This is a genomic window from Methanosarcina sp. 2.H.T.1A.6, from assembly GCF_000979455.1.
Classification (GTDB): domain Archaea; phylum Halobacteriota; class Methanosarcinia; order Methanosarcinales; family Methanosarcinaceae; genus Methanosarcina.
In genome coordinates this window covers 115,344-173,014 of record NZ_JJOY01000030.1, presented here as the reverse complement: position 1 = coordinate 173,014, position 57,671 = coordinate 115,344, and the positions used below count along the sequence as shown (strand labels likewise).

The 57,671-nt window shown below is 43.5% G+C and carries 49 protein-coding genes, 1 pseudogene and 1 CRISPR repeat array (2 of these 51 cut by a window edge); of the genes and pseudogenes, 36 read left to right on the top strand and 14 right to left on the bottom strand.

Going from position 1 to position 57,671, the window contains the following annotated elements; all coding sequences use genetic code 11:
* From EO98_RS08495 to EO98_RS08450, 9 genes are all read left to right on the top strand, one after another.
* Positions 1-243, top strand: partial view of a DNA alkylation repair protein gene (locus EO98_RS08495; protein WP_048142920.1) — the end only. It extends 477 nt beyond the left edge of the window; 243 of the gene's 720 nt are visible here — the last part of the coding sequence; its start codon lies off the left edge, out of view; its stop codon occupies positions 241-243.
* A gap of 645 nt (positions 244-888) precedes the next feature.
* Positions 889-1,617, top strand: a complete 729-nt coding sequence (cas6, locus tag EO98_RS08485; protein WP_048142883.1) for a CRISPR-associated endoribonuclease Cas6 — start codon at positions 889-891, stop codon at positions 1,615-1,617.
* A gap of 23 nt (positions 1,618-1,640) precedes the next feature.
* Positions 1,641-2,243, top strand: a complete 603-nt coding sequence (cas4, locus tag EO98_RS08480) for a CRISPR-associated protein Cas4 (RefSeq protein ID WP_082098531.1) — start codon at positions 1,641-1,643, stop codon at positions 2,241-2,243.
* A 50-nt stretch (positions 2,244-2,293) separates the two neighbouring features.
* Positions 2,294-3,295, top strand: coding sequence for a type I-B CRISPR-associated endonuclease Cas1b (gene cas1b, locus EO98_RS08475; RefSeq protein ID WP_048142885.1), 1,002 nt, complete (start codon positions 2,294-2,296; stop codon positions 3,293-3,295).
* 1 nt (position 3,296) lies between these two features.
* The gene (cas2, locus tag EO98_RS08470) at positions 3,297-3,560 is read left to right on the top strand and encodes a CRISPR-associated endonuclease Cas2 (RefSeq protein WP_048142888.1); all 264 of its coding nucleotides are present in this window, start codon (positions 3,297-3,299) and stop codon (positions 3,558-3,560) included.
* Positions 3,561-3,868: 308 nt separating this feature from the next.
* Positions 3,869-6,037: a CRISPR direct-repeat array (repeat unit 30 nt; unit sequence GTTAAAATCAGACCTTAGAGGGATTGAAAC).
* A gap of 110 nt (positions 6,038-6,147) precedes the next feature.
* Positions 6,148-7,533: a type I-B CRISPR-associated protein Cas8b1/Cst1 gene (cas8a1, locus tag EO98_RS08465; protein ID WP_235283886.1), complete on the top strand. Its 1,386-nt coding sequence runs from the start codon at positions 6,148-6,150 to the stop codon at positions 7,531-7,533.
* Positions 7,534-7,535: 2 nt separating this feature from the next.
* Positions 7,536-8,537, top strand: a complete 1,002-nt coding sequence (gene cas7i / locus EO98_RS08460; protein WP_048142892.1) for a type I-B CRISPR-associated protein Cas7/Cst2/DevR — start codon at positions 7,536-7,538, stop codon at positions 8,535-8,537.
* Between the two features lies 1 nt (position 8,538).
* Positions 8,539-9,162: a type I-B CRISPR-associated protein Cas5b gene (gene cas5b / locus EO98_RS08455; protein ID WP_048142893.1), complete on the top strand. Its 624-nt coding sequence runs from the start codon at positions 8,539-8,541 to the stop codon at positions 9,160-9,162.
* A 22-nt stretch (positions 9,163-9,184) separates the two neighbouring features.
* Positions 9,185-11,407: a CRISPR-associated helicase/endonuclease Cas3 gene (locus EO98_RS08450; RefSeq protein ID WP_048142896.1), complete on the top strand. Its 2,223-nt coding sequence runs from the start codon at positions 9,185-9,187 to the stop codon at positions 11,405-11,407.
* 501 nt (positions 11,408-11,908) lie between these two features.
* On the opposite strand, the gene EO98_RS08445 is transcribed toward EO98_RS08450, so the two are convergent.
* Positions 11,909-13,684, bottom strand: coding sequence for an RNB domain-containing ribonuclease (locus EO98_RS08445; protein ID WP_048142897.1), 1,776 nt, complete (start codon positions 13,682-13,684; stop codon positions 11,909-11,911).
* A 110-nt stretch (positions 13,685-13,794) separates the two neighbouring features.
* Here EO98_RS08445 and EO98_RS08440 point away from each other — a divergent pair, with 110 nt between their 5' ends.
* Both EO98_RS08440 and EO98_RS08435 read left to right on the top strand, forming a co-directional pair.
* Positions 13,795-14,025 carry a hypothetical protein gene (locus EO98_RS08440; protein ID WP_156161075.1) on the top strand — a complete coding sequence of 77 codons (231 nt, stop codon included), beginning with the start codon at positions 13,795-13,797 and terminating at the stop codon, positions 14,023-14,025.
* Between the two features lie 187 nt (positions 14,026-14,212).
* On the top strand, positions 14,213-15,001 hold the full coding sequence (locus EO98_RS08435) for a metallophosphoesterase (RefSeq protein WP_235283887.1): 789 nt from the start codon (positions 14,213-14,215) through the stop codon (positions 14,999-15,001).
* A gap of 383 nt (positions 15,002-15,384) precedes the next feature.
* Here EO98_RS08435 and EO98_RS08430 read toward each other — a convergent pair whose 3' ends face one another.
* Complete coding sequence (locus EO98_RS08430) at positions 15,385-15,783, bottom strand: cupin domain-containing protein (RefSeq protein ID WP_048142903.1); 399 nt, start codon at positions 15,781-15,783, stop codon at positions 15,385-15,387.
* 195 nt (positions 15,784-15,978) lie between these two features.
* On the opposite strand from EO98_RS08430, the gene EO98_RS08425 reads away from it, so the two are divergent.
* From EO98_RS08425 to EO98_RS18380, 25 genes are all read left to right on the top strand, one after another.
* On the top strand, positions 15,979-17,211 hold the full coding sequence (locus tag EO98_RS08425; RefSeq protein WP_048142904.1) for an acyltransferase: 1,233 nt from the start codon (positions 15,979-15,981) through the stop codon (positions 17,209-17,211).
* A gap of 206 nt (positions 17,212-17,417) precedes the next feature.
* Positions 17,418-17,765 (top strand): hypothetical protein, encoded by a 348-nt coding sequence (locus EO98_RS08420; protein ID WP_048133642.1) that lies wholly within the window; start codon positions 17,418-17,420, stop codon positions 17,763-17,765.
* 416 nt (positions 17,766-18,181) lie between these two features.
* Positions 18,182-20,419: an amino acid permease gene (locus tag EO98_RS08415; RefSeq protein ID WP_048142906.1), complete on the top strand. Its 2,238-nt coding sequence runs from the start codon at positions 18,182-18,184 to the stop codon at positions 20,417-20,419.
* A gap of 177 nt (positions 20,420-20,596) precedes the next feature.
* Complete coding sequence (locus EO98_RS08410) at positions 20,597-21,409, top strand: alpha/beta fold hydrolase (RefSeq protein WP_048142908.1); 813 nt, start codon at positions 20,597-20,599, stop codon at positions 21,407-21,409.
* Between the two features lie 418 nt (positions 21,410-21,827).
* Positions 21,828-22,082, top strand: coding sequence for a hypothetical protein (locus EO98_RS08405; protein WP_048142910.1), 255 nt, complete (start codon positions 21,828-21,830; stop codon positions 22,080-22,082).
* Between the two features lie 657 nt (positions 22,083-22,739).
* Positions 22,740-23,573 carry a transglutaminase-like domain-containing protein gene (locus EO98_RS08400; RefSeq protein WP_048142912.1) on the top strand — a complete coding sequence of 278 codons (834 nt, stop codon included), beginning with the start codon at positions 22,740-22,742 and terminating at the stop codon, positions 23,571-23,573.
* A gap of 436 nt (positions 23,574-24,009) precedes the next feature.
* The gene (gene cfbA, locus EO98_RS08395; RefSeq protein WP_048142914.1) at positions 24,010-24,402 is read left to right on the top strand and encodes a sirohydrochlorin nickelochelatase; all 393 of its coding nucleotides are present in this window, start codon (positions 24,010-24,012) and stop codon (positions 24,400-24,402) included.
* Positions 24,403-24,430: 28 nt separating this feature from the next.
* Positions 24,431-26,035, top strand: a complete 1,605-nt coding sequence (gene cfbE, locus EO98_RS08390) for a coenzyme F430 synthase (RefSeq protein WP_048142916.1) — start codon at positions 24,431-24,433, stop codon at positions 26,033-26,035.
* Positions 26,036-26,335: 300 nt separating this feature from the next.
* Entirely contained in the window at positions 26,336-27,460 is a 1,125-nt protein-coding gene (gene cfbD, locus EO98_RS08385; protein WP_048160048.1) for a Ni-sirohydrochlorin a,c-diamide reductive cyclase catalytic subunit, read from the top strand.
* Positions 27,461-27,516: 56 nt separating this feature from the next.
* Entirely contained in the window at positions 27,517-28,314 is a 798-nt protein-coding gene (gene cfbC, locus EO98_RS08380; RefSeq protein WP_048138427.1) for a Ni-sirohydrochlorin a,c-diamide reductive cyclase ATP-dependent reductase subunit, read from the top strand.
* Positions 28,315-28,376: 62 nt separating this feature from the next.
* A complete protein-coding gene (cfbB, locus tag EO98_RS08375; protein ID WP_048138425.1) occupies positions 28,377-29,870 on the top strand; it encodes a Ni-sirohydrochlorin a,c-diamide synthase in 1,494 nt (497 codons plus the stop codon).
* A gap of 257 nt (positions 29,871-30,127) precedes the next feature.
* Positions 30,128-31,180 (top strand): tRNA-intron lyase, encoded by a 1,053-nt coding sequence (gene endA, locus EO98_RS08370; RefSeq protein WP_048138423.1) that lies wholly within the window; start codon positions 30,128-30,130, stop codon positions 31,178-31,180.
* A gap of 197 nt (positions 31,181-31,377) precedes the next feature.
* The gene (locus tag EO98_RS08365; RefSeq protein WP_048138421.1) at positions 31,378-31,773 is read left to right on the top strand and encodes a DUF2209 domain-containing protein; all 396 of its coding nucleotides are present in this window, start codon (positions 31,378-31,380) and stop codon (positions 31,771-31,773) included.
* Positions 31,770-33,062 carry a GTPase HflX gene (hflX, locus tag EO98_RS08360; RefSeq protein WP_082098530.1) on the top strand — a complete coding sequence of 431 codons (1,293 nt, stop codon included), beginning with the start codon at positions 31,770-31,772 and terminating at the stop codon, positions 33,060-33,062. Before EO98_RS08365 ends, hflX begins: the two co-directional genes overlap by 4 nt.
* 541 nt (positions 33,063-33,603) lie before the next feature.
* Positions 33,604-34,278, top strand: a complete 675-nt coding sequence (locus tag EO98_RS08355; protein WP_048138466.1) for a PHP domain-containing protein — start codon at positions 33,604-33,606, stop codon at positions 34,276-34,278.
* A 54-nt stretch (positions 34,279-34,332) separates the two neighbouring features.
* On the top strand, positions 34,333-34,860 hold the full coding sequence (locus tag EO98_RS08350; protein ID WP_082098529.1) for an SRPBCC domain-containing protein: 528 nt from the start codon (positions 34,333-34,335) through the stop codon (positions 34,858-34,860).
* 246 nt (positions 34,861-35,106) lie between these two features.
* On the top strand, positions 35,107-35,391 hold the full coding sequence (locus tag EO98_RS08345; protein ID WP_048132491.1) for a non-histone chromosomal MC1 family protein: 285 nt from the start codon (positions 35,107-35,109) through the stop codon (positions 35,389-35,391).
* Between the two features lie 302 nt (positions 35,392-35,693).
* A complete protein-coding gene (locus tag EO98_RS08340; RefSeq protein WP_048138416.1) occupies positions 35,694-36,347 on the top strand; it encodes a hypothetical protein in 654 nt (217 codons plus the stop codon).
* A 41-nt stretch (positions 36,348-36,388) separates the two neighbouring features.
* Positions 36,389-36,754, top strand: a complete 366-nt coding sequence (locus EO98_RS08335) for a cupin domain-containing protein (protein WP_048138414.1) — start codon at positions 36,389-36,391, stop codon at positions 36,752-36,754.
* A gap of 377 nt (positions 36,755-37,131) precedes the next feature.
* Positions 37,132-40,725 (top strand): VWA domain-containing protein, encoded by a 3,594-nt coding sequence (locus EO98_RS17480; RefSeq protein WP_052734452.1) that lies wholly within the window; start codon positions 37,132-37,134, stop codon positions 40,723-40,725.
* Between the two features lie 9 nt (positions 40,726-40,734).
* Positions 40,735-41,889 (top strand): hypothetical protein, encoded by a 1,155-nt coding sequence (locus EO98_RS08325; RefSeq protein ID WP_048138412.1) that lies wholly within the window; start codon positions 40,735-40,737, stop codon positions 41,887-41,889.
* 366 nt (positions 41,890-42,255) lie between these two features.
* Positions 42,256-42,972, top strand: coding sequence for a hypothetical protein (locus EO98_RS08320; RefSeq protein WP_048138410.1), 717 nt, complete (start codon positions 42,256-42,258; stop codon positions 42,970-42,972).
* Positions 42,973-42,982: 10 nt separating this feature from the next.
* A complete protein-coding gene (locus EO98_RS08315; RefSeq protein ID WP_048138408.1) occupies positions 42,983-43,633 on the top strand; it encodes a hypothetical protein in 651 nt (216 codons plus the stop codon).
* Positions 43,634-44,178: 545 nt separating this feature from the next.
* A complete protein-coding gene (locus EO98_RS08310) occupies positions 44,179-45,579 on the top strand; it encodes a type IV pilin (RefSeq protein WP_048138406.1) in 1,401 nt (466 codons plus the stop codon).
* 9 nt (positions 45,580-45,588) lie between these two features.
* Entirely contained in the window at positions 45,589-45,750 is a 162-nt protein-coding gene (locus EO98_RS18380) for a hypothetical protein (RefSeq protein WP_156161074.1), read from the top strand.
* A 484-nt stretch (positions 45,751-46,234) separates the two neighbouring features.
* On the opposite strand, the gene mtaA is transcribed toward EO98_RS18380, so the two are convergent.
* From mtaA to EO98_RS08245, 12 genes and pseudogenes are all read right to left on the bottom strand, one after another.
* A complete protein-coding gene (gene mtaA, locus EO98_RS08305) occupies positions 46,235-47,275 on the bottom strand; it encodes a methylcobamide:CoM methyltransferase MtaA (protein WP_048138404.1) in 1,041 nt (346 codons plus the stop codon).
* 111 nt (positions 47,276-47,386) lie between these two features.
* A complete protein-coding gene (locus EO98_RS08300; protein ID WP_048138402.1) occupies positions 47,387-50,818 on the bottom strand; it encodes a HEAT repeat domain-containing protein in 3,432 nt (1,143 codons plus the stop codon).
* A gap of 166 nt (positions 50,819-50,984) precedes the next feature.
* A complete protein-coding gene (locus tag EO98_RS08290; protein WP_048138398.1) occupies positions 50,985-51,812 on the bottom strand; it encodes an alpha/beta fold hydrolase in 828 nt (275 codons plus the stop codon).
* 140 nt (positions 51,813-51,952) lie between these two features.
* On the bottom strand, positions 51,953-52,762 hold the full coding sequence (locus tag EO98_RS08285; RefSeq protein WP_048138396.1) for a CPBP family intramembrane glutamic endopeptidase: 810 nt from the start codon (positions 52,760-52,762) through the stop codon (positions 51,953-51,955).
* A 129-nt stretch (positions 52,763-52,891) separates the two neighbouring features.
* Positions 52,892-53,293 carry a VOC family protein gene (locus EO98_RS08280; RefSeq protein ID WP_048138394.1) on the bottom strand — a complete coding sequence of 134 codons (402 nt, stop codon included), beginning with the start codon at positions 53,291-53,293 and terminating at the stop codon, positions 52,892-52,894.
* A gap of 171 nt (positions 53,294-53,464) precedes the next feature.
* A complete protein-coding gene (locus tag EO98_RS08275; protein ID WP_048138393.1) occupies positions 53,465-53,875 on the bottom strand; it encodes a RidA family protein in 411 nt (136 codons plus the stop codon).
* A gap of 8 nt (positions 53,876-53,883) precedes the next feature.
* A pseudogene (locus EO98_RS08270) lies at positions 53,884-54,417 on the bottom strand (VOC family protein).
* Between the two features lie 80 nt (positions 54,418-54,497).
* On the bottom strand, positions 54,498-55,109 hold the full coding sequence (locus EO98_RS08265; RefSeq protein WP_048138391.1) for a dihydrofolate reductase family protein: 612 nt from the start codon (positions 55,107-55,109) through the stop codon (positions 54,498-54,500).
* A gap of 88 nt (positions 55,110-55,197) precedes the next feature.
* Positions 55,198-55,647 (bottom strand): DUF1579 family protein, encoded by a 450-nt coding sequence (locus tag EO98_RS08260; protein WP_082098549.1) that lies wholly within the window; start codon positions 55,645-55,647, stop codon positions 55,198-55,200.
* A 127-nt stretch (positions 55,648-55,774) separates the two neighbouring features.
* Positions 55,775-56,599: an alpha/beta fold hydrolase gene (locus tag EO98_RS08255; protein WP_048138463.1), complete on the bottom strand. Its 825-nt coding sequence runs from the start codon at positions 56,597-56,599 to the stop codon at positions 55,775-55,777.
* Between the two features lie 292 nt (positions 56,600-56,891).
* On the bottom strand, positions 56,892-57,422 hold the full coding sequence (locus EO98_RS08250) for a hypothetical protein (RefSeq protein ID WP_200895235.1): 531 nt from the start codon (positions 57,420-57,422) through the stop codon (positions 56,892-56,894).
* 108 nt (positions 57,423-57,530) lie between these two features.
* Positions 57,531-57,671: the final stretch of an SRPBCC family protein gene (locus tag EO98_RS08245; RefSeq protein ID WP_156161073.1), read on the bottom strand. The gene runs 354 nt beyond the window's last position; 141 of the gene's 495 nt are visible here — the last part of the coding sequence; its start codon lies off the right edge, out of view — the gene reads right to left on this strand; it ends in the stop codon at positions 57,531-57,533.

The following is a 57,671-nucleotide window of genomic DNA, read 5'->3' as shown; positions in this document are numbered from 1 at the left end:
CTGCCTGCAAGAAAAGGCCTTTTCCTGCCGGATATCTTCGAAATCTCAGACCTTCTCCTCACAGATAAAGACGACCTCGTCCGGAAAGGCTATGGCTGGATGCTGAAAGAAGCCAGCAAATCCCACCTGCAGGAAGTCTTCGATTATGTCATGAAAAACAAAAAAGAAATGCCCAGGACCTCCCTCAGGTACGCAATCGAAAAATTCCCTGAAGACCTCCGGGCTAAGGCTATGGAAAAATAAGCTGCGGAAAAATGAATTGTGGAAAGTTAGGCTGTGGAAAAATCAAAAATGAAAACCGGAAAATCGCGATTGAATATTTTGTTAATGAACAGGCGATACAGAACAGAGCAGAAAGAGCAGACTGAGAGAAAGACAGACCGAGAGAAGAGTAGACTGAGAGAAGAGCAGATTGAAGGCTAAGAAAATTTAAGGGAGCAGGGAGTTTTTCTGATACAGTACCCCCATACTGCATCTTTGAACTCCTTTCTCCCCCATATTTCTTAGTTTTCTTGTTCCCATATATTTTGCCGGCAGTCTGGTCTGCAGGCGGATCCATTTGTGCAATCTTTGTCTGTCTGCCAATTAATTGAATGTCTTCACAAGTATTTTTTTCTATTTGCTCAGTAATAATAACAGTTTAACACTACCTAAGTTTTAATGAGAAAGTTTACCCTCTCTCTTCTCTTTCTATGCTTCCCCCGAGAATGTAATGTGTCAGAGATTCTTTATTTTTATTTTTGGAGATAAAATGTGAATATTTGAGAATTGAGGGGAAGGAGTAGAGGTCATTTGGACTGGAAAAATTCTGCAGAAAAAAGCCTATTAATTTATGCTTTTACTCACAATACTTTCAGTTATAAATACCGAAAGTTCTAATAGTTGTTTATGAGATGCAGGGTAAGTATAAAAAAAATATCTCCCGGTCCGCTCCATTACGATTATCAGTATGGTCTTGCCTCAATGCTGTACTTAAAATTAGCTGCCTCAAATGTAGAGCTTGCAGATAAAACTCATAGTAAGAAAGGTTTTAAATTTTATACGTTTTCAAACCTTATTCTTGACGACCGAATTCCTGAAAAAAACGGGTTAAACTTCAGGAAGGCTCATTTTTTCCTTTCATCTCCTGACCCAGAGTTTATAAGAAGTTTTGCAGAAGGACTTTTGCTTGAACCTGAATTTTTTCTCGGGAACAATGAAAATAAGACCAGCTTTATAATTGACAGAATTGAAGTTCTTCCTGTTATGCATTTTTCGGATACATGTACCTTCAGGACCCTTTCTCCTATTTACTTAAAAACCCTGAGAAAACAGGAAGAACGGTTGGTAGAGTTCGATCTGTACCCTAAAGACTCAAAGTTTCACGAAAACCTGCATAAGAATCTAGTTGCCCGATATGAAGAATTCTACGGATCAAAAATCGATAAGGACTTTTTCGAAATTATGGGTATTCCAAACTTCAAGCCCAAGCGCGTAACGGTGGAAAACAATTATAGACGCTGCAGTTTGATGGACTTATCTCTATCTGCAAACCCGGAACTCCTGGAGTTTGCGTATGACGCCGGGCTGGGCGAAAAAAACGCTATGGGGTTTGGGTGTGTGGATATATTGAAGTAAACACAAGGTAAGGGGATTTTGGAGTGAACGATGAATCTGTTAAAGATACAGATTATAGTTTAGAGCTGAATGATGGGCCTGAAACAAATATATATGCAGAGGTTTTCCTGGACTCAGTTCGGATTACTGGAGTTAAGGTAAATTACTATCATATCTGCAAGACAAAACTCTGGCTTTTTTCTCATAATATAAATCTTGAGAGGGAGAACGATAATGTTTCCCTGGGAAAGATTCTGCACGAAGACCGTTATAAGAAGAATCTTAAAAATGTTACCATTGATGGTATAAGCATTGATTTTGTGAAAACAGGAAAAAGAATTGAGATTCACGAAATCAAAAAAAGCAAAAAAATGGATGCTGCGGATAGAGCTCAGCTTTTATTTTACCTTTATTACCTCAAGAAAAGAGGTTTTGATGCAGTAGGAATTTTAAATTATCCTCTGCTGAATAAAACAGAGAAAATTGAAATGAATGCAGAAGACGAAGCCAATACTGAAAGAGATATTGAGGAGATTAAAAAAATAGTTCTTAGCTCAATGCCTGCACCAATGCACAAAAAAATCTGTTTAAAATGTGCTTATCAGGAATTTTGTTTCTGTGGTAAGGGCGACGAAGATGGAGCATGAACGAACCAGAGAAATCGTGATAATATTTAGAAGTAAGAGGGGGTAAAAGAATCCGGGAAGATTTTTACATTTTACAGGACGGAATTTTGAAGAGAAAAGAAAACACGGTCTATTTTGAAAACAAAGAAGGCAGAAAGATCCTGCCAATAAACAAAATAAGTTCTATTTTCGCCTACGGAAACCTATCGTTTTCTTCAGGAGTTGTTTCCTACCTCTCAAAAGAAGGAATTCCGATTCATTTTTTCAATTACTACGGCTTCTATGAGGGTTCGATGTATCCACGGGAGACCCTAATCAGTGGAGATCTGGTTATACGGCAGGCTGAATATTACCTTGATCCCGAAAAACGGTTGGATCTTGCTGGAAAATTTATAGAAGGTGCCTGTGGGAATATCCTGAAAAACCTCAAATATTATGCAAGAAACCGGGAAGACATTCAGAATACAGTCGAAAATTATGTAACCTCCATAGAAACCGAATTTTCCCGGCTGAATGATGCGGAGACAGTACCTTCCATGATGAGGACGGAAGGAAAAATTAGGGAACTCTACTACAATGCGCTTGATGAAATATTCCCTGAGGAATACAGGATAATAAAACGTACCAGAAGACCGCCAGATAACAAAATGAACACACTAATCAGTTTTGGAAATTCTCTTGTCTATTCCACGACCCTTTCAGAGATTTACAATACTCAGCTTAACCCCACAATCTCGTATCTGCACGAGCCTTTTGAACGCAGGTTCTCTTTATCTCTCGATGTAAGCGAGATCTTCAAGCCTATCCTGGTAGACAGGATCATTTTTAAGCTTGTCAACAAAAATATGCTGGATGACGGCTGCTTCCGGGGAGAAATCGGAAACATGCTATTGAGTGATAAAGGGAAAAAGATTTTCCTCAAAGAATATGACGAAAAGCTCAAAACCACCATCAAACACAAAGGCCTTAACAAGAGTGTTTCATACAAACGCCTTATCCGGCTTGAGCTGTACAAACTTTCAAAGCATGTCCTCGGTGCAGAAGACTACAAACCTCTCGTAATGTGGTGGTAAAATGTACGTGGTAATTGTGTACGATGTAGGAGTGGAAAGGGTAAACAAAGTGAGAAGCTTTTTAAGGGAATACCTGAACTGGGTTCAAAATAGTGTTTTTGAAGGTGAACTTACAAAAGCCGAATTCCTGAAAATTAAGTCAAGGCTTAAGGAACTAATTGAAGAAAGCCATGATCACATTATCTTCTACAGTTCCAGAGATAAAAAATACCTTGGAATAGAAAATCTCGGAACTCCAAAAGCAGATACAAGCAACATAATTTGATCTGCCACATCTGTGTATTTCACTACTTAAGCTTTCACGCAAGATCCAACACTTTATTTATATATTTATTATAACTCCACTGTCTGTAGATTCGGGTTCTTTTCTTTTTTCGTGGATCTTTATAAATGAAACGCCAGAAGAACGATCCCCGAGAATTCCTCTTGAATCTCCATTAAGAAAAGAATACTTTTATATTGTACAGCACCAAATACAATTGCCTAAAAACAGCATCATAAACCCGAATTATTCAGCTACCATTTGAAAGGATCCTGCATCTAATTTGCCTAAATTCGGGGAAAATTTCCTTGGTTAAAATCAGACCTTAGAGGGATTGAAACTGTTTATATAGGGCCCGGCAATTGAGGATGTATCAGAAGAGTTAAAATCAGACCTTAGAGGGATTGAAACTCCGACAGAGCAGGGAGGGTGACAGAAAATTCAATACTGGTTAAAATCAGACCTTAGAGGGATTGAAACACGTCTACTCCTACAGTGGTATCTTCAGTGAAAGGTTGTTAAAATCAGACCTTAGAGGGATTGAAACATGATATAGTCAAAATAGAGAAGATCACAAAAACTGTTAAAATCAGACCTTAGAGGGATTGAAACGACGCATTAGACAATATTACGTCATTGATCCTTGATGTTAAAATCAGACCTTAGAGGGATTGAAACATGTTGTATATTCATTCAGTAATGTATATGCGGATTTGTTAAAATCAGACCTTAGAGGGATTGAAACGTTGTAAAACTTGTAAGCGCTTACTTACAAGTTTCAGTTAAAATCAGACCTTAGAGGGATTGAAACAACCTAATTCTTTGATACAGTTCAAAATCAAATTTAGTTAAAATCAGACCTTAGAGGGATTGAAACAGCCTCTTTGTAGCTCTCGATTTTGTATCCAAATCAGGTTAAAATCAGACCTTAGAGGGATTGAAACAAGCCTACTCGGTATAGTCAGTTAATCGCTATTCAGTGTTAAAATCAGACCTTAGAGGGATTGAAACATAACCACGACACGTCTACATATGACGAGAGCATCGTTAAAATCAGACCTTAGAGGGATTGATACTTTTTTATAGAGTGATTCATCTATCTATGCGCTCCATCTCGTTAAAATCAGACCTTAGAGGGATTGAAACACAGGCACAGACATTGACCCATTCAGACCAGATTGGTTAAAATCAGACCTTAGAGGGATTGAAACATTGACGTGGAAGAAAAAAGAGACGACGAAGAAGATGGTTAAAATCAGACCTTAGAGGGATTGAAACTTCCTCTACCCCATGCCTATACGCTTCATATGCTGCGTTAAAATCAGACCTTAGAGGGATTGAAACATTAAAGACCCCTCGCTCTATTAAAAAACGGTTAATCGTTAAAATCAGACCTTAGAGGGATTGAAACATTTCCATTATAGAAGTTATCAATAGCTTTTATCCCTTGTTAAAATCAGACCTTAGAGGGATTGAAACAAAGCAGCTTTAGATGCAATCAAAAACGCCATTCCAGGTTAAAATCAGACCTTAGAGGGATTGAAACGAGCCTGATTTCTGCCTGCGTTGGTTGCGCCTCTGGTTAAAATCAGACCTTAGAGGGATTGAAACTTATGTGCCAATCTTCCCCGGACACTTTTTCCATATCTGAGTTAAAATCAGACCTTAGAGGGATTGAAACCTCCTAAAAAGCATGTTGAATTGAACCTTAAAAAGTTAAAATCAGACCTTAGAGGGATTGAAACGAGCTATGCAATACAGTACCCTACCTACCAAATCCGTTAAAATCAGACCTTAGAGGGATTGAAACGGGCTCCTATTTCGTCAACTGCAAAAAGAAGCGGAATATTGTTAAAATCAGACCTTAGAGGGATTGAAACGTAGAATCCAACCATATTGATCTTAATCCTGTATTCGCGTTAAAATCAGACCTTAGAGGGATTGAAACACCTTCTTTATCAGCACATAACCAAGAACGGCTATAGCGTTAAAATCAGACCTTAGAGGGATTGAAACAGATTGATCAGAGCATAAGTGTCCTCGCCGTTGGATGTTAAAATCAGACCTTAGAGGGATTGAAACGGATATCTGCAAGCTCTTCGTTAAGGTCAGCAGAGCGTTAAAATCAGACCTTAGAGGGATTGAAACAATTGAGACACATGGAGGAATCAAAATAGAAGAATAGTTAAAATCAGACCTTAGAGGGATTGAAACCTGATAGCTCCGTATAAGGTGGAGAGGGAGGGGGTTTGTTAAAATCAGACCTTAGAGGGATTGAAACATTCGTTTAAATATTCCGAGAGGTTGCAGGCAGAGGGTTAAAATCAGACCTTAGAGGGATTGAAACATTTAATATTGAATAATAAAATGGGGTCCGTTATAGCATTAAAATCATACCTTAGAGGAATTGAAACCTATTCCGAAATGTTTATTATGTCCCTATAAAATTTGTTAAAATCAGCTCTTAGAGGTCTTAATCCTTCAATTCACATTTAATCTTTTCTATTTAATGAAAAAGAAAAGTTACTTATTTGAATACCTTTCTCTATTTTGAAATATTATTATTTTGTGAAAGTGAAGATTTCTGGAAATGGAAGTAACAATAATGAGCCAGGGTTTTCTTTATACGTTTACTGGGAATCCTTTTGTGGATGCTGGTATATGGGCTATATGCGAGTGGTCGGGTAGAAAAAAGCCTGAAGAAATTACAGTGGAGGATCTCAGAGAAATTAAACAAGATGTGATCTCTGTATATTTAAGTCCGGAATGGGCAAAGAGCCTTTATTCTGTTTTTCCGAATAACGCGGTTACTAATCCCTCTGTGAAAAATAAGGATAAACGATTACTTGAATTTTTAGAGCAGCTAATTGGTCAGGTTGAATCTCAGGGAGGGTTAGGAGAGTTCGGTAACTGCATCTCTTGTGGGAGATATGATGTTGAGGACGTTAGGACAAAAACAGAAATTCCCCTCATAGGTTCAGGAACATTGATTAATTTTTTCCCCTACGGTCAGCAAGGCGCTGATTACTGTGCTGCCTGCACACTTGCCGTTCAATTCTCACCTTTTATATTTTATGCATGTGGAAAACTTTTGCTCATCCACTCAAACTCTAACAAAGTAATGCATTATTGGGCAGAAAAAGCGATAAAGGATGTTCGGAGACAGATTTCAGCAAATAGCTACAGAGGTTGTTTTGATGAGGGTTACAAAAATCCTGTTAATGCTCTTTTCCATATAATTGAGGATTTAATTCTCCAATATGAAGAAAGATGGATTGAAGAGAATCCCTCTATAAGCATGTACCATTTTACAAATTATAACCAGGGACCCGATCTTGAGATCTATAGAGTTCCTACTCCAGTATTCAGGTTCCTGGCTTATGTCAAACACCAAGATAAGTTTTCAGAATGGATAAAAATTGTTAGAAAGGGCTATTTTAATTTTGAACAAATTAAGGAAGGAGATGAATACAAAAATAAAGGCAATTCTGTTTACATAAATCTTCTAAAAGGTCATTCTATTGTGAAATATTTCATCGACAATAAAGCGAGGCAGGTCTACGGGGATTGGCAGTTACTGGAATATTATTTGACAGAGGTAAGAAACATGGGTGGTAAAAGATTGGATACCCTCAAGAAAGTTGGGGACAGCATCTCAGATTACATAAAGGATACTCAAAACATAAAAAAATTGAATCAGCTTGAAATGGCAAGTAATTTTGTCACATTCAGAAATCTATTGAGGCTGATCGAAAAAGACCGAATAAAAAAAGGTTCTCAAAACTCACTTTTTACTCTTGAAGAATTTATGGAAGACCTCTTCCCTGAAGGGAATATGGGATGGAAAGAGACTCAGGATCTTTTACTTTTCAGGATTTACGAAAATCTGCACAACTGGCTGGTTGGACAGGACGCTTTGAAATCTGAACTCATCTCTAGCGAGGAAGAAGAAACGGAATTATCTGAGGAGGAATAATTGTGACACATACAATAAACGGTTTCATGCTTATCGATGCTCCCCATTCAGCACTCAACAACGCAGGAAATGACAGCAGTGAAAGGACGGAAAACGTTGTCAGAGTGAAGGCAATCCGGAAAGGAAGGAAAGTGTACCCCTATGTCTCAGGACAGGCTCTCAGGTACTGGTGGCGCACAACCCTCGAAAAGAAGTTCAATTGGAATGTTTCCCCTATTGAGCGGGAGAAAAAAATAGCGTTTACAAGTGCTAACCCGGTTGAATACGATGATGACGACGTATTTGGTTACATGAGAGCGCTCAAGAAAGCAGACGGGGGCACCGTCACAAGGCTTTCAGTCCTGAAGAATTCTCCTCTTGTTTCGGTTGCAGGTCAGGTTCCTACGGAAGATTTCGGAGTGATGGCACGCCACGAAGGTGACCCTGTTCCTTATGAGCACGAATTTTACTCCACGGTTTTGAAAGGAATCTTTTCCCTTGACCTTGACAACATCGGTGTGTTTTACAAGAACGAAAAAACAGGATACAGAAATATGTATTCTGAACTCGAAGCAATTGCAGAAAAAAATGGGGCGGAAAAGGTAGAAAGTAAATGGATAATGCCTGCCGAAGTCAGAATGAAGAGGGCAAAAGACGTGTTAAAAGCTCTTCCATACCTTACAGGCGGTGCGAAACAAACATCCCATCTCACTGATGTCTCGCCAAAACTTCTCATACTCGCTGGGGTAGACGGTGGAAATCATCTCTTTATGAATCTGGTCAGAGAGGAAAATGGGGAAGCCATTGTAGACATTGAAGCTCTGGAAGATGTGATTTCCGATTATTCCGATATCCTGTTGACTGATATCTATATCGGAAGACGTAAGGGTTTTATGGATGAGCTTGATCCTGCACTTAAAGCTCTAACTGAAAAATATGCCGACAACAGTCAAAAAGTAATTTACGGTTCTATAAACGAAATGGTTGATTCTTTTGTGCAAACGATTCCCGGGCTGATGAGGTAAGATGAAAGTCTTAAGGATCAAAATTGAGGGCTGGACCGCATCCTTCAGGTATCCCGGATTTATAAGCGGTTTTCAGCCTACTCTTACAGCTCCTCCCATAAGTACTGTATATGGGCTGATTTCAGCAGCGAGAGGAGAATTAACTGTCCCCGATGATGTAAATATTGGTTATGTATTTGACTTTGAGAGTAAAGCAGTAGACCTTGAAACGATCTATGAATTAAGTCCAGGGCTTTCTGCAAAATCAAATGTCATAAAAAGAGAATTCTTGTATAATCCTGAACTTTATCTCTATCTTGACAGGCCCGAATTTAGTAAATATTTCCGTAAGCCTCAGTATCCCCTCCTTTTTGGTAGATCCGGAGACCTGGCAAAAGTTTCAGAAATAAAGGAATTGGAGCTTGAAGAAGAGGCTGGAAAGAGGTTAGGGAAAACTATCCTTCCTTTTGGAATTAAAGGTGCATATGGTCTAGTGCAGGCTCTTCCAAGTCATTTTACTGATACTATTCCCCGAAAAGCTGTAGGAGTAAAACCCTATCTTCTGATGGACGAATTCTTTACCTATCCTGATAAGTGTTTATTTGACCCAGAAATGAACTGGGCAGTCTGGCTTCATAAGAATTGATTCGTAAAGTAAGGGACGAAATATGGTCATTCTTGCAAAACCGGATGAAACTCTGCTGGAACATACCGAAAAAGCCCTCATGGTCTTCAAAAGCGTAAAAGATGCATACCCTGAAACCCCACAGGTCTGTGGAGTTCCTGACTTCTGGGAACACCTCTTCTACTCTATTTTTTTCCATGACTTTGGAAAGGCTGCATCAGGATTTCAAAAATCTCTCTCTGGAAAGGAGAAATGGAAATACAGGCATGAAATTCTCTCTGCAGGTTTTGTTTCTGGGCTTGAATATGAGAGCCAGTTTAAAGAAGCCATAGCCATGGCGATTATTACGCACCACAAAGACGTATCTCATTTGCGGGAAAGGTTTCAGACGCATCCGAGTCCAGTTGGCAAAAAACGGTATTCTGAAAAGCTACAGGAATTAACTCCTAACTTTGAAGAATTAAGGGAAATTCAACGAAAAATTCCAGTAATCAGCAAAAAGTACCTGGGCTTTGAATTAAATAAATTTAGAGAAGTAGAATCAATAGAAGAAATGGTTGATTCGTATAAAAATGCCGTACTACCTTATAAAAATCAGCTTGAAGATTATGAATTAACAAGTTTACATGGAAAGTACGGGATATTCCTCAAGGGATTTTTAACAGCCTGTGATCATCTCGCATCAGGGGGAAAGTACAGCTTATTATGTGGAATTGAAGACATGAGAGCTGTATATAATTTTTCTGAACTGAGAAAAACGCAGAGTCAAGCATCAGAAACAAAAGGTGATGCTTTTTTAATCGCACCTACTGGAAGTGGGAAAACTGAAGCCTCATTGTTCTGGAGTCAGGCAAATCAGAATTCTGGTAGGTCTAAAAGGGTCTTTTACCTGCTTCCCTACACTGCTAGTATAAATGCAATGTATAAACGACTTCAAAGGGACTTTAAAGATCCTGAATTGACTGGTATCCAACATGGAAAAGCTATGTACTATCTGTACCAAAGCTTTGAGGATGAAGAAGATTACCTGATTGCAAGTAAAAAAGCAAAACAAATAAAAAACCTCACTGATAAAATTTATAGACCTTATAAAATAGCGACTCCCTATCAGATTCTTAAATCAATGTTTGGAATTCGAGGTTTTGAGCAGAATCTTGCAGAAATGTCCAATGCTCTTTTCATAATGGACGAAATTCACGCTTATGATGCTCATACAACTGCCTTGATCCTTGAAACATTGAAGATCTTGAAAGATTATCAAGCTAATTTTTTGATTATGTCTGCGACTCTTCCTTCTTTTCTTAAAGAAATGTTTAAGCGGGAACTGGGAATCACAAAAGAAATCTCCTTTACAGAACCTGAACTGAATGAGTTTACAAGACATAGAGTTTCTGTTCTTAAGGGAGGCATTTTAGATAATTTGGATCTCATCAAAAAAGAAATTGATGATAACAAAAAAGTGCTTGTTGTTTGTAATACCGTAGCTCAGGCCCAAAATATCTATAAATCGCTCTCTCAAAAAGTATGTAACTCGGCATTAATTCACGGAAGATTTATCCTCAGAGACAGAGAGGAAATTGAATCAAAATTAGAGAATCTGAACCTTCTAGTTGGCACACAGGCAATTGAGGTCTCTCTTAATATTGATTACGATGTACTATTTTCAGAACCAGCCCCCCTCGATGCCCTTATCCAGAGATTTGGAAGGGTTAATCGAAAAGGATGGGAACAAAAGGTAATCAAGCCCGTATACATTTTTGAGCAAGGATCTGAAAAAGACAAATACGTTTATAAAAATCAGGAATTAGTCGCTAAAAGTCTGGAGCTGTTAGGTAAAGAGAATATTCTAAGAGAAAGTAGAATTCAAAAACTTGTGGACGAAGTTTATTCGAATGGATATCAGGGTTCAGATCTGGCATCTTTCGAAATGGTGAAAAAAAACTTTCCCAAGTTTCATAGCAAAATTGTTCCTTTCATAAACGAAAGAGAAAATCAGGAAGAGTTTTACAACCTATATCAATCCGTTGAAGTTGTTCCAACTCAGTTTAAACTTGAGTATCTTGAGGAAATCGAAAATAAAAGGTATTTTGAAGCTATGAAATATGTCGTCTCGATAAATGTTGGTCAATACAAAAAACTAAAATATAATAATCAAATCCAGATTGACTCTGATATGATATTTGCAAGTGTTGACTACAGTTCTAAATTTGGTCTTTTGTTGGATTCAGAAGAATCTATTATGGGAATTTTTTACAAAGATTCCTAAAAAGATAACATTATACATTACTTTTCATCGATCTTTTTTCTATTTTTTTGAGAATAATCTCATAATTATCTAAGAGTTTTTCATGCGTCTTCGGTTAAGTGAAACACATGATATATTGCATCCATTTCCACAAAAGTTGTCCAAAATTTTAACATAATCGGGAGTGGAGCAGGGCATCGATTCTAAGTAAAGAGTGCAAAATTTGAGGCAGACATCGGGTACAAAATCGATAGCCTTCAGGCAAAAAAATTCTTTAACCAATGACCAATGAAGAGTTTTTTACCCATCAGTAAATCTTGAATTGGAATTATGTCATCCACGTTACAAATAGTCTTGAATATCCATCGTATTCGCGAACAAGATCCACTAAAACAAGGATTGAAACCATCAGTGAAAGTAGTCGAAACGCTGGTAGTTACAGATTCGCGAGCAAGATCCACTAAAACAGGGATTGAAACTAAAAGAATCACTGAGTTTCTCATTACAACCTCTTACTCGATATCAATTCCCGGACACTAAAGTGTATATCATCGCTCTAGCCGCTAGCCGTTTGGCCCTTTGCTTTTTTCCCGCCTGTTCGGTGCTGGTCGAGGAGCCAAAGGTACAGGTACAGGTGAAGATCGGTTTGTTGGTCGGGCCTTCCGTCTTAAATGAATAAGCTGGCAAGGGGAGTTTCTTTGCCTGACAATACTCCTGCAGGGCAAAAATCGGGTCTTTTGACGTGTTAATCGTCATTTCTTCCTTGCTGGCCGGCGGATTTGCTATCGTGGCCTTCAGGTCCGGAGCGGGTAAGCCTGCAATGGCTGCGAGCAGGTCTACAGATGCCCGCTGCACGGCGCCTTTCTTTGTCACGTCTTCGTATGCAGCGGATCGGTACTCTCTATCACCGACTCTAGTAGCGCTCCTGGCAGTGAATACCGGCAGGTTGCCCCGGGCAGTTTCGTTCACTTCGAATACGGGCATCTGCCAGCCCGGTATATGTTGCGCGATATCGAAGATCGAGGTTGCCCGGTGAGGTGCAGTTGCCATCTCTTCCAGCAGTTCTTTTTTAAGTTCGGTCCATCTTTCACCATCAGGGGCCTGCAGGAGTACCAGCCCTGCGCAGATGATCGGCAGTTTGCCAAGGCGTTTCCGGAAAGCATCGCAGTAGGTCTCGGGGCAGTCCTCCCCTTTGCGGATAAGAACTTTGGTGATGCGTTCAAAGTCTGTATCGCTTGCATCCTCGATCCGGTTCCCCAGGATGGCCGACTCAGCTTTTCTATACGCTTTTTCCTTCATGTACTCGCTTTTAGCTTTGTCGTTTTCTAGGTGAATCAGGTTGACGTGCGATGCAATTGCCTGAATCTCCTCTTTAGAATGGGGCAAGGGCTCGTTCCGGATGTATGCCCGGATCTGCTGGTGGTTCACGAGATCAGCATACCTTCGGATGGGCGAGGTGAAGTGGGTATACACTCCGATGTTCAGTCCGAAATGGCCCAGGATTGTGGGGGCGTATTCCGCTCTATTGAACATCATGTACGTGGTATGCCCGATGGTAGCTATGTTTATCTCGGGGACTACAGCCGTGCTTTCGAGCAGCTTCAGCAAGTCCTCCCGCTCAGGGGTGGCGCTCCGGGCTGTATGGTTACGGAAAAGGATAGGAATATCATTTATGATCGCGTACTCTGCTACTGTCATGTTCGCGAGAATCATCAGTTCCTGGATGATGACATAGCCGATGGTATCCTCCCTGCGTCTCAGTTGCCGAAGCGATCCTTCTTCACTCGTCACCAGCCCTCGACTCAAGTCGCAGAATGCCAGCGCTCCACGGTTGCGGCGCTGCGTCAAAAGACCGTTCGCAAGCTGGCTTGCGAGTTTGATGAGAGTGTGCTGCGGGTGCTCTCGATCAGAGAGAATGCGGGGGATGTCAGAAAAGGTGAGCCGGGCTTCGCTGGTCATCGCAGTCCACGAAAGCCTGGTTTCAAGGACCGACAGGTCCACGCCGAGGATGATATCCACGGCGAGGACATACTTCGACTCTCCCGGCCACAGGGAAAGCTTCTCGTCTGCAAGCCGCCGGGGCAGCATCGGACTGTTACCGGTTGCATAATATCTTGTCTCGACCCGGGACATCGCAATTCGGTCAAGCTCGGAATGCGCAGGAACTACCTTTGTGACATCCGAGATCATGACCACGACGTGCCAACCGCCGTTTTCCGTGTTTTCCACCCAGATTGCATCATCCATGTCCCGGGTTGTCACGTCATCGATCGTAATGCCTTTGAGCATATCCAGCATAATACCACTTCGGTGAAAAAATTTGGTGTGCTTTTCTTATATGTATATTGGTTATTAAAAGAGTGGTAAAAGATGCCTATTTTTTATTTCTGCTGCGTTTCTGATCCTGAATGACTGTTTTGATTGGAAATCTGATGGTTAGCTTTTCGGTTGGTATGACTTTTGTTTTTGGTGGTATAGCAGCAGACAAACCATTTGAGAAGCAAGATCCACTAAAACAAGGATTGACACTTATTCATAAAATTAATCCACAAGTTAGAAAAGCAAATGATAAATGCAGGTCTACTAATACAATAACCCATCCTGGGCTTTCATTGCGGAAACAATTCGCTATAAAGTGAAATGCAAAGTCAGATATATAATTTTTCCGATAGTGCAAATATAAAATCAAAATTTCAAGGATCTTTTAGAGTTCCTGTCACAAACTTCTTGATTTCACAAAGAAAACGGGTCCGCATCATAATTATGAAAACTAAAAAAGAAAAACTCCTGAAAATTATAAAAGTATTTGTAATTCTCTTTGCCTTTTTGATAACTTGTTTTGTCTATTCTTTTATTGAGCCACATCTAACTGAAAAAAAGACAACTGTCATTAGCGACAGCGATGTGCCGCAAAATTTCGTGGGCAATAAAATCGTTTTTATTTCCGATATTCATCACGGTCCATATTTCGAGAGAGAAAGAGTCGCAGGCCTGGTAAGTAAAATAAACAGGCTTGACCCCGACATCGTCATCCTCGGCGGAGATTATGTTTCTGGAGATACGGAATACATCGAACCCTGTTTTGAAGAACTTTCCAAACTCAAAGCAAAAATGGGAGTCTTCGGAGTTACGGGAAATCACGACGAATGGGGAGATCACGATCTCACGGTAAAGTGCATGGAAAAGGCCGGTATTACTGTATTGAGCGATAGAGCAGAGTGGCTGGAAATCGACAAAGATAAAATTAAAATCGCGGGCATAGACTGGAATACAGGCTGGTACTTTAACCGTGACTCTGACATTGATCCACTGATCAAAGACGCTGAAGAAAATGATTTCGTAATTTTAGTTTCACATACGCCCGATTTTGCCGAAGAATTAAGAACCAGTAAAGTCGACCTGATGTTCTCCGGCCACACTCATGGAGGGCAAATTACATTTTTCGGATTATGGGCTCCATACGTGCCTTCCTATTACGGACAAAAATACAGGACTGGAATTGTAAAAACCGATAAAACCACGGCTTTGATTTCCAACGGCGTCGGCAACACGTTTTTACCAATCCGGTTTTTTGCCAGGCCGCAAATCAATATTGTCATCCTGGAAAATGGGTAAAAATACTGGGATACAAATTCAACAGGTCCCGCAACGCCTGCAAACAAACCCCTGCCTTTCACTTCTATACATAAAAAAAGTCTGGATATAAAAAGTAATACTGCTTGTAAAAAATAAAGCGTTTTTATTTCAGTCGAATACCCCGCTAGCTTGCTGCGGGGATGGATAACTTCCCCGGTAACCGTTAATGATAATATGATTTATCAATTCCATTTTTGGGCTGTTAACTTCTGCTCAAACTGATTTTTTAGGGTTACTGTCTACTTTAACGGAATTTAGAGCGGTGGCACGAACATACCCCGTTGCTTGCAGCGGGGTGCGCCAGCGCAATTTTGATTGTTGCATTTTCAATGCTTCTTAATCGATTCCCGCTTTTTATGAGCTTATTCTGTAGTCACTCCGTCGAATTCCGCTTCATTGGCTTCGGCTTCTTCCTTCGTGGCGCGCACGATCCCGTCCTTGTGGTGCGCCGGGGAGTAGATCGTATAGAGCTTCAGGTCCTCAGTTGCCGAAGTGTTGATGACGTTGTGCTGTGCGCCGGCTGGCACAATAACTGCAACCCCGTCACTGAGTTCATGCTCGTTGCCGTCAATTATGCACTTCCCTTGCCCTTTCTCGAAACGGAAAAACTGGTCGTTTTCCTCATGGACTTCCATCCCGATTTCTTCCCCGGGTTTGAGGTTCATAAGTACCAGCTGGCTGTGCTTTGAGGTATAGAGCACCTTGCGGAAATTGTCATTTTCCAGAGTGGCTTTTTCGATATCAATAGAAAATCCTTTCATATTTTTTAATATATGCTTAATTGTATATAGAATTATTTGCGAGCAAGATCCCTAAAACAAGGCTTGAAACAAAAAGAAAGGTTAATTGAAACAAAAAGAAAGGTTATTATGGATTCTTGCCTTTTGATTCGCAATCAAGATACATTAAAACAAGGTATATAAAAACAGTTCAATAATACACTTTGAGCGATATATATGGCCGGGAAGATCACCTACCTCGATGGGTTGCGAGGTATAGCTGCGGTTAATGTCATGATAATGCATTTCTTTGTCGCATTAGCCCCGGGCATGATCTATGGTAGTCAGCTGCCTTCGCATTTCGGAAACCTTGACCGGCTTTTTTCGAGCACACCCTTAGGATTAATTGGCGCTGGCAACTTTTCAGTGTGCATCTTCTTCGTCCTGAGCGGCTACGTATTAACCCATAAATATTTTAAAACGAAGGAAAACGGCGTAATTATAAGCAGCGCAGTGCGCCGATATCTCAGATTGTTTATTCCGGTATTTGCAGTAGTAATGCTCTCGTACTTACTGGCATCAGCCGGATTATACCGTTATTATCTCGAAACGATGGTAATTTCCGCAGGCAGCAATTACCGCGACTACTGGAACTTTACGCCAGGCATCGTCGATGCGGTTAAACAGGCTGTGTGGGGGTCGTTTTTTGTAGGCGGCAAGACCTCCTACAACCCGGTTTTATGGACCATGAAAATCGAATTTTTTGGATCGATGCTCGTTTTCGCAATGGCATTGCTGTTCGGGTCGATACGCAACCGCTGGACATTCTATCTTGCCGCAGCCGTGCTTTTCTTAAACTCTTATTATCTGGCTTTTATAATTGGAATGGTGTTCGCCGACACGTTCAACAATGAGACCCCGGTATTTAAAACAGGTAATAAAATAATACTATCTATTATACTGGTTTCGGGGTTGTTTCTCGGGTCGTACCCTATAAGCCCTGTGACAAACGGTTCTTTATACGGTTTTCTTAATACCGGTTTCTTCCAAACCCCAAAGGTTACCTATCATATTCTAGGCGCCGGCATGATGATGTATGTCTTATTGAACAGCCGACGGCTGCAAAACTTTTTTTCATCTCCCGTGCCGGTTTTCCTCGGGAAAATCTCCTACTCTCTGTACCTGGTACATTTCCTGGTGATAAGCAGTTTCACCTGTGCACTGTTCCTCGTCCTGTACCCGGTATTGCCATATGGCGCAGCTGTTTTAATTTCATGCATCCTGTCGTTATTTTTAATAATTCCGTTGAGCTATCTATTCTATAAGTACGTCGACACGGCGGGTGTGGAATTATCGAAGCTCTTTTACAATTGGCTGGTTAATTCTTGCGGACGCGGCGGGGCCGGACACATAAAGCAGGAACATCTGTCGAGCGCTATTTTTTCAATATATAATAAATTATTCAAATAATTCAAATTATTTTTTATATTCGCGAGCAAGATCCCCTAAATCCGGGATTGAAACGAAAATACCTATAAGTATTGATGCTAATAACTAAATTCATTGACTACTAAACAAATCCATTATTCAAAAGCAAGATCCGCTAAAATAAGGATCTGAACTTCTTGTTATGGTATTAACGGTCTTTTTTATATTTCTGTAGGGAGGGGCAAAATTTGGATCAACTACTAATTACAAAGACAGTTCGAAGATTTAGTGATTTAATCGAGAGGAATAAAGATAGTCGGGCTTATTCAGATTTTAAAGAAGGAATAAATGAAGGTTTAGAGATAGCCAAAGATACTTTTGAGGAAAACGTGGGAGTATTTATTTCACTCGTTTCAGAGGAAGATCCGGCTGTAAAGATACAGAGGCTGCAGGAAAGATTTAACCTGATGATAGATACGATTGCAGTTAAAGAAAAACCAAATTATTCTCAGGACCATTTAGATGGAATCTATGAAGGATTTGAAAGATCCAAAAAATTATTTGGAGGATGTGTAAAAGAATACTATAAACCCTGATCTACCCTGATTTCAAGCTATAAGGACTCTTATTTTTTATTAGGATTCAGTTTTGGTCCGGATTATTCGATTTTAATATACCTCTGACGGATAATTATATGTACTATTCGAAAACAAGAGGCATTAAAGCATAATTGAAACTTTTTGATCAGATATAGGTTGCTTTATTCCTCTAAATAAAACTGTAGCAAGACCCGCTAAAAAACGGATTGAAACTGTACTGCCGGAGGATAATGACGTTTTTCGGAGATTTTTATTCGACAGCCGGATCAATTAAGCAGGGATTTGGACTCTCGTTGCCTGCCCGGATGCATGGTGCGGAAATGTATTATCAAAATTGTAAACATACTTGTAAACTGAGTATTTATGCAGAGCTTGGTTTACCTATTCTGGAGTCTTGAAAGACGGGGATATATATGGCGCCAGTTGAAACAACGGAAAGGCTGGGGCGCAGCCTGGGTTTTTTCTCAACTTTTGCAATAGCCACCGGAACAATGATAGGAGCAGGAATATTCATTCTTCCCGGAATAGCCGTAGCAAATGCAGGTTCAGGAGCAATAATCTCATTTTTGCTGGGCGGGCTCATTTCAATAGCTACAGCAATCAGCATGTCAGAGCTGGCAACAGGCATGCCTGTGGCAGGCGGCAGCTATTACTATATCAGCAGGACAATGGGAGCCGCATTTGGCGCAGTAATCGGGCTCGGCTCCTGGCTGGCGCTGGTATTCAAAGGCACGTTTGCACTCATAGGGCTTGCAGAGTATTCTCAGGTCTTTTACCCTCTACCGCTCTATTTAGTCGCAGCTATTACAGGAGTGCTTCTGTTAGTAATTAATTACCGCGGTGCAAAAAGCAGTGGTTCCCTGCAGAACTTTATTGTTGTTATTTTACTGGTAATACTGGTTCTATTCATAGGAAAAGTATCTCTCCTGGTCAAGCCGGATAATTTTGTCCCGGTAGCTCCGCATGGGATAATGTCGATATTCACTACAACAGGGATTATTTTCATATCTTACCTGGGACTCGCAGAAGCCGCCGCGGTCTCCGAGGAAGTTAAAAACCCATCAAAGAACTTACCGAGGGCGTTTATCGCTTCAGCGGTTGTAGTAACTCTCTTTTATGTCGGTATAATGGCAGTAACTGTAGGATTTTCAGGTCCTGAAGGAGCAGTAACAACGGTCACTCCGCTGGCGGATATCGCAGGCCTGATTTCAGGAGACACCGGGAAATTCTTCATTGCCTTTGCTGCCCTGCTTGCAACGCTTTCCACAGCCAACGGCGCCATATTGTCATCTTCCAGGTTTCCTTTTGCAATGAGCAGAGATGCGCTGATGCCAGAATGGTTTGTCATGATCCATAAAAAGTATGAGACTCCTCACAATGCTATACTGGTCACCGGAACTGTAATGGTTTCACTCCTGTTTTTTTTCAACATAGAGCAGCTGGCAAGACTTGGTGGGGCTTTTAACATTTTGATATTTATCCTGCTCAATATGGCAGTAATCATCCTCCGAAAACGGACTTTACCCGGATATGAACCAACATTCCGCGATCCCTTCTATCCTTTCACGCAAATATTCGGGGTTGTCGGGAGCATATTATTGCTGCCTCTTCTTGGTGGTTTACCTTTACTGTTTACCGTATTAATGATATTTGCCGGAGCCGGCTGGTACATGTTCTATGGAAAAGACAAAGCCATGCCAGCATATAACCTGTTTGACCTGCTGGAAAATAATGTAGAAAGAGTGAGCATTGAACCGGTTTCTGTTGGCAGGGTACTTGTGCCAGTTTCCAATCCGGGGCATGAACGAGACCTTCTGAAGCTGGCAGATTTCCTGGGAAGTGAGATAATTTGCCTGCACATAATTGAAGTTCCGCGCCAGACAACCTTAATGGTAGTTCAGGAAGCCTACCATGAGAAAAAGATAGAGATGGACTGTCGTTTCCAGGAAGATTTTGAGCAATACCCTGCAAAATTCGGAAATAAAAGGGAATTTATCATTGCGTTTGACCACAAAATCTCAAATTCAATTATTGAACAGGCTGAAATAGAGAACGCAGACATAATTATTATGGGCTGGCACGAATCTAAGAGGTTCAAGTACTCACTAGGAGACGTAACAAATGATGTTCTTCTGTCCTCAAAAAGCCAGATTGCTCTATTAAAAGGACATCTACCTGACAGCATCAAGAAAATCCTTGTAGCATATAACGGAAGAGAAAATTCGGTACACGGCCTTTATCTTGCAAAAAAACTCGCTGCAAATACCGGGGCTTCAATTAGAATAATCAGCATTATCAGCCCTGATGAAGACCCGGACAAAAAGGCAAAAATTACTGAAGAACTTGATGGGCTGGTCAAAAAGATAACTTCTATACCTGCCAGCTTCAAACTGCTTGAAAGATACTCTATAGAAGATGCCATACTGGAAGTTTCAAACGGCTACGACCTGACAATTATTGGCGATTCAAGCGAGAGATTTAAGATTTCTTTGCTCGGTACCCTCTCTCAGAGGATTGCCAGACATTCCAGAAAGCCGGTAATGATAGTTAAAAAATCAAAGCCGATATCAAAAGAAAGTCTGAACTACCTGCTGAAAAAATCTGGTCGGAAGATATATGCAAGAATCAGAAAGGAAAAAGACCCGGATTAAGAGCAGGATTAATGCCGGGATTAAGACCCGATAAAGAGAAGACACGATAATAAGAGAAAACACGATAATAAGAGAAAACACACTATAATAAAGGAGTCCGGGTTCAAACAATAAAAATGAAATATCCATCAAAATAGGAATCAGGGCTGAAATTACAGGGGAGGTGCATAAGAGAACATGACTACCGGATACGTTGACCCCGGAGACGGGAAACTCTACTATGAAATTGAGGGAAAGGGTGAGGTGCTCGTGCTCATCCATGCGGGCTTTGTTGACAGCCGCATGTGGGATGGGCAGTGGGACGCTTTTATACAGCATTACAGGGTTCTTCGTTTTGATATGCGCGGGTTCGGAAAATCCGATCCTGCAACAGGGCCTGTTTCCCGCCGTCAGGATTTGTACCGCTTGCTTCAGGAACTCGGTATTGAACGTGCACATGTATTGGGCTGCTCCATGGGGGGAGAAATAGCCATTGATTTTACTCTCGAGCACCCTGATATGGTGCTGTCGCTGATCGTTGTCAGTGGGACTCCTGGAGGCTTTGAAATGAGGGGCGCCCCTCCCTCTCAGCTTCTGGAGATGCTGCAGGCTCTCGAACAGGGAGATCTGAACCGCGTAAGTGACCTGCAGATCCGTCTCTGGGTTGATGGCAGTTTCCGTCAGCCGGAGCAGGTCGACTCTCGCGTCCGTCAGCGGGCAACTGAGATGAACCGGATTCCGGTCAAGAATGGAACCTGGGCCATAGCCGACGCCAACCCGCTTAATCCGCTCAATCCGCCGGCCACCGGGCGGCTTGGGGATCTCGCCGTTCCTGCGTTATTCATGGCTGGCTCTCTTGATAATCCTGAAATCCTGCGGGCTGCTGACCTGCTTGCTAACGAGATCAAAGGGGCAAAAAAGGTTCTCATGTCCGATACCGCCCACGTGCCAAATATGGAAAAACCTGCTGAATTTAATTGGATTGTGCTGGATTTCCTGAGTCTTCTGTGAGGCAGCAAAAAGGCATGCGTAATTTCCTGTTTAAGGGAGCCGCTAAGAGCCCTCTTTAACATAAATACTCCTGCTCCTGAGCCGGCTATTCCCGAGCTGGATAGGGGTGGGATAAACTCAATTTAGGTTGAAACAACTCTCTGCTTAAAAATCTCTTTTTCAGTCTGCACACTTATGATTTTTGTCCCTTGAGTCAGCAGTAAGTAGTTTCCTTTTAGATTATTCTGCATTTTTTTCTGGTCAATAACAAGGCTTTGAAAGGGGAAAAGTCGAATTACATCGGTGATATAAAGTTATAGGTAAAAACATATAAAAATACTTAGGCTCGAGTACTGATAATTTATTTTTTTGAGCAACTGGCTCGACCGAATAACCATTTTTTTAAGGGGAGAATACGGGAGAATATGGGAGAATACTAATGTCCGTGAAAATTGAATGGAAAATCTTTACAGCTGAAACACAGAGTGACGGGACCTGGAAGTCGAACAGCCCCAACCTTGCGGAACTGCTCAACGTCATAGCCAGTCCTCTCAGGATTAAGGGACCTACTCCGGATATCGAGTACTCGATGGCCCAGCTAGCAATTCAGGGGTTGCCATACTTTAAAATAACCGAGATCACTTCAGGAAATGCAAGGGCATCAGCGAGTGAAATAAGGTCGATTCGGGTTTGAAGAGGAAACAATGCAACGTTTAATGTATATGGACCCATCTGATTATACATGGGCACATTTAATATTATGAATGTATGGGGGGTCTGTATATGGGTATAATATCCATTATCTTACATACAAAGTGTAAATATTGTTCATCATGTTCTCAATTCCAGCCTAAAGGAAAATACTGTGAGGGTCTCGACTATCCCAAATGCGGGATATTTTTGAGACGAAAAAGGGGAATATAAACTATGTATTGAAACCAGAGTCTAATGTTAGAATTTAAAGAGATTTACTTTATTATATTTCGGAGCGTAGAGGCTAATCTCCGTCATTTTTATGGCGGGATACAGCCGTAAACTCTCTTGATAATGTTTACCTGTAAACCTTAATTTATCTCCCAGTCCTTTTCTATATTGGCTAGTTTTTGCTACCATCAGCATAATAAGCTCAAGTAGGTCAGCTAGACTTTGCTCTGAACTTAAAGTATGAAGTTATGTAGGGAAGTTCTACATGTAAAACTTTGAACGGTGTTGGCGAGACCAGAATAATATTCGCTCCTGGGCAGAATAGCGTTGGTTGAAAGGCCATAGGTGCCTGCGAATTTATTCGGGTGGGCTGTCACAGAAATTTATTAACCTATATTACTTATACAGTACTTCAGGAGCTGATTTTGTGGTCCATGTGAAGGCTTTAAAATTTATAGTCCTCATTTTTCTCGTCTCCCTGACAGCCGGCTGTATGGATACCGGGAACCTTAAGGAGGGTCTTGTCGCCGATGGGATGAATAAACTGCTGCCTGAGGGTACTGTCCCGGAAGAAGAGCTCGAAGCCGAAGAGGCTGATCTTGTCGGAAGTGTTGAAAGCGCTGAAAGTATCGCCTCCCAGGGGATACCTGAGGTACCCTCGTATTCCGAAGAGAAGTCAGGTGCGGTTTATCCAAAAGAATACAGGCTGCTGTCTCTGAACTTCCGGAGGGCTATAGGGTCAGGAGAGAAAAGGACAGGAGAAGAGGTCTTCAATATCACAGGAAAGACTTCAGGATACAATCTCGAAGATGCCTGTGCTGTTTATAATCACGTAAACCGGAACTGGCAGTACAGGTACGACAAAAATGCCGAGTTTTTCTTCGGGGCTTCACAGACTATTGACAGTGGATATATAGGAGACTGCGATGATTATTCGATTGTTATGTCTGCCCTTTTGAAAAATATGGGGTTCAATACGAGGATAGTTACGGCATATAATGAGTCTTATGGGCACGCTTATCCCGAACTTTACATAGGGGATGATAGGGACGCAGCTTACGGGATACTGGATTATATCGCAGAGAGATACCCCTCTGCCGAAAATGTCTGGTACTCGGAAAGGGTGCTTGAAGATGGGCAGGGAACGCAGTACTGGCTCAACTTCGACTGGAGCGGGTCAAACGGGTACAGACATCCCGGCGGTGTATACTTCCAGGGAGCGTCTATTATATACTACCCGAACGGCCTGGTCGAGTTCTAAAGCAGGAATTAATGAATAAGTGAATGAATAAGTGAATGAATAAGTGAATGAATAAGTGAATGAATAAATGAATAAATAAATGAATAAATAAATGAATAAATAAATGAATATTAATGAATTAATGAATTAATGAATTAATGAATTAATGAATTAATGAATTAATGAATGAAAATTTTGCCCTGTTTTAATACCCTTCCTGCGGCTTGCTGGCTTTACGCATTTTTATCCTTATCCTCAGTTTCTTTCTCCCGCTTTCTCTCTCAAAACTTTCTTTCTCCGCTTCTCTCAAAACTTTCTCCCGTTGTCCCTTTTTCAAAAAGGTTATATCATATAAATTCTAACTATGTTAAACTCTGTGATGTTACAAATTAAACTAATTGTGTTAAACAAATTCTGATAATAGTGTTAAGCTTAAACTTAAAATGAGGTCTTAAAAATGACAGAAAAAATCGGAATCCTGGCCATCGGCCACGGGAGCAAACTTCCTTACAATAAAGAAGTAGTCAGCCAGATCGCAGATTACATTGCACAGAAGTATTCTGATGTTGTTGTTAGAGCCGGCTTTATGGAAAACAGTGAGCCAACTCTGGAAGAAGCAATTGCAGGCTTTTCAGGTACAGGAGTAACAAAGATTTCAGCAGTACCTGTTTTCCTGGCTTCAGGCGTCCACATCACAAAGGATATCCCTAAAATCCTTAATCTGGACGAAAACGGCTGCGGAACCCTTGAAATCGATGGGAAAGCAGTTCCTCTCTGCTACGCAAAACCCCTCGGAGCCGACACACTGATCGCCGACCTCGTCTTTAAAAGGGTGCAGGAATCCCTGTAGATTTGAACATCTGGGTCCGGTTTTTATTATGGACCTGTTCCGGAAGAAGCTCGCCGTGCTCGACCTTACACACGGCGGCATTCCAATCGCAATAAAACTCGCAGCTCTGGGAAATGATGTATCCGGAGTAGACGTTTACGGGACCGTGGATCAGGTGCTGCTTGGGGAGCTTGAGGAAAAGTACGGCATCAGCTGTTCAAAAACTCCTCTCCCCTTATCCGAATTCGATCTGCTGGTAGCGCCTGTGCATCTGGACCCGGCTTATCCCATGCTTTCAAAAGCCAGGTCAGAAGGAAAAACAGTTCTCTCACACCACGAAGCCATAGGGAAAATCCTGCAGGACGACCCGGAGCTTTCGGATATAAGAATAATTGAGATAACAGGCGTAAAAGCAAAGACAAGCACTGCGTCCCTGCTCGCTGACATGCTCTCCCGCAGTTTCGAAGTCGTGCTCCATACCTCGCGCGGGCTTGAAGCCTGGAAAGAGGGTGTCCCTTTTATTATTCACAGGGGCCTGAGCATTACTCCGGGGAGTATCCTGACAGCCATTGAAAAAAGCCTTGAGGCAGGAATCAGGCCGGAATTTTTCATCTTTGAAATCTCTATCGGAGGTACGGGTACCGCAAACCTCGGGATCCTGACAACCCTTTCCCCTGATTATGGGATTGCGAACAATACCTCCCTTGCAAGCGATGCAAAGCTCCAGCTTATCCTGAACGCAAAACCCGGAAGCACCCTTCTTCTCAATGCCGGGGCAGAAAAAGCCCTTGAAGCTGCAAAAGGGAGCCGGGCAAAGGTTCTCACCTTTAAGGATCCATTTTATGCAGAGTCCCATGTGAAGATGTCTGAAGTTCCGGATTTTGTTCTGGAAACTGAAGCCGGGACTGCAAAATTATCAGCTGCTCAAGACTCGTCAGCTACTCAAAAATCATCAATTACTCCGGAGTTATCCGCTGCTCGGGAACCGTCAACTCCCTCAGAACCGTCAACTCCCTCAGAACCGTCAACTCCCTCAGAACCGTCAACTCCCTCAGAACCGTCAACTCCCTCAGAACCGTCAATCACTCCCGGAGCTTCAGGCTCTACCCTGCATTTTCTCCGCAGAGGGGATGAACTTTTTTCAGCTTCCCTGCGCCCCGGATATAACAGTTCGGCATACATGACAGCCTTTGTTGCAGCCTCTGCAGCCGCTCTCGAACTTGGGGTTGAGCGAAAAACTATTGTTTCCGTGCTTGAGGAGTTCAGGGGGCTTTCAGGCAGGATGCAGGAAAAAGAGCTTAATGGGGTTGCCCTGGTTGACAACTCCAACTCCGGAATGGACATCCTTTCTGCAGAAAAAGCCCTTGAGTACGCTCTCCTGAAGAAAAAGGACGAAAAAAAGGGAAGTATAATCCTTGTACTCGGAGAAGAAGCTTCTCAGGTATGTGAAGGGCTGCCTCCTGTCTCAGTGCAGGGGTTTGTAGAAAAGTTCGGTGCAAAGTGCAGGCACATTATACTCGTTGGAGAGAGAATGACAGCAGTAGCTGCTAAAAATGCCTCTTATGCAGGCAGCCTTCCGGAAGGGCTATTGAAAGCTTCGGAACTTGCAGGAACAGAAGATATAATTCTTTCCTCAGTGAAATGTTTCCGTTGAGCGCTGTCCCTCCGGGTAATCTCCCATGTAAATTGTCCCTCCGAAAATTCTCCGGCCGGACCTGGAAAATTGGCAGGAATTCCGGGTCAGGCTGCGGGCTTTTCGCAGGAATTTTATGATACAATTTTATACAGGGTCTTCCAATCTGTATTCGTTTCCATTGCTTGTTTAACTTTCAACTGATCATGCTTCCGGATACCTTCTTCCCGTCCAGGCGGGGTTCACAGTCCTGCGGGATTCCGGAATCTCCCGGGTGAAACCCATATAAACATTCGTATAATCAGAATAAGAGGATTTGTCATGACTGCAAAAGAGATTTCAATCATTCACCCCCGCCCGAGTTCAATCGTTGCGGCTCTTTATACCCTCAGGGACTTAAACGTCGATGTTGCAATCCTGCACGGACCCCCTGGCTGCTCATTCAAGCACGCGAGACTGCTCGAAGAAGACGGTATTCATGTAGTCACTACAGGGCTTGACGAGAACGGCTTTGTTTTCGGAGGGCATGACCGGCTTGTACAGCTCATCAACAAGTCCATCGAACTCTTCAACCCGAAAGTCCTGGGCGTTGTCGGCACCTGTGCCAGCATGATCATAGGGGAGGAAATGCACGAAGCCGTACTCGAGGCAAACCCGGATATCCCTGTTATTGAAGTCGAAGTGCACGCAGGCTATCACAACAACACAAAAGGCGTGATCTTTGCCCTTGAATCCGCACTCGATGCCGGGATAATTGACCATAAAGAATTCGAGCGCCAGGAGCACCTCCTCATAAAAGCCACAGAGGTTGAAAAGAGGTTCGGAGCTGCAAGCAGGGAATACCTTGCCCCCTCCAGGGGCGACCTCAAATATAAGGTTGCAAGGCGGGTTATTGAACTCCTCAAGGAAGGCAAGAAAGGCCTTGTCATAATGAACGCCAAAAAAGAAACTGGCTACATGTTTGCAGACATCACCCTTGCGGTCAATGAGGTTGCAGCCGCGCTCGGGAAAAAGGAAAACCTGGTCAATATGGCAAATATCGACCCGGAACTCGGGCTTCCGCGGGTCAGGCAGCATGCTGAATACATTATGCGGGACTTCAAAGCTCATGGGGTTGAGATTCACGAAATCATCGGCGGCATGGATGAGTACCCGATTGCGGGGGAAAAGGTCAGTGAACTAATTAAGACAAAATACAGTGATTACGATTTTGCAGTTATCACAGGCGTTCCTCATGCAATCCCTATGGAAAACCTGCAGCACATGGAACTGATCTCGGTTACGAACGGCCCGAGGCAGGTCCTGCCCTTAAAAGAGATGGGGCATGAGCATGTTATGGTTGAGATCGACCTCCACCCAAAGACCCTTGGAGTCAGCGAAATTGTGGAATCCGAGTTCGGAGCCACATTAAGGGAAGTTGCAAAGGAAGTTGCAAAGGAAGCCTGAACCGAAAAGAGTCAGGATAAAAGCAGGATAAAGTCAAATAACGGGAGGAAGATCCTTTGAAAAAACAAAAGATCATTGCAATTTACGGAAAAGGCGGCATAGGCAAATCGAGCACAGCCTCAAACGTTGCAGCCGCCTGTGCGGAAGCAGGGAAGAAGGTCATGATCATAGGCTGCGACCCCAAAAGCGATTCATCCATAACCCTTCTCGGCGGAAGGAGGATCCCGACCATACTCGACCTTCTCCGCGAAGGTGTGGATGTAAAGGAAAAAGATGTGGTCTTTGAAGGGTATGCAGGCGTCAAATGTGTAGAAGCCGGAGGCCCGGAGCCCGGCATAGGCTGTGCGGGGCGCGGGATCATAGTTGCAATCCAGAAACTGAAAAGCATTTCAGAAGAACTCCTTAAAGAACAGGATCTTATAATCTACGATGTGCCGGGAGACATTGTCTGCGGCGGATTTGTTGCCCCTGTCCGGAAGGGCTATGTAAATGAGGCATATGTCCTGACCTCGGGAGAATATATGCCCCTCTATGCAGCAAACAATATCTGCAAAGGGCTTTCCAAGATTGGAATGCCGCTTAGCGGGATTATCTGCAATTCCAGAAACGCTAGCAGAGAAGAGGAAATTGTCAAAAAGTTTTCTGAGGAGATCGGCAGCCAGCTGATGTCTTTCATTCCAAAGCGGCAGGAAGTGCAGGACTGCGAAAGGGAAGGCTACTCTGTTATGGAGAAAGCTCCTGACTCCGACATTGCTGAAATCTACCGCCAGCTTGGAAAAGCAATCCTGAATAACGAAAAGAAGGTCCTGGCAGCCCACCTGAGCGATGAGAGGCTAAGGGAAATGACGCAGTGAACTGTAAAAACTTACCTGTGCCGCAATAAATGGATATACCGAACTCAGGGGTTATTGAAAGCATGTCCTACAGCAAACAATCCGGAATAGAGGCAGGGAGCATTCCCAGGGTCCTTATTTCTGCAGACCGTTCCTCTTCAGGTAAGACCACAATTTCCATGGGCCTTATGGCTGCCCTTGTTTCAAGAGGGTATAAAGTTCAGTCCTTCAAAGTCGCTCTTGACTATATCGACCCCAGTTACCATACCGAAATCACGGGAAGGTTCTGCCGGAACCTTGACGGGTACCTGATGGATGACGACGGGATCCTTGACGTCTACTCCCATGCCTGTGAAACCGGGGACGGAGCTGATATTGCAATCATCGAAGGCGTCCGGGGACTTTACGAGGGCTTTGAAAGCTTGAGCGACCTGGGGAGTACCGCCCAGATCGCAAAAATCCTTAAATGCCCTGTGGTTTTCGTAATCAATGCCCGCAGCATTACCCGTTCCAGTGCAGCCCTTATAAGCGGCTATAAGAATTTCGACCCAGATGTGGAAATCGCAGGCGTTGTCCTTAATAATATAGGGGGCCGCCGCCACGCAGAAAAGGCAAAAGAGGCAATAGAATACTATACTGGCGTGCCGGTTATAGGAATTATTCCAAGGGACCCAGCCATGCAGATTTCCATGCGCCACCTCGGGCTCATGCCTGCGCTTGAAGGCAGGCGGAGGCTTGGAGACGGAGGGTTTGAGGACAGGCTTCGGGGCATTGAAGAGATTATCACTAAAGGAATTGATGTGGACCGCTTCCTGGAAATCGCAAGGAGTGCAAAACCCCTGAAAAGTTCCGAAAATAGCATTTTTTCCCCTGCTGCCGGTGCAGGATCTCCCGGACCGAGGATAGGTATTGCCCTTGATGAGGCTTTCAACTTTTACTACCATGATAATATCGACCTGCTGGAACTTGCCGGGGCGGAGATTGTTTACTTCAGCCCGATAAAAGATCCCGGGCTTCCTGATGTTGACGGGCTCTATATAGGAGGCGGCTACCCTGAACTTTTTGCAGCCGAACTCGAAGCCAACGAGTCCATGCGAATGAGCATCAAAGAAGCTTCTGCTGCAGGTATGCCCATATACGCCGAGTGCGGTGGGCTCATGTACCTTACGGAAAAAATCAGTACCGGAGTCCCCGGAAAAGGCACATACCACGACGCTTCGATGCCCGAGTCCACCTATTCAATGGTTGGTGCGCTTCCTGGCCACACAATTATGGGGCAGACAAGGGTTGTCAGTTACAATATCGGGACTCTTGATAGGGACTGCCTTCTAGGAAAAGAAGGCAACAGCTTCAAGGGGCATGAGTTCCACCACTCCGAAATCCGGGAAATCCCTGATGATGCGGAATTTGCAATAACCCTCTCAAGGGGCACTGGAATAAAAGGAGATCAGGATGGGCTTATTGTCGGCAATACCCTCGGTTCTTACGCCCACCTGCACGGAGTCTCATACAGGGAACTTGCAGGTTCATTTGTTGAAGCTGCCCGTAAATTCAGGGCTTCCAGGGCTTCCCGATAAACATATAAATGCAGGTTTGATCCGGGTTTTCAACCGAAAGGCATTATTCTAAGTTATATATTCATGCTGCCGGTTGCGGGCCACTTGCCTTTGCAGGTCGAAAAAACAATATTATATTAAGCCAGATTATTACACACCAGGAATTACAGGCTGGATTATTAAAAGCCATAATAATCCAGATTGTTACAATTCAGATTGTTACAAAAAAGATTCTTATAAAACTTATTTTCATTCTATTTTCTTTTCAGGTGAAACTATTGAAAACACAACTTAAAGGGGACCGGGTCCTTGCCGGAAAGGACGCGGTGGCCGAACTTTACAAAACAGGTTATTTCGGGCGTCCCAGGGGGGACGGGCTTGAACTCTCACTTGTGGAAGCCGCATACCTTCAGTTTAGAGGAAAACTCGAGATTGAGCTTGAAGGAAAACCGCTTGATTTCAGGGCCTTTTTCGAGCAGGCTTCTCTGAGGCAGCCGAATTTCGAGCTGAAGTATATCGTGTATAAAGACCTCAAAGAGCGGGGGTATTATGTCCAGCCTTCAGCTGTGGACTTCAGGGTATACCCCAGAGGCAGCCATCCCGGAAAAAGTGCGGCAAGAATTTTTGTTCATGTCCTGTCGGAAAGGCAGCTTCTTTCTGTAAAGCTTTTGCAGGATTCGGTCGTCTCGGCAGAAAACGTGCATAAGCAGTTTATCCTAGCTGTGGTGGATGAAGAAAGTGACCTCACCTTCTACGAGATTAAAACCGCTGCCCCTGAAGGGGAGATGCCTGAGCCCTTCCCTGCCGTCAAAACCGATACAACTTTTCTCGAAGACAGGGTAATAGCCTGGGACGCTGAGGCTTCCGGGGCCCTTTATACCAGAGGTTTCTACGGGAAAATGCTTGACTCTGAAAGGCTGCAGCTCTCCCTTGTTGAGTCCCTCTACCTCTTTTCCAGAGGGATCATAGTTGTAAGAGACAGGAAAGGAAAGGTCTTTTCATTCGAAGAGTTTGTTGAGAAAGCCTCGAAAATCGAAGGTTCTTTCCTGCGGAAATACCTTGCGTATAAAGCTTTGCGGGACTCAGGGCACGTGGTCAAGACAGGTTTTAAGTTCGGGACCCATTTCAGGGTCTACAGGAAAGTCGATTCCATTGAAAAAATTCCTCATTCCGAGTATCTTGTGAACGCTATCCCTGCAGATTACGAGTTCAGGCTTCCGGTTATGTCCGGGGCTGTCAGGCTTGCAAACAGTGTGCGCAAGCGAATGCTCTTTGCAGTCGAGAAAGGGGAAGGAGTCGAGTACCTGGATATTGGCAGAGTCAAAATGTGATTCTATATCAAAATGAGATTTTACCTCAGGTTTCTTCGGGCAGACCTTAGTAGATTAGACCTTAGTAGATTAGACCTTAGTAGATTAGGCCTTAGTAGATTAGGCCTTAGTAGATTAGACCTGAGTAAACACATTCACCGTTCTCTCAAGGGTTCGTGAAAATCGGGTTTTCATCCCGGAAGGAGGGTGAAACATAAATGTGGGATATCATTGCAGTGGACATTTCGGGCAGGCACAGGATCAAAGGCGGCTACTACATGGTCTGTGCGGCAGCAGCTCTTACTGTTTCTGCTGACCATATCGAAAAAGTTAAGCAGGTGAAGATCCTTCCCTTCTGGCTTAAAAGAGCACCCGGCTTGCTTGATATCGTGCAGCTGATTGAGGATACGGCTAATCAGCTTTCCTTTGAGGGGACAATTGTGGCAGAAAAAGGGGATATGTATAACCAGCCCCTTTGGGTGCCGGAAAGTATGTTTTCAAGGGCATTTAAGTACCAGGAGTCCATAGCTGAGAGAAGGGCTATCGAACTTGCTCACCATATCTCTTTGAGCGCTCGAAATTTACTTCTTAAAGAACTTAACATTGAGGCGTGAAAATTCCAGCAGAACAAAAAATAGAAACCGAAAATCGGGTAATTCTCGTAAAAAGAACCAATCCGCGTGCTGATCCTGAACGCAGCGAATATCTCTTTGAGGAACTCAGGGAGCTTACAAAGGCTGCAGGCTATGTTACTGTTGGGGAGCTTACTCAGACAAGGTTTCCGGATTCCAGATACCAGCTGGGGAGAGGAAAGATAGAGGAGCTTGCCGAACTTGTGAGAATAAAGAGGGCTGAAAAGGTCATCTTTTATAACAGGCTCTCTACAATTCAGCTTTTTAATATATCGGAAATCTGCGGGTGCCAGGTAATAGACAAGTTCCAGCTTATCCTTGAAATCTTTGCAAAAAGAGCTACCACACGCAGGTCCAAGATGCAGGTTGAACTTGCGAGGCTGAGGTATGAGGTTCCGAGGGCAAGAGCTATTGTTTCCCTTCTGAAAAAGGAGGAAAGGGCAGGTTTCATGGGGCTTGGGGACTATGAAGACGCTTATGAACAGGACCTGAAGAAAAGGATAACAAAGATTGAAAATGAACTTGAGTCTGCAGAAAAAGATGATGAGTCTCTGCGGGCGTTTCGACATAGGAAGGGTTTTTCCCTGGTCTCCCTTGCAGGTTATACAAATGCCGGAAAAAGCACTCTCTTCAATGCCATTGTTGATGAAAGCGTTGAAGCACAGAATATGCTCTTTACAACCCTTGTGCCGACTACCCGGGCACTTGACCTGGGCGGAAGAAAGGCTCTTTTGACAGATACCGTAGGGTTCATAGAGGAGCTCCCGCACTGGCTGGTTGATGCCTTCAAATCTACCCTCGATGAGATCTTTCTTTCCGACCTTATCCTGCTGGTAGTTGATGTAAGCGAAAAACCTGAGATAATCCTGCAGAAGCTTTCCACAGCTCACGATACTCTCTGGGACCGCATCCAGGGAGTTCCGGTGATTACAGTGCTCAACAAGGCCGATTTGCTTGAAGCATCCGAACTTGAAGCTGTTATGGAAGAAATAGGCTATATGGCTCCCAATCCTGTGTTCATTTCCGCAAAAGAAAAGGTTGGCATGCAGGAGTTAAAAGCCGAGATAATCAAACACCTTCCTGCCTGGTTTTTCTACTCCTTTTCCCTTCCGAACTCGGAAAAAGGGATGTCAATTCTCTCCTGGCTGTATGAAGAGGGTATTGTACACAGGGTTGAATACGGGAAGCGAATTTCAGTGGATTATGAAGCCAGAACAGAGGTAATCAACAGGATAAAATCTCTGGAACAGACTCTGGATGACCGACATTGAATAACGTTTATGGTGCTTTTTCAGGCGGCATTGAAGAATAAAAAGCTTTTCCAATTATATAATAACCATTGGTATATTGTCCGTACATTTACCAATGTTTTTCTTTTCCGATATTTTTTTTCATAACCTGAACATCGTTCGTATATCTACGAAAGACATTTATACCCGAAAGTTGTTTGTTTATTTGCGAACGGGTGTCTACTGAATACATCAGACCCTCCTAATATCCTAAACTACCCCTACACCAGATTTTTTATATACACTTGCCCGTTCGCTATTCCTCCTTTCATTTTTTTCAGTTTGTTTATCCTTATTCAGCTATCCTTATTCAGTTATCCTTATTCAATTATCCTTATTCAGTTATCCTTATTCTCTTTTCCGAATTAAATTCACAGAGCCCTGCTTTTTGATTTTACTTTCCTTGATCCTTTTCTTCCTTTTTCTGAATTCCAATTCGTCAGGCGCCTGCTATCTTTCTTTTTCTCTTTCTTCTTCTCCGTTTCAAAATTTATATAACTTCATCGCTCATTTTTATATTAGCATGAAATTCGATCTTCACGTACATTCCGAGCATTCAAAAGATAGCGAGTCAAGCCATGAAGATATCCTTGAGGTTGCCCGCAAAAGGGGACTTGACGGATTTGCCATCTGTGACCATGATACGGTTGAAGGCGGGCTCGCCTGTGCAAAAAAAGCTATGGAGCTTGGTCTTGAAATCACAGTCATTCCCGGCGTGGAGGTGAGTTCTTCAAAAGGGCATATCCTGGTTCTGGGAATCAGGGAGAATATAGAGCCTCTGTTAAGTCCGGAAGAAACTATCCGCAGGGCTCGAAAACTTGGAGGTACGGTTATCATCCCCCACCCTTTCAAGCGCAGCTCCCACGGCATTGGAAGTTTTGAAGGGCTTGATATTGATGCAGTTGAGGTCTTCAATTCTCGCTGCCTTTTTAACGGAGCCAACAGGAAAGCTCTGGCTGAGGCAAAAAGACTCGGAATACCCGAAGTTGCAGGAAGTGATTCCCATATTCCTGAAATGGTAGGGCAGGCGTACACTGAAATCGATGCTTCCGAAAACACAGTCGAGGTAGTGCTCAGGGCAATAAGAGAAGGTAAAGTTGCCCCCGCAGGAAAAAACACGCCCACTCCAATTATCCTGAAACAGATGTCGGGAAGCGTAAAGCGAAAATTGAAGAAAAAACTCTTCGGAAGGGCTTGAACTTATAGCTTGGATCTTCTTTTTTCTATTTTATCTTCCCTGCTTCCGATCTAAATAAACAGGGTTAATAAGTTTGCCTTCGATAGACTAAGAAAAAACAGGAAAAGCGAAAGAGGAGTTGCAATCATCGGGTTCAAAAAAGAAATCAGCACAGAAATTGAAATCTTCGCTTCTGCGGACCGCATCTGGCAGATCCTTATGGATTTTGCAGCCTACCCCAACTGGAACCCCTACATAAAGGAAATCAGCGGGGAGGCAAAGGTCGGGAGCAAAATTAAAGTCTATATGAAGCCGGATTGGGAAAAAAAAGGCGTGACCCTTCACCCGAGGATAATTCGCCTTGAGCCAAGAAAAGAGTTTACATGGAAAGGAAGTTTCTTTTTCCCCGGGCTGCTCGATGGGGAACACAGCCTCATCCTTGAAGAAATTTCAGGTCGCAAGGTACGCTTTATCCAGAAAGAGATCTTCAATGGCATTGCAATTCCTATTATCAGCACTTCATGGTCTATAGAGAAGGGTACGGTACGCAGCTTTGGGGATATGAACAATGCCCTCAAAAAAAGGGCGGAAAGGGTCAAATAAATTTATAAAATTCTTAACCTGTTATTAAAGAAAGCCATCTCGTTGAGATTTGCTTATTTTACTTATGAAAATGTTGCTAATGATATTGTTTTCCCTGGAAGGGCCAGTTCCAAATTAGGTATATACACAATCCCTGAATTGAGGTAAATCTAACATAAACCAATGACCCTTGACAACATACAAAGAAAATTATATATACCTTCACTTTTATCATTCTCTTATAACATATTTTAGGAGATATTCCTTATGTCTGACACAAGAAATTTTGTTTTACGGGATGTAGAAGGTAATGAGCACGGAGTTTTCTCTGGAAAACAGCCTCGGCAAGCTGCCCTTAAAGCTGCAAACAGGGGCACCGGAACCAAATCAAAGCCAGATATTATCCGACTCAGGGAACGCGGGACAAAGAAAGTTCATGTTTTCAAAGCATGGAAGCAAACTGTCGCAGCTCCAAAAAACAGGCCTGAATGGATGCCAGCAAAAATCAGTAAGCCCTTTGTCAAGAAAGAGAAAATAGAAACAATCGAGTAAAATCTAGTTTTCCTCATCTACCTTGAAATTCAAGGTTCTTTCTTTTTTTCTATAATTTTCCTGATCTATTTTCTGGATTTGTTTTTTGGATTTCTATCTGGATTTGTTTTTTGGATTTTCATCTTGAATTCTATCTTGAATTCTTAATTATTTGACCTGTTTTTATGTCCAGTCATTTATATTATGCCGTTCTTATAATTTATTGAAATTAATATCATGTGACCTTTGATTCTACAAAGGGGGTTTTTTATAGGAAAAATCGGGCTGAATATGAGCCGCGGAATCAGTGGGAGGGGTTACTATTGGAAGGTATTGCTGTTGGAAAATGTATACACCTGTTGTCCCGAATAGAGGACAAAGCTCTTGACCGTTTCTGGAAGGATACTTCTTCAGGGAAATATCCGATAATTGATCTTCAGGGCAATATGAGTTATTCGCTTTCGGACCAGGACGGCCTGTTGTTTGTCAGAAACGATTTTACGGCTTCGATTTATGAAGAGTACGAGTTTGTCTTTGGGAGTCTTTTCCTGCCAGATACGGTTCAGGAACTCCTTTCCGAAGATAAAGTGTTGCTTTTGATGGTGTACAGGAAAAAGACACAGAACCTTTTATTATCCGAGCTTGATGCAGACACCAGGTACATGATTGATCTGCCCCATGGGCTGTATTTCTTTTTTGCGTTTATTCTGGATGCAGGAGCTGAAGACCTTTTAGATTCCAAAATCTATGCTGTGGGTCTCCCCTGCAAAGAAAATTTGAACCATCCTGAGCTTGAGATCTCTTATCTCGAATATCCGGTTGACATCCTGGAATTCGTCGACCTTGCTCCTGTAGACATTAAAGGCGGAGGTCCTTTTTACCTTAATCTGATTATGATAGATGCTGAAAAGATCCCGGACTGCCCCACGCTTTTTTCAGAATTTTTGCAGGAAGACGAAGTACTCCCATCTCTTTAAAATAAAAATAGTTATATAGTTGGCAGTTTCAGTAGTTCTGAATGCAGATAAAAACCGAATACAGCAAAGTCAAGCCCTACATTACAAAAGATGGCTCAATAATCCGCGAACTCATGCATCCCTCAGTCCACGGCAACTCAAACCAGAGCCTTGCCGAAGCCATCGTGCCTGCCGGAGGGAAAACGTTCCTTCACAAACACAGGGTAACCGAAGAAATCTATCACATCACCGAAGGCAGCGGGATAATGACCCTCGGCTCTGAAGAATTCGAGGTCAGAAAAGGCGATTCCATCTGTATTGCTCCCGGAACTCCACACAGGGTCCGAAATCCCGGTGAAAAAGAGCTGAAAATTCTCTGCTGCTGTGCGCCGGCGTATTCGCATGAGGATACGGAATTGATGGAATGAGTTTTTGAAATCCTCATAAGATTATTTCTATTTTTTATTTCTGTTTATCTGTTTCCGAATTGCGTTTTTTGATTGCTTTCAGGTACTGGCTTTCACTTTCGTGTCTGTCTTTTATCATGGAAAACGCCGTCGTAAACAAGCATGACAATAACGGCTGGATACGGTATTCTGAGCACTCTGTTTTTATGCAAACTTTGTTTATTTAATTAATTTTATTATTACTTATTAACACAAATCTCATTTTTGAGCAACTAACGAGATATCTCTTTATAATATCACATCTCAAATTTGTTGAGATTTTATCAAATTTTCTTAATACAGTTTTTACAATAACTCTCCATGTCCGTGAGATTTTTTGTATAACAGGAGCAACAAGAATGAAACCCAATGCGTTCTCTGCGCTGGTATTAGCAGCGATAATAATGGTTTCCATTTTCAGTCCCGCAGTAATGGCTTCAACAGTCTACGGGCCTGCACAATTTGAACGAGAGGATGGAAAACCCGTTAGAGTAAACGATAGTTTTTCACTGGATCATGTTCATGAGAATTATACCCTCTGTATCAGAAACGGTGACGGAGCAATAAATACAAGCAGCAGTTCTTTTATTTTTTTGAACGGGGTCCCCGTAGTCGGGCCGGCAGACTTCAACCAGAACGTAGACCTGATCCAGAAGAGTATATCTCTTGAACCTGAAAACGACATTAATATTGAAGTTGAAATGCGGAGTGCTCCCGGAAGCCAGATTACGCTCTGGATAGAAGACGAATCTCCTTTTATTACGATTAATTCTCCTTCCGATGACACGTTTTCCTCCGGAACTGTTGATGTTTCGGGTTTTGTTGACACTCTAATAACTTCCGATATCAGTCTTACCTTCAATGGAATAACTTCTGTTCTTCCTCTGGAAAACGGGAATTTCTCTACCGAACTGAACCTTACAGGCCCCGCTAATATTACTGTTTCAGGAAGCGATCTCGCTGGCCGGGTGCACTCGGCAACTCTCCTGCTGGACGGGGACATGCTGCCGGAATCTTATGAATACCTGCTGGGCTTTGACCCCCTGAACCCCGACTCCGACTCAACCATGACCCCTGAAAACGAAGCCGGAAACGGAATTCCCGACGGGATGGAAATGCTTGGCGGCCAGCTGCCTGCGTTTGTAAAGTCCCGTATAGGAGCTTCCCCCTTTGAAGAGGATACGGATTCCGACGGGCTTTCAGATTATTTCGAACTTATGAGAATGGGCCTCCTGACTGATGTAAATTCAGGGGACTCAAACGGAGACGGAGTGTCTGATGCGCAGGAAGACCCGGATTCAGACGGCCTTACTAACCTTGAAGAGCAGGAGTACGGAACCGATCCCCTGCGCGAGGACAGTGATGGGGATTCGCTTTCCGATAGCTTTGAGGTAAATTCTTCGGGTACGGACCCGCTGTTATCGGATACTGACAACGACGGGCTTTCCGACGATAGTGAACTTCGCCTCGGGACTGATCCCCTGAACCCGGACAGCGACGGGGACGGGATACCTGATGGAGATGAAACTTATGTCTCCACCCTGATCGATGACGAACTCGGAGTCATGGTCGAAATAGAGGGTACTGGAGACCTTGCAAAAGAAGTTGTCATATACGAGGAAACCTCGGAACTGTTTACCAACGTCTCGGCACTTGTGAGCCCTGTTGTGGACTTCAGCTTGGAGAACAGGACTTTTGAGAATGCACAGGTAACAATTCCCTACGACCCTGCAAAAGTGCCTGACCCGGGAAACCTGTCCTTATTTTATTTCAATGATAGCGCCGGAACTTTCGAGCCCGTAGAATCTACGGTTGACCCGGCAAACCATACCGTAACAGGTCTCACATCCCACTTCTCGACCTTTGCGATCTTCTATGTCCCGACATGGAACGCCCTTTTCGACGCCGAGATGAACCTTGGCAGGGGAGGAGGCGGTGGAGTCGATGTGGTCTATGTGGACGTCATGTTTGCAATGGACAGTTCGGGCAGCATGAGCTGGAACGACCCCTACGGTTACCGGAAAACCGCTGCAAAGAACTTCGTTGGGGCTCTCCTCCCCGGGGACCGGGCAGGAGTCGTCGACTTTGACTCTTATTCAAGGCTTATCCGTCCCCTTACCAGCGACTTCGATGCCGTAAATTCTTCCATAAACAGCCTTGATGCCTCCGGCGGAACGAACATCGGCGCCGGTATGAACACCGCAAACAGCCACCTTATCAATTCCGGGGATTCCGAACACGCCTGGATGGTAATCCTGCTCACCGACGGTCAGGGCACCTACAGCAATACCTACACCCAGCAGGCAATAAACAATAATATTACCGTCTACACCGTCGGCCTTGGCAGCGATGTGGACACCGCTCTGCTCACAGGTATTGCAACGGCCACAGGCGGCCAGTATTTCTCCGTTTCAACTGCCGAAGACCTGCCTGATGTCTTCCGGACGATCTCTGAAGAAATCGAGCCAACAGATACAGATGATGATGGCATTCCCGACATCACCGAAACCACCGGTTTCAGGGACGGCTTTGGCAACTGGTACACCACCGACCCCAATAATTCGGATACTGATGGGGACGGGCTGCTTGACGGGGAAGAAGCCGGGGTTGTAACCACAGTTGACGGCAGGGTCTTCTTCCATTTCATAAGTAATCCCCTGAAAATCGACTCTGACAACGACGGTATTGACGACCCTGATGAAGAAGAATTCTCCTGCTCCGCACTGGACTCTGACACCGATAACGACTGGTTAAATGACGGGTTTGAACTTGAGATCGGAACCGAACCCACGCTTAAGGACACTGATTTTGACGGGCTAGGAGATTTCGCGGAATATTATCATCCGTTGTTTGATCCTCTTGTGTACGAAAAGCACTATAGTTATGAGGAGATTGCAAGGGAATTCGTGCTGGGAGCTGTTTTAGGCGAATTTGGTTACGATGAGCATGACAGCCTCTACTATCTTGCAGGTCACCTTGTAAGTGGACTTGTTGCACTTGGGGACATCCGGGATATGGCTGCATCCATAATAGCAGGTAATGTAGTGGATACACTGTTAAACGGCCTTGGTCTTGTCCCGCTGGGTGGAGATGCAGCTAAAATTTTAACCAGCATAGGGGAGTTTGTTGCAAAGCATGCGGATGAAGCGGGAGATATCGCTATTTTCTCGGCTAAATTCATCCCTGCAGGCACTTTTAGAGAACAGGCTGTAAAAGCGGTAATAGATAGTTCTCCAAAACTTACGGACGCTAAAGACGAATTAATTGCTAAAGGTTTCACTGATAATGCAGTTAAAAAGCTTCTTGAAGCGGGTGTAGATATTGCAGCTTTCGAAAAGGCTTTGGGCGACAGTAATGCTTTTAATCGTTACCCCGGCTTGAAAACATTTTTGGAGGCAAGATTTGCCGAAGAAGGCGGAACCCTGAAAAAACGGGTAACCTTCGACGCGCAGAAACTTGCTGCAGCCCAGAGAAAAGGAAATTCCGGTTATGTAGACCGGTGTGCCAGGAACCTTTATGGTGCATACACAGAAGATCTGTTGGCAGAGTTCATTGGCGGAGTTAAAGTAGTAGATTTGTCCCATGTAAACAAGGGAGGCATAGACTATGCAGCAGTTGCTGGAGGTACTCTGAAAATAGGAGAATCAAAGGCTGTTAGGAATAATTTATATTTGCCAGATTTGAAAAATTATATCAAAAAGGATAAAATTACAGGCGAATTAACATTCAACACTAAATATGTGGTTAATAAACTTGGCGATGACTCTCATTTCATGGACCCAGACTTCCCTAAGGAGTTCGTCCTTTATATAAATAGTCCGGAAAGTGTGACAATTAAAAATAGTTTGATTTCACAATTGGGGGAGGCTTCACAAGTACCGTATACGTATAAAAAAGAGGGACAGATAATTACTGGCACAGTTAGCATCAATATCATAGCAGCAAATATGTGAGGAATGAATATGGCTAAGAAAGACAAGTTCTCCATTTTTCTTGAAGAAAAAAAAGAAAAATGGGAAAATTTTTTGAAAGAAAAAGGGGTATTAGAAAAATACCCAACTGATTTTTTTTTAGATCTGGTGGATGCTTATAAAGATCTAGGAATAATATACAGGTATTTTGGAGATAAACAGAAGTCTTCATGGTTTTTTAAGTACTTCGTAACCTTCAATGCTCCCTCCTCCAGGTATGGTAAGCTTTCTGATGAACAAGTAGCTGATGTTGGATTTTTACATGATTACAGTACTTATTTTGTGAATGAAGCAATATACTTTAACCTATCAAATTCAGATTCGCTTACCGCTGAAAAGCTTTTTGGATGGGCAGCCGAGAATTTTGTTGTTCCAGAAGATTACTTTGATTTCTGGATGAAGGAAGGGTATTTCGATGATATTGCTGTTGCCCATCTCTGGCGTGGTTATTCCTTGCTAAACCTTGGCAAATACGAAGAGGCACATGAGCTGCTGGTTCAGGTTGTTCCTTACCTAAATAGATATAAAAAATCAGGAGTGGAAATGTGGCGTACTGTGGAATATGCGCTTACCAAAGCTGTTGTTCCACTCTGCGAATATAAATTGAATCCGACTGATGAGACTCTTAAAAATGCACAAAAAGGTATCGAGGAATTTATTAAAAGTCTCAGAGAGAACAGACATAAACTTAAGGCTTATCTCTACTATTTCCACCTGAAAGAGAAATTCGCCGATGTCTATGAGGCAAAAAGCGTACCTGCTGAAATAAAACAGCAGGAGAAAAAGCCTCTTCCTGAGATAAAAGTTGAATTCTTGTTAGATGATGAAAAGCCGGGGATTATTGCAATTACCAGTTTAGAAGGTGGTTCTGAGGATTTCCTTGGTACCAACAGTGAGCTTGAAAAGTATTGTGACGAAATCAGAAAACTGGGTGACTATCCTAATCTTGCTTCACTCATGGAAACTTACCTTTCTGAGAGTTACCTTGAACCAGAACCTCTTGTTGAAGAATGTGAAAGGTTGCTTGCTAGGAATAATGTAGCTGACTGGGTAAAAGAAAAGACTAGGATAGTGCTAAGAGTTGCAGAGGATGCAGTAGAATCGGGACACAATCTGTATTTCTATTTTTCTCCAGATATTGAATAATCTCCAATAAGGAAGAAACTCTCTATTGAGTTTACGGCCAATAACTAAATATAAACTTGAAAAGACTCGATTTCAATCGAGGTCGAGTCTGCAATATTTTTTTATCCATTTCTCATCGATGCCTTTGACGATTTCGAAGAATTTGAACTTGGCACGAATCCCCTCTCTCCAGATACAGACAAGGACAATATAACTGACTTTGACGACGAGTACCCTCTCTCCCCAACCAGCATAGACCCTGAATCCAGCACCCTTGAGATAGGTCGTGCAATCGTTCTTGGCGCAGTCTTCGGGGAATGCGGCATTGAAGGCGGGAGCCTTGCCGGGTTTGTTGATAGTGAGATTGCTTCTTCTCCTTATTACCTTGTGGGCTGGATCGGCTTTTCACTGGTCCCGGTTGCCGGGGCTGTAGCTGATGCAAGGGATGCAGTTCAGGCTCTCATAAACGGTGACGAATTAGGAGCTGCCCTGAATGCGGTAGGTGCATTGTCAGGTATAGGGGACGGGGTGAAAACAGGTGCAGCCATCAGTCTCTTCGTTTCTAAATATCCCACAAAAATCTTTGAGGTCTGTAAAGTACTGAGCAAAGTTCTTGATGATCTCCCACCATATACTGCATTAAAAGTAATGGATTCCCTGTGTGATGATGCAGCTTCTGCTTTGCATACTGCTCACAGCGTTTCAGTCGATACGCTCATAAAACTTTTCGATAAAGACGTGGACCTGAATAAAGTCAAAACTTTACTGGAAAAAGTGTATACAGGTGTTTGGTCGCCTGGAAATATAGGATCAGCTGCGAATCTGGATTATCATTTTGCAAAACATGGGCAAAAACTCAGTTTAAGCGGAAATCCGTCTGATCTAGTTGGGAAACAACAGTATGTTGATATGGCGGTGGCACTGATCAATGAACAAGTCGGTGTGGAAAAATACTATGATACTTTGCATGGCACATTAGGGGTGTACGAACGTTCCACGGGAAAATTCGTAGCAGGAAATAAAGACGGCCAGATTGCAACCCTGTTTATAAGAGCTGCCAAGGAAATAGATAACAATCCAAACAGATTTATTCGGCTTATATGAAGGTGAATAAATGGACAAAAAGTATCTCTTAGATGCGCTTAGACGATATCTAGAGTATTATCGGGATTCTATAAATGAAATGAAAACAGATCCAAAAAAAGTGGGACCCTATGGAGTTAAAACTCCATTTTTTCCATTATACAATAGAAAAGGAATATTCTGGATATTAGATTCTCTTGGGAAAATAGGATGTAACACAAGCCAATTTGAGAGAGAAGTATCAAAAATAGATGAAGAGTTTAAGGCTTATGAGAAAGACTATAAAGAGGATTTTTTAAATCCTCTTTACAATGATTTAAAGGGCTTAATTGGTACGTACGAAGAATATTTCTCGGATTTTCAAAAATATAAAGATATTTTTAGGGCAAACGAAGAACTCGATCCATTATATAAAGAATATTTTCTCAATAGGAATAAAGGACTATTTTTTGCTGATGAGTATGAATTTGACATACTAATTAGCGTTAGAACGTATATAGAAATATTATTTGAATATTTGGATGGAAAACTCAACATTGAAGGATTAAAGAACAAAGTCCAAGAAATGGATAATATTTTCAAAAAGGACCTTGATGACATTTTAAAATGTATGGGTCTTGACGAATACCCTTCTTATGAACCATTTGCCCCTGCCAAATATTGGTGGCTGCATATAAATTGATGATTGTGGGTTACAGAAAATATTCTGTCTATCCTTACCCGGTGTATATAATTTTATTAAAAGTACGCTATGGGATGTAGTACAGGTTCTCATCAATGGTGACGAGCTTGGTGCAGCCCTGAATGCGGCAGGTGCATTGTTAGGTATAGGGGACGGGGTGAAGAGGGGGAATGAATTGAAAATTAATGGGGATGACTGCATATTATAAGAGAGAAAAATGGTCTTAGAATCAAAGAATGATGGTTTTATACCCATATCCAGTACTTTTTTGTTACTTTTTTCTGTCCGGTTCTTAAAAAATAATCTTTCAATAATATGGGCAAAAACTCATCTTATTTTGTGGCCCCGGCTATCCCGACTCCTCGAAAGAAACGAACGTTATCATTGGTCTGAACACTGCAAACAGTCTCCAGTCACTTGATTCAACATTGTTAACAAATTGTTTATGTACATGTGCATCCATATTTATACCAGCATAATTCTTCGGTTTTCAATAATCTTAAAAACATGCTAAGTAAGCTTTTTCTAACTAACAGGTGTTTGCCATGGTGTGTTCAAAAAAGTTTATACTTAATGATTGCGGGGTTTCAGAAGTCTTCGGCCAGGTGCTTATGACTCTCATCGTTGTTATAATGATGACGTCAATTGGTATTTTTGTGTTGTCTGAACCAAAACCTTCAGACGTCCCACATATTGACATTTATGAACAATTCGATCCGTTTAACGACACAATAGTTATCTGTAATAACGGAGGCGAATCGGTCCCCCTCCGAGACCTTAAACTTGTTCTGCATTCAGGCAGCACAGAGTATATCATAAACGGGGAAGAGCTATCCGGCCAGCTTATTGAAGAATGTGGGGATAATGGGTATTGGGACTTGAGTGAATACATTTCTCTTAATGTGTCAGAAGTGTGTGGCCTCGATCTCGAAAACTGTGATGAGGACTTAGTTGTACTCCTTATACACACCCCTTCTAAAAAAGTGATACAGAGTTCTTTAATTCCTTCTATTTATCTTGATGATGATATTCAGAGTCCTAATGACCGCATCCCGGTAGATAAAATTCCTGACGACGGATACATATGGATCCCGCCCCAGCTTCTTGCACTCGACAATTCCAGGTCCCAAAAAGGTATTGAAGGATCCGCATGCCTCGATGACGTCCAAAAAATCAGAGGCGGATTTACAACTTATTATCCGAATGAAGAAGCTTCAATGTATGAGTATTTCGAGTTCGGGTTGAATGAATCAGTGCTCAAGTCTTTCGGGGTCACTTTTTCGGATTATGAAAATCTCAACATTTCCGGCGCAAAGATCAAAGTTGTTTATAATGGGCATGATGGATCATTTAAATGGGTTAAGCTACGGGTATGGGATCAAACGGAAGGGAGATTCGAAGAATATAGTATGCCGGAATACCATTCCGGAAAACATAACCCTCGATGGGGTTCTGAAATAGTAGATCTGCCCCACATCACAAATGCCGAGGACCTTGAAAACCTCAACGTCTCTATACTTGCAAAGGCAAACCATGGAAAAAGCGGTATGCATTTCCTGAATATTGACTATATTGCGGTATATATTCCCAGCGGCGGCGAAAAATCTTTGTCTCCTGAGGCTCCTCAGGGAAATCTTATCCACATTGAGAATGTGAATGTTACAACAAGCAAAATTCAGGGAAATACTTACGTTGCAACCGCTGTTGTGACAATCCTTGACAACAATAATCCGGTCGAAGGTGCCACGGTTTCAGGCTCCTGGAGCGGTTCAACCAGTGATACGGATTCTGCAGTGACTGGTGAAACAGGGAAAGTGACGGTTAAATCAGATGAGAAAGAATTCAAAGGAAATACATTAACGTTCACCTTTACGGTGAATGGGGTGACTCACCCATCGTACACATGGGATAATAAGACAGAAAACGGGACGGCGGTGTACCATTAATTTAATGTGGTGAATGAAAGTGAAACACCCCTTCCTGCTGCCTTCGGAGCCAAGGAAGGGGATTTCTCCAGGGAAAAGGCTCAGGACCTTTTTCTCTCCGAAAAGGAGCTGAAAATTCTCTGCTGCTGTGCGCCGGCGTATTCGCACGAGGATACGGAACTGATGGCGTAATAGCACTTTTGGATTTCCTTTTGATGCCGGTGTTCCCTTTATTTCAAACTGCTTTCAGGTACCGGCCTTCTCACCGCCCGCATTCGGGCGGCCTTCTCAAAATAGAAATAAAAGACTTAGCTTCTTGTGTCCCAATTAAAATAGAATTAGAGACTCTGAATTCAGATCAACACCTTTTTCTCGATGGATTTGAAAAAAGTTCCGCACTTGGAATGTTAAGTGCTGATAGGCTTTCGATAGTTGCACTCTGTTTTTCTTTTAATTTGGGGAATGCGGCATTGAGAACGGGAGCCTTGCCGGATTTGTGGATCGTGAAATTGCTTCTTCTGTTTTTTCGCGAAAAGGGCCGCTCTCCTTCGTCGAGCGTGACAAAAGCGGTTTTGTATAGCGAATACCGTTTTATGGTTAGAGATCCTATAAAGTTAGTCTCTCTGATCCCAGAACACTATTTCTCCCTTCTTTTTTGCCCCTCTCATTTTGTTCTTCATTCCTTTTCCTCATACCATTCATCCCTGGCTTCCACAAGCGCCCTTATATTTGCAAGCGGAGTCCTCGGCGCAATCCCGCATCCCGGGGCAAGAATATCCACACCGGCTGAGAGACATTGTTTTGCTTCTGCCTTCACGTCAGCAGGTGTCCCGAAAAGCATGGTCCTTGAGGGGGAGACGTTTCCGATTAACCTTGCCCTGCCGCCAATGGCTTCTTTTGCAGCTTTTATGCTGGCTTTTTCTTCGATGCTGATAGCTTCAAAGCCGCATTCAGAAAGGGTTTTCAGGGAATCTCCTACATCGCCGCAGATGTGCAGGATTACGGGGCCTTTTACTTTTTTGCAGAGGCGTTTGTAGAAGGGTTTGACCGAATCTTCAAGGACCGAGGGGGGCATCATCCTTGAACCGACTATCCCGCCGTCGGGCATGCAGAGGGCATCTGCGCCGTGGTCAAAGAGGGCGTTTGCGTATTCTATGCAGATTTCTGTGCAGGTTTCCATGAAGGCATTGACGTATTCGGGTTTTCTGATGGTCCAGATCAGGTAGTTTTTAACTTCCGCAAGGTGGGTAAAAATAGTAAGGGGGCCTTCCATGCCTGCGATGAGAGGGACTTCTTCCTTCCCGTTTTCTCCTCCGGTCCGGGTTGCAAGGATTTCCGTTGCTTTGAGGATGGTGGGGATTCTTCCTTTTTCGAGCAGGGCTTCAGGGACTTTCAGTTTATCCGGACCTTCGGAAAAGGGATGGGACAGGACCGAGGGCTGGATATCTTTTGTACCCATCCGCACATTGCAGCCCATGGTTTCGGCAAGCACGGTAAGACAGTAGGGGTAGCGGACGGCTTCAAGGCCCGCAATTTCGTGGCCTGCAAGAGCAAGGGCTGTCATCTTTTCCGGGTCGGAATGGGCGGCTGGCCAGGCGGCGCCGGTAAGGTCCATAAGTTCAACTGTTCCGGTCTGGGTGACAGAAAGGGCAGGGGTCATGTCAACGGGATTTCCGTGAAGGGCGTTAAGAAAATTTTTCCTGAGATTTCTTTCCATTTTTCTGGCTCCGATGTTTTGAAAATGATATTTTTTAAACCGATTTTTTAAATTTTTTAAATCACTATTATCGCTTTTATCGCCTCATTCAAATCTTTCCTTTTTCTGTATTTACTGCAAATCCGGAAACAGCCGGGTTTTCGATACTTCCTGCATTTCAATTTCTTCCAGGATTTCGAACGCGAGATTTGCCGCAAGCTCATTTTCTGAAGCAAGTAATACCTGCATCCGATCTTTATCTTCTTTCGTACAGATTTTCATGAGGGCTCCGGTAGCTTCTGCTTTTACAAAGCGGTTCCGGTCATAGAGTGCGTTAATCAAAGGTTCGATAGCTTTTTTGGGTTTTATTCTGCCAAGAGCTTTTGCTGCAGCAAACCGTGTAAAGTCGTCTCTATCGGCAAGAGCGAGAATAAGGGGTCCAACTGCAGTTTCAGCTTTAATCCTGCCTAGGGCTTCGGCAGCTCCCCATCTGCCTTCATTGTTTTCATCAAGGAGGGCGTCAATAAGAGGTTCTACGGCTTTTCTGGATTTTACTTTTCCAAGAGCTCTGGCTGCTTCTCCTTTCACAACTCCAGATGCATCGAAAAACATGGTATCTATCAGGGGCTTAAGGACTTTTTTGGATCTTATTTGCCCAAGGGCTTCAGCTGCAAACCGCCGCACAGTTTCATCTTCGGACTTGAGAGCCCTGATCAACTTGGGAACAGCTGTCTCAGAACCCAGGCACCCCAGTACCCCGGCCAGCAGCCTCCTGACCTCTTCGTCTTCATCGTCAAGCGCATTAATCAGGGATTGAAAGGCTCTTTCAGGCCTGTTTCTGGATATATTTTCCAGAGCTCTGGCTGCTTCCCTCCGTACAAGCTTATCTTCATCCTGAAAGGCATTATCAAGAATGTCGAAGACTTTATCCGATATCTGGTTCCGGGTCTCATCAGAACTCATCTGCCTCAGGGCTCGTACTGCCCCCTGCCTCATAAAATGGTTACCTGACTCAAGCGCATGAATAAGCAGTTCAAGGACTTTTTCGGGTTCCAGCTGCCCGAGTGCTTTTGCTGCTTCTTTTCGGACAAACCGGTTTTCATCCCCCAGTACCAGAAGAAGAGGGGTAACAGCTTCCCTGGACCTTGCCATTCCGAGTGCCTTTGCCGCTTCCAACCTGACTAAATGGCTTTCATCCCCGAGCCTCTTTACAAGTGCACCAACAGCTGTATTTGAGCCTGCAATTTCGGGTCCTCTCTCTCCGAGGGCTTCAGTAGCTGCCTTTCTTACGAATTCGTTCTCATCCGAAAGCGCGGAAACGAGGAGATCAAGTGTTTTCCCCGAACCTAACATCCCGAGCGCCTTTGCTGCTTCTCTTCGGACGAAATGGCTTTTATCGCCAAGTGTACAGGTAAAGGTATCAGGGGTTTTATCCGATTTTATTTTTCCAAGTGCCTTTATCGCTATCCATCGTACAAATTCGTCCTCATCCTGCAGGGCATCCATGAACGGTTCGACAGCTTTTTCTGATCTCATCTGACCCAGGGCCTCGGCAGCTCCCAGCTGAACAAGTTTATTCTCTTCCTTAAATGCTTTTATGAGAGAGGCTGCCGCTTTTTGAGGGTTTGCCCTGCCCAGAGCTCCCATAGCCCCAAAACGGACAAAATCATCTTTATCTCCAAGTGCGGAAACAAGGATTTCAAGAGCTTTTTCTGACTCTATCCGCATCAATGCATCGGTTGCTTCCAGGCGGACAGCCCGGTTCTCATCCGCCAGTGCATTTGTCAGAAGTTCAACAGCTTTTTCCGACCCTATCATACTGAGAGCCTTTACGGTTTCGACCCTCACAGAGTAATCCTCATCCCAAAATGCAGCTGTCAGGGGGACAAGGGCCATTTCCGATCTTGTCTCCCCGAGAATCCTTATAGCTTCTCTTTTTACTCCCGTGTCTCCGTATTCAAACACTCCTGAAATGGCTTCAATTCCACAGTCTCCGAGCCTCCCGAGGCTCTGGATTACTCTCATTTTTTCCATTGTGTACCTGCTGTCCAGTTTTCCGGCAAGTAACGAACATAATTTTTCTTTTGTTTCGAGGCTGGTTTTCGCGGCACATTTTGAAGCAAGTTCCAGGTTTTTGTTCAAAATTACGGAGCTTACCAGTTCTTCTCCTGATTCGACCATTTCCGAGATAAATATCACAACATTTTCCCATCCCGGGTTCCCGAATGTTTCTGAGATTTCCATTCCTTGTTCAAAGTATTGCTTCAGCTTTAGAGCTGCATAGTATTCCTGAAGGTCCCGGTTTATCCCGAACCTTACTTCAGAACGGTTTCTGGTCAGGAGTCCCAGCTCGAAGCAGGCCTTGAGAAGCTTTCTTGCTTCTGTTTTTTTAGATTCTTTTTTTCCAGATGGATTTTGTTTTGTATACTTTTCTGCGGTTTTAAGGGCGTATCCGTACTTGCATGAAAGCCTGTGCTCGCACTGGAGCTTGAATGCCAGGTCCATTAGAAAATTTTCAATCTCTATTCTTTCAAAATCTATTTTTTCCGAGCCCGTTCTCTGAGTACTTTTGGCAGGTAGTTTTTCAGAGTTTCTCAAATCTCCGCTTCCCGGGCCGCAGTTTTCCATATCTTTGCTTTCTTTCAGGGAGAGTATCTTTTCGGAACTGAAGAAATCTTCTTTAGTCCCGGAATTCCTGAAAAGCTCTGAAATAAAAGCCTGATAAAGTTCTGCCCGATTGGAGGGGATAAATTCAGGGTCAAAATAAGTAAGCTCCTGATTAAGTCTCTCTTTTCCCACCATCCTCATTCCGGCGATTGAAGTTTTAATCCAGAGTTTGAGCAGCAGGGGGTTTCGGAGAAAAGGATGTGAATTGGTTTTATTCAGGCTTCTGCTTTTCAGAATTTTTGCCTGTCTTCTTTTAGGGACGGAACTCTCTATGAAGAGTTCTATTTTTTCATCTGAGAATTTCTCAAGCTTGCAAACGGCAAACGTACTTTTTATGCTGCCGGAGGGGCTGTGTCTTGAGGCGATAGCGTATCTGCAGTCTTCATGATCGGAAATGAAATCGGAAATTTCGTCAAGGGGAGAAAAGTTCTCGGAAGATCTGAGCATGTCAAGCCCGTCTAAAAGCAACAGGGCTTTTCCTTCAAGTAATTCTCTCAAATCAGGTTCCAAAATCCCTTTTTGTTTTGCTTTTGCTTTCAAATATGCATAAAAAGAACCTTTAACATAAGAATCAAGGGTTACATAAATAGGAATGTATTCTTCTTTTTTCTCGAGATATTCTCCGGCACAGGTGGTATTCAGCCACCTGAGAGTACTTGTTTTTCCCGAACCCGCTTCTCCGTAAATTATCAGGCGCTTTTCTTTTTCGACAAGCTGAGAAATTTTGAATTCATGGGCAAGAAAAGTGTTTTCCTCAAAAATCCGGCGTGTGATAGGTAGTATTTCTCTTGCAGACGGTTCGATATAGAAATCAGGCATTTCACCTGCGGCTTCAAGTATTATTTTTTTCAGGTATCCTTCTGTGTCCCCGCATGGATTTCCTTCAGCCCTTTGCATAAAGTTCTCCCAATTTCATAAAGAATATCCCCATTTTCTTTTTAATCTTATTTTTTTTGTTAGGGGACTTTTTCAGGTTTACTGCTTTAGCCTGTGTCCTGGACTTTTTCAACAGCCTCTTCGTTTGCAAATTGTAATCCGTCTTCGGCCATCCAGAGAATACCAATCACCTGGTTTCCGGCATGGGTGAGTCGAGAAATTCTGTAATCATCGAAAGCAGCCAATCGGCGCGTTCCACCAGCGTAACGTGAGTGGTTCCGGGAAGCACCGCGAGCCGGGAGCGTGGAAGACCCGTGAGATCGCCGGGAACGCCGCCTCCAAGCAACAGGAAAATCTCAATTGCGTGCTCGGGACGGACGATGTCGGAATCCCCTATTATGATCAGCGTGGGCGCCTCGATCTTCCGAATCTCATCAGGTGCCCAACCCTTAAATTCCCGCGTAAGTTGCTGCTCTTTGGCAATTAGCACAGGCCAATGTTCCGGATTTGGTGCGATCCTCGCGTAGGCCTTTTGCCACTCCGTTCCATCGAGATCTTCAGGCTTCAGTTTCTCTTCTCCCTGGAGTATTTCGGGGTAAAGCCCATCATTATTGTACGCGACAGAAACAGCCACGAGTTTGCGTACCAGATCCGGGTGCTTGATAGCGATCTGCAGGGCAATGGCTGCTCCCATGCTATATCCGAATAAGTCGGCTTTTTCTATCTTGAGCTGTCTGAGAAGGGCTACTGTATCCTCAGCCATCTGCTCGTAGGTCAATGGACGATCGATATCAGCTGTATGCCCGTGCGCCTGCTGCTCTACCGCGATTACCTGCTGTGTCTTTGAGAAGGATGGCAGAAACTTTCCAAAAGAGGTCTCAATTGTTGTCAAGGCGCCATGAAGTAGAACCAGTGGTCTGCCAGTGCCGTGGATTTCATAATACATATCTATCCCATTAACGGGAACATAGCCGCTTTTGATGCCGTTATTTCTTTCATCGGGCATTCTTTTCATCCTGATGCACTCTCCTTTGTTATTCCGATCCGGTATAAATTTTTTAAGTTTGATTTTTACCCTCCGTTTTTATAATCATTGTTTTATACTACTGCTAATTATTTTTCCCTCAAATCTTAAGCCAATATCAAGCCTTGGTCTCAAGCCACCGAGTGGGAATACCTGAATCTGGCTAACGTTTTTGGGCCCCAGAGGAATGTCACGACCGCAACCACAATTGTGGAAATTGCTCCGGTGATAACCGGATTGTAATGCGACCCGTAGTTTGGAAACAGAAATTCACTGACATTCATCATGTCGTGAAAGAGGACTGCTGCAAACACACTTCTCCCGGTATTGTTATAGAGCCAGAAAATAATGATTCGAAGTGCTACTGTAGAGAGAAATTGTCCTGCTGTCCATCTAAAAGTATGGTGGGCTTGAAAATACCACCCCACGACATGCCACAATGCCCATACCAGCCCCATGATAATGCCAGCCCCCAGTGCGCTCCAACGATACCGCATGGAATCAGCGGCATATCCCATCCAGCCCGCCTCTTCACATACAGCGGGAATAAAGAACAGGACAAAAAATAGCGGTAGCGCCAGAAATGGGATCTGCGGTTCTGGGAGTGGTCGCCCCATCAGGCGCATCGCCCAGTAGGAGAGCAACATAATAACCGGCATCAACAAAACGATGGGCAGATACCAGATCTTTGGTTTGATTTTCTTATAATCGAGGGTTTTCTTAAATAACTGTTTTACTCCGGCAAGACTGTTTTCTCTATACACAAGGATTGAAGCCGCTATTAGCGGGCAAACGAACGAAAGCGCACTCATGGGAAGATTTATCGGAAGTGGAAGCCCCTGTTCAGCCAGTGCGCCAATCAGCCAGAAAGGAATGGAAAGAACAAAAACTAAAAAAAAGAAGTTTACGGGTAATCTCTTAAGTGATTTACCGGTGTTCATGGCCTTTAGTCCCCTGGATCGTAATACATGTCATACATGTTATGTTACTTACATTCAGATATTTGCCTGATTGAATCCCGATCCTTCCTGTTCCTTTGTTATTTCCTGTTACCTTGTTATTACTTACTTTTATGGATTTCTGGGTAAGTTTAATTGCCAGGAAACGCCATATCTGTCGGAAATCCAGGCGAACAATTCACTGAACGGATAGCGATCTAATGTCATGAGTACCTGTCCGTCCTGAGATAACTTCACAAAGAGTTGACTGATTTCTTCTTTTGTTTGACAGTTCACATAGAGTGACATGGCAGGAGTAAACGTAAACTCATGAGTTGCACTGCTATCGATACACATGAACTCCTGCCCGAAAAGCGAGAACGTGGCGTGCATAACTGTTCCTCCAGTGCCCGCTTCATTTGGTTCGTAGCGAGTAATGCTCAGGATTTCCGACTTCTCAAAAAGTGAAGTGTAAAAGTTCATTGCTTCTTCAGCCTGCCCATCAAACATGAGGAGTGTAGTAATTTTTTGCATGATTCTGGCTCCCTCTTATCAGTTTGTGTTTATTCCCCTTTGATTCGTGTTTTACCTGGTCTGTAATTCGTAAAGCTTGTAAGTTATGCTCACCTTACCTTCCCCAGCGCCCATTTAGTTGCAGCAAAGTTCTATACATTAACCGCATCTGAGTGTGAAACCTCGTATTCATTATTGAGGCACAACAGCAATAGCGTCCATTTCTACCAGGAAATCCGGGTTTGCCAATCCCGATACAAAGACCATGGTAATGGCTGGTGGACCAGGTCTTTGACCCCATAATTGCTGGAATGCTTCAAAACCTGGCTGGAGAGGTTGTCCCTGAACTACGTATACGTTCCATTTGACTACATGCTCCAGTTCAGCACCGCCAGCTTGCAGTGCCGTTTGTAGATTGGCTAAAACCTGTTCCGTCTGCTTTTTGATGTCGCCTTTTCCAACAATTGTTCCGGAAGCATCTACTGCGTCCTGCCCCCCGATGTAAATCGTCTTTACCTGGCCGGTCACGACAATTACGTTGGTGAATGCCGGATTTCTGGGTAGACCATTGGGATTTATATGCAAAACCTGTTCTTCTTGCATGTGTTCCTTCACCTTCCCTCATATGTCCTCTTCAGAGCTTCAATATCGTATTTTTTCATCCCATAGATTGCAATAATGACCCTGTTTGATTTTTCAGGATCAGGATCATTCAGCATTTCGTCTACAATGGCAGGTGCAATCTGCCACGACACGCCGTATTTATCTTTAAGCCAGCCGCATTGGCTTTTCTCTCCGCCTTCCGACAGCTTTTCCCAGAGCCAGTCTATTTCCTTCTGGCTCTCGCATCTGACGTACAGCGACATGCCCTCACAGAAATTAAAAAAGTTTCCCCCATTAACCGCTTCAATTTCCTATCCATTGAGCAGGAATCTAACGGTTCTTATGCTGCCTGCAGGTCCGGGTCGAATATCTTCGGGTAAGTACGAAAGAGCTGCAAGTTCTTCTTTGCTATAGCGAGCAGTATTTAGAATCTTTGAATTTTCAAATATGGCAGAAAAGGCCGAGACGTAGAAATTCGCTGCCTCTTCGGCCTGGTCATTGAAGGTCAAACACGGTGCTATTTTTTGAGTACTGGATTTCATAAGGCCTTCCCCAAATCAGGTCTCTTCTTGAAATTTTGCATATTTTAATCCCCCTAAAATTACACAAGTTTTTTCTATTATCAGTCGCTTCTCTGAACTGGAGGACGGAATATTCCTTTTTCAGTTCCATAGCGAAGCAAAACGTTTCCGGATTTGAAACTTCTTGTTTCTAAAAGCTTAAGATTTGATTTTTTGACGTCCTTAAACAGTGGTTTTCCTATTCCCAAAATAACAGGAGTTACAGCAAACAAATATTCATCAATCAACCCTTCAGCAGTAAGTTGCCGTACAATCGTGCCGCTGCCAAATATCAGGATATCAGAACCTTTTTCCTGTTTTAACCTGCTTACCTCTTCTGCGACATTGCCTTTGACCAGTCTGGTATTCTCCCAGGTAACTTCTTTCAAAGTTTTCGAAAAAACCACTTTGGTCATCTGATTTAATTCGTCGGCAATAGCCCGTGCTTCTCTGGGAGCTTCCGGGTCAGCAGCTACCTTTGGCCAGACACTTTCAAACAGCTGATAGGTCACTCTGCCAAGCAAAACCATATCGGGTAAAGCCGCATTGGGTTGCCTCATTTCATGCAACGCTCTGTCAAGTTCGTGGTCCGCTATAAACCAGTCGATTTCTCCGTTAGGCCCGGCAAAAAAGCCGTCAACAGAAACTCGATTAAACATTATAACTTTTCTCACACTCCTTTCCCCATTCTTCCAAAAAAGCTCTCACCCGGGTTTCCCTGGCAGACGATTTATTTTATCCGGGTTCCGACAAAGTCGTATGCTACATTTCCGTGGTTTTCCTTTCCCGGTTAGGTTTCCAGCCTCCGGAGAACTTATTGCCGTCCTCACTGATTCTGCCTGTCATCCTTGCCCCTCCACCGAGATCCGTAGTTATTGTTACGCTTTTGCCCTTAACATTATATCTATATGGAATCGGAGTCCCTGCCAGGTTGGAATAGACAAGCGAAGGGAATGTATCGCTCGCAGGATCGTAGCCGATGAGTTCCAGGCTCTGGATTTTCATGCCCATAAAGTCAGCCTCAAAGCTCTGTTTTAGAAAGAATCGGCCCGGTAGCCACTCAAAAGTAGTCCGCCCAGATATGTTATCGACCTTAGAGTCTAGCGTATGACCTTTTATACTCCACGTGCCGACAAATCCTTCCAGGCGCTTGAGTGCAGGATCAGGCTCAGGTTGCTGTTGTAGTTGCGTATTGTTGTCTGAAATAATCATTCCTCCTTCTTTCATTTACTACTGTGCTCCGAAAATTATGAGTTCGTGATCTGCTGACCTGTTAATGAATTTATTTTTTTTCCTTTTTTCTCCTTAGTTTCCTGGTTTGTTCAGGCAACCTGCAAGTTCATACTCGTTCGACCTCGGGAACGGACTCGTCGAGGAATTTTGTTACGAAGGCGGCAAGTGAGGGGGAAGATAAGATGGTATAATGAGTCGTACCCGGCAGAATCGCAAGCTGTGCTATTGGTCGGTAGGAACCATCCATACCGGCATCCCGCTGTCCGCCGCCAAATAGCGCGAAGAACCCCATTACGTGTGCCATACTTACAGCATCCGCATCCGCGAAGACGATCATCGTGGGGGACTTAATAGCAGCCACGTCTTTCGACCAATCATAGTCCTTCCCGAGCAGGTCTCCAAGCTTGGTGAAGAGCACTTCCCAGTCGGTTTCGGGATAGAGCTGATAGAGCGAACTCTGCTTTATGGCTTTCACAGTCTCCGAGCCCATCGATTCCATACCTTCCAGAACCTCGGGGTACCATCCATCCCGTTTGACTGGAGCTGAAATTACCACGAGCTTGCGGACCAGATCCGGATGTCTGATGACGGTCTGCAGGGCAACGCCAGCGCCAAGCGAGTAGCCCATGATATCGGCTTTTTCGCTCTCCAGGTGCTTCACCAGCTCTGCAATGTCATCGGCCATTAACTCAAAACTTAGAGGTCGATCGATATCGGCTGTTCTCCCATGAGCCTGTAAATGGGCTGCAATGACCTGCCTGTTTTCAGAAAGTTTCGGCAGAATCGGGCCGAACATTTCGCTCGCACCGACGCCGCCATGAAGCAGGATTAGTGGGCTGCCGGTTCCGTGCAGTTCGTAGTACATATTGAGACCGTTAATGGAGGCGTAACTGCCTACAGTCTCCCTTTCATTGGTCGTACTCTTTGTCATGATGAATTCTCCAAAAAGGATTTTTTTCGCAAACAAGCGCTTCTCTAATAATTGTCAATCCCCCGTTTATATCACCGGTTATCGAGCCCGATATATCTTGATGAGGTTCCCTCACATGTCATCAAATATGGCATGTGTTCCAGGTCCCTTTCCTGTGGGCTCCGTATGAAACGCCACATCTGGTTTCTTTATTCTTTCACACTCTTGTCGCAGGCTGGGGAAGAATCCAATTAGGCTTCACTTCAACCGGGAAGTGCCATCAGGTCTCATCAAGTGCGGAATCACTTCCCTATTACTCGGGAGCATCCGGGACCGGGACCCCGAACCGGGAAAACCCTGCCTGGGGTTCGTGCACGACCACTGTCCCACTGCCCAACATCTGGGCCTTGAGTCGCATCCTCTCCAGCAGATCGGGACTTGGCTTACCGTATATGTCGACCCCTGACATCCTGATGAACTCCACAAACTTCGGAAAAGCGGAACCTGCCACCTTCATATGGAACTCTGCCGATGCGGAGTCAGGGTGAACCTGGAAAACTGTCATCCGGGTACCGTCCTCGTTGAGGTATATGTTGTGGGCGATCATACGGGGCTCGTTCACCGCGACAAACTCGACTAACTCATTCATGGCTGTTTTGAGTTCCTCGAGCTTTCCCTTGCGGACCTCAGAGTAGTCTACGATGACAATAGGCTTGGACGTGCTACCGCTCATTTTGCCGGATTCACGTTCTTTTATATCCATGTGCTGACCAGTATATTTTGGTCCCTCAAGCACTTTTTCGGCTTGAGCCGCCTCTGTGGACAAGTTCCTATCTTCCACCATGATTTCTCCTTTTTGATCCGTTCCTGATTTGGGCTATCTAGTCTAATTATGTACTAATTTTTGCTAAATATTATTATAGTCAGAAACTTTTATTTCAGATCCATATCTTTACTTTTTCAGTTTTTCCAAAAGTTCTTCAAGTCGATCGTAAGAATCATTGACGCCTTCTTCCATTCCAGATTGGAGCATTCCATCACGATCCTCAATGGTCTGGAAGACAGATTGAGATGTTAGTTTTGTCCTGTTACC

Coding starts and splice junctions, on each gene's coding strand:
- cas6 (WP_048142883.1), top strand. CDS start 889: ATGAGATGCAGGGTAAGTATAAAAAAAATATCTCCCGGTCCGCTCCAT.
- cas2 (WP_048142888.1), top strand. CDS start 3,297: ATGTACGTGGTAATTGTGTACGATGTAGGAGTGGAAAGGGTAAACAAA.
- cas8a1 (WP_235283886.1), top strand. CDS start 6,148: ATGGAAGTAACAATAATGAGCCAGGGTTTTCTTTATACGTTTACTGGG.
- cas5b (WP_048142893.1), top strand. CDS start 8,539: ATGAAAGTCTTAAGGATCAAAATTGAGGGCTGGACCGCATCCTTCAGG.
- EO98_RS08450 (WP_048142896.1), top strand. CDS start 9,185: ATGGTCATTCTTGCAAAACCGGATGAAACTCTGCTGGAACATACCGAA.
- EO98_RS08445 (WP_048142897.1), bottom strand. CDS start 13,684: ATGCTGGATATGCTCAAAGGCATTACGATCGATGACGTGACAACCCGG.
- EO98_RS08440 (WP_156161075.1), top strand. CDS start 13,795: ATGACTGTTTTGATTGGAAATCTGATGGTTAGCTTTTCGGTTGGTATG.
- EO98_RS08430 (WP_048142903.1), bottom strand. CDS start 15,783: ATGAAAGGATTTTCTATTGATATCGAAAAAGCCACTCTGGAAAATGAC.
- EO98_RS08425 (WP_048142904.1), top strand. CDS start 15,979: ATGGCCGGGAAGATCACCTACCTCGATGGGTTGCGAGGTATAGCTGCG.
- EO98_RS08415 (WP_048142906.1), top strand. CDS start 18,182: ATGGCGCCAGTTGAAACAACGGAAAGGCTGGGGCGCAGCCTGGGTTTT.
- EO98_RS08410 (WP_048142908.1), top strand. CDS start 20,597: ATGACTACCGGATACGTTGACCCCGGAGACGGGAAACTCTACTATGAA.
- EO98_RS08405 (WP_048142910.1), top strand. CDS start 21,828: ATGTCCGTGAAAATTGAATGGAAAATCTTTACAGCTGAAACACAGAGT.
- cfbA (WP_048142914.1), top strand. CDS start 24,010: ATGACAGAAAAAATCGGAATCCTGGCCATCGGCCACGGGAGCAAACTT.
- cfbE (WP_048142916.1), top strand. CDS start 24,431: ATGGACCTGTTCCGGAAGAAGCTCGCCGTGCTCGACCTTACACACGGC.
- cfbD (WP_048160048.1), top strand. CDS start 26,336: ATGACTGCAAAAGAGATTTCAATCATTCACCCCCGCCCGAGTTCAATC.
- cfbB (WP_048138425.1), top strand. CDS start 28,377: ATGTCCTACAGCAAACAATCCGGAATAGAGGCAGGGAGCATTCCCAGG.
- EO98_RS08365 (WP_048138421.1), top strand. CDS start 31,378: ATGTGGGATATCATTGCAGTGGACATTTCGGGCAGGCACAGGATCAAA.
- EO98_RS08355 (WP_048138466.1), top strand. CDS start 33,604: ATGAAATTCGATCTTCACGTACATTCCGAGCATTCAAAAGATAGCGAG.
- EO98_RS08345 (WP_048132491.1), top strand. CDS start 35,107: ATGTCTGACACAAGAAATTTTGTTTTACGGGATGTAGAAGGTAATGAG.
- EO98_RS08335 (WP_048138414.1), top strand. CDS start 36,389: ATGCAGATAAAAACCGAATACAGCAAAGTCAAGCCCTACATTACAAAA.
- EO98_RS17480 (WP_052734452.1), top strand. CDS start 37,132: ATGAAACCCAATGCGTTCTCTGCGCTGGTATTAGCAGCGATAATAATG.
- EO98_RS08325 (WP_048138412.1), top strand. CDS start 40,735: ATGGCTAAGAAAGACAAGTTCTCCATTTTTCTTGAAGAAAAAAAAGAA.
- EO98_RS08315 (WP_048138408.1), top strand. CDS start 42,983: ATGGACAAAAAGTATCTCTTAGATGCGCTTAGACGATATCTAGAGTAT.
- EO98_RS08310 (WP_048138406.1), top strand. CDS start 44,179: ATGGTGTGTTCAAAAAAGTTTATACTTAATGATTGCGGGGTTTCAGAA.
- mtaA (WP_048138404.1), bottom strand. CDS start 47,275: ATGGAAAGAAATCTCAGGAAAAATTTTCTTAACGCCCTTCACGGAAAT.
- EO98_RS08300 (WP_048138402.1), bottom strand. CDS start 50,818: ATGCAAAGGGCTGAAGGAAATCCATGCGGGGACACAGAAGGATACCTG.
- EO98_RS08290 (WP_048138398.1), bottom strand. CDS start 51,812: ATGAAAAGAATGCCCGATGAAAGAAATAACGGCATCAAAAGCGGCTAT.
- EO98_RS08285 (WP_048138396.1), bottom strand. CDS start 52,762: ATGAACACCGGTAAATCACTTAAGAGATTACCCGTAAACTTCTTTTTT.
- EO98_RS08280 (WP_048138394.1), bottom strand. CDS start 53,293: ATGCAAAAAATTACTACACTCCTCATGTTTGATGGGCAGGCTGAAGAA.
- EO98_RS08275 (WP_048138393.1), bottom strand. CDS start 53,875: ATGCAAGAAGAACAGGTTTTGCATATAAATCCCAATGGTCTACCCAGA.
- EO98_RS08260 (WP_082098549.1), bottom strand. CDS start 55,647: ATGATTATTTCAGACAACAATACGCAACTACAACAGCAACCTGAGCCT.
- EO98_RS08255 (WP_048138463.1), bottom strand. CDS start 56,599: ATGACAAAGAGTACGACCAATGAAAGGGAGACTGTAGGCAGTTACGCC.
- EO98_RS08250 (WP_200895235.1), bottom strand. CDS start 57,422: ATGGTGGAAGATAGGAACTTGTCCACAGAGGCGGCTCAAGCCGAAAAA.